This is a genomic window from Streptomyces sp. NPDC051105 (assembly GCF_040682795.1).
In the GTDB taxonomy this organism is placed as follows: Bacteria; Actinomycetota; Actinomycetes; order Streptomycetales; family Streptomycetaceae; genus Streptomyces.
Genome location: NZ_JBFBBR010000018.1, coordinates 1 through 57,671, shown reverse-complemented (window position 1 = coordinate 57,671; position 57,671 = coordinate 1). Strand labels below are relative to the sequence as shown.

Annotated in this window: 46 protein-coding genes and 2 pseudogenes (1 of these 48 running past the window's edge); 13 read left to right on the top strand and 35 right to left on the bottom strand. The window is 70.4% G+C overall.

Translation table 11 applies throughout. The annotated features are described in order from the left end of the window. Window positions 1–255: the 3' end of a MarR family winged helix-turn-helix transcriptional regulator gene (locus AB0N16_RS34500; protein WP_365803705.1), read on the top strand. Its footprint begins 279 nt before the window's first position; the window shows 255 of its 534 coding nt (coding positions 280–534); the start codon falls outside the window, past its left edge; it ends in the stop codon at window positions 253–255. Window positions 256–606: 351 nt separating this feature from the next. Further along, complete coding sequence (locus tag AB0N16_RS34495) at window positions 607–1,242, top strand: TetR/AcrR family transcriptional regulator (protein WP_365803703.1); 636 nt, start codon at window positions 607–609, stop codon at window positions 1,240–1,242. Window positions 1,243–1,378: 136 nt separating this feature from the next. Here AB0N16_RS34495 and AB0N16_RS34490 read toward each other — a convergent pair whose 3' ends face one another. From AB0N16_RS34490 to AB0N16_RS34475, 4 genes are all read right to left on the bottom strand, one after another. Further along, window positions 1,379–2,386 carry a zinc-binding dehydrogenase gene (locus tag AB0N16_RS34490; protein WP_365803701.1) on the bottom strand — a complete coding sequence of 336 codons (1,008 nt, stop codon included), beginning with the start codon at window positions 2,384–2,386 and terminating at the stop codon, window positions 1,379–1,381. Between the two features lie 45 nt (window positions 2,387–2,431). Then, window positions 2,432–3,058 carry an NAD(P)-binding domain-containing protein gene (locus AB0N16_RS34485; protein ID WP_365803699.1) on the bottom strand — a complete coding sequence of 209 codons (627 nt, stop codon included), beginning with the start codon at window positions 3,056–3,058 and terminating at the stop codon, window positions 2,432–2,434. 110 nt (window positions 3,059–3,168) lie between these two features. Beyond that, window positions 3,169–4,143: a zinc-dependent alcohol dehydrogenase family protein gene (locus tag AB0N16_RS34480; RefSeq protein WP_365803697.1), complete on the bottom strand. Its 975-nt coding sequence runs from the start codon at window positions 4,141–4,143 to the stop codon at window positions 3,169–3,171. A gap of 629 nt (window positions 4,144–4,772) precedes the next feature. After that, window positions 4,773–4,985, bottom strand: a complete 213-nt coding sequence (locus AB0N16_RS34475; protein ID WP_365803695.1) for a hypothetical protein — start codon at window positions 4,983–4,985, stop codon at window positions 4,773–4,775. 82 nt (window positions 4,986–5,067) lie between these two features. On the opposite strand from AB0N16_RS34475, the pseudogene AB0N16_RS34470 reads away from it, so the two are divergent. Then, window positions 5,068–5,271: pseudogene (locus AB0N16_RS34470) on the top strand (transposase); the annotation flags it as partial. On the opposite strand, the gene AB0N16_RS34465 reads toward AB0N16_RS34470, so the two are convergent. Then, the gene (locus AB0N16_RS34465) at window positions 5,263–5,634 is read right to left on the bottom strand and encodes a helix-turn-helix domain-containing protein (RefSeq protein WP_365803693.1); all 372 of its coding nucleotides are present in this window, start codon (window positions 5,632–5,634) and stop codon (window positions 5,263–5,265) included. The pseudogene AB0N16_RS34470 and the gene AB0N16_RS34465 sit on opposite strands and share 9 nt — an antisense overlap. 74 nt (window positions 5,635–5,708) lie before the next feature. On the opposite strand from AB0N16_RS34465, the gene AB0N16_RS34460 reads away from it, so the two are divergent. Beyond that, on the top strand, window positions 5,709–6,401 hold the full coding sequence (locus AB0N16_RS34460; RefSeq protein WP_365803691.1) for an NAD(P)-binding domain-containing protein: 693 nt from the start codon (window positions 5,709–5,711) through the stop codon (window positions 6,399–6,401). 109 nt (window positions 6,402–6,510) lie between these two features. Then, window positions 6,511–7,326 (top strand): hypothetical protein, encoded by an 816-nt coding sequence (locus AB0N16_RS34455; protein WP_365803689.1) that lies wholly within the window; start codon window positions 6,511–6,513, stop codon window positions 7,324–7,326. Between the two features lie 37 nt (window positions 7,327–7,363). Here the strand turns inward: AB0N16_RS34455 and AB0N16_RS34450 are convergent, their stop codons facing one another. After that, window positions 7,364–7,582, bottom strand: coding sequence for a hypothetical protein (locus AB0N16_RS34450; protein ID WP_365803687.1), 219 nt, complete (start codon window positions 7,580–7,582; stop codon window positions 7,364–7,366). 296 nt (window positions 7,583–7,878) lie between these two features. Here AB0N16_RS34450 and AB0N16_RS34445 point away from each other — a divergent pair, with 296 nt between their 5' ends. Further along, window positions 7,879–8,679 (top strand): maleylpyruvate isomerase family mycothiol-dependent enzyme, encoded by an 801-nt coding sequence (locus AB0N16_RS34445; protein ID WP_365803685.1) that lies wholly within the window; start codon window positions 7,879–7,881, stop codon window positions 8,677–8,679. A 283-nt stretch (window positions 8,680–8,962) separates the two neighbouring features. Here the strand turns inward: AB0N16_RS34445 and AB0N16_RS34440 are convergent, their stop codons facing one another. The 5 genes and pseudogenes from AB0N16_RS34440 to AB0N16_RS34420 form a co-directional block, all read right to left on the bottom strand. Then, window positions 8,963–9,259 carry a hypothetical protein gene (locus AB0N16_RS34440; protein ID WP_365803683.1) on the bottom strand — a complete coding sequence of 99 codons (297 nt, stop codon included), beginning with the start codon at window positions 9,257–9,259 and terminating at the stop codon, window positions 8,963–8,965. A 198-nt stretch (window positions 9,260–9,457) separates the two neighbouring features. After that, window positions 9,458–11,197: a trehalase family glycosidase gene (locus AB0N16_RS34435; RefSeq protein WP_365803681.1), complete on the bottom strand. Its 1,740-nt coding sequence runs from the start codon at window positions 11,195–11,197 to the stop codon at window positions 9,458–9,460. A 76-nt stretch (window positions 11,198–11,273) separates the two neighbouring features. After that, a complete protein-coding gene (locus AB0N16_RS34430; protein WP_365803912.1) occupies window positions 11,274–12,035 on the bottom strand; it encodes a carbohydrate ABC transporter permease in 762 nt (253 codons plus the stop codon). A gap of 44 nt (window positions 12,036–12,079) precedes the next feature. Further along, a pseudogene (locus tag AB0N16_RS34425) lies at window positions 12,080–12,277 on the bottom strand (sugar ABC transporter substrate-binding protein); the annotation flags it as partial. A gap of 139 nt (window positions 12,278–12,416) precedes the next feature. Further along, window positions 12,417–13,439 (bottom strand): LacI family DNA-binding transcriptional regulator, encoded by a 1,023-nt coding sequence (locus AB0N16_RS34420; RefSeq protein ID WP_365803679.1) that lies wholly within the window; start codon window positions 13,437–13,439, stop codon window positions 12,417–12,419. Window positions 13,440–13,858: 419 nt separating this feature from the next. On the opposite strand from AB0N16_RS34420, the gene AB0N16_RS34415 reads away from it, so the two are divergent. Both AB0N16_RS34415 and AB0N16_RS34410 read left to right on the top strand, forming a co-directional pair. Beyond that, entirely contained in the window at window positions 13,859–17,518 is a 3,660-nt protein-coding gene (locus AB0N16_RS34415) for a LamG-like jellyroll fold domain-containing protein (RefSeq protein WP_365803677.1), read from the top strand. Window positions 17,519–17,818: 300 nt separating this feature from the next. After that, the gene (locus AB0N16_RS34410; RefSeq protein WP_365803675.1) at window positions 17,819–18,493 is read left to right on the top strand and encodes a phosphatase PAP2 family protein; all 675 of its coding nucleotides are present in this window, start codon (window positions 17,819–17,821) and stop codon (window positions 18,491–18,493) included. A gap of 7 nt (window positions 18,494–18,500) precedes the next feature. Here AB0N16_RS34410 and AB0N16_RS34405 read toward each other — a convergent pair whose 3' ends face one another. The 24 genes from AB0N16_RS34405 to AB0N16_RS34290 all read right to left on the bottom strand — a co-directional run bounded on the left by AB0N16_RS34405 (window position 18,501) and on the right by AB0N16_RS34290 (window position 49,364). Continuing rightward, the gene (locus AB0N16_RS34405; RefSeq protein WP_365803673.1) at window positions 18,501–19,826 is read right to left on the bottom strand and encodes a glutamate-1-semialdehyde 2,1-aminomutase; all 1,326 of its coding nucleotides are present in this window, start codon (window positions 19,824–19,826) and stop codon (window positions 18,501–18,503) included. 7 nt (window positions 19,827–19,833) lie between these two features. Then, entirely contained in the window at window positions 19,834–20,385 is a 552-nt protein-coding gene (rfbC, locus tag AB0N16_RS34400; RefSeq protein WP_365803671.1) for a dTDP-4-dehydrorhamnose 3,5-epimerase, read from the bottom strand. After that, entirely contained in the window at window positions 20,382–21,632 is a 1,251-nt protein-coding gene (locus tag AB0N16_RS34395; RefSeq protein WP_365803669.1) for a polysaccharide pyruvyl transferase family protein, read from the bottom strand. Before AB0N16_RS34395 ends, rfbC begins: the two co-directional genes overlap by 4 nt. Further along, the gene (locus tag AB0N16_RS34390) at window positions 21,629–22,576 is read right to left on the bottom strand and encodes a glycosyltransferase family 2 protein (protein WP_365803667.1); all 948 of its coding nucleotides are present in this window, start codon (window positions 22,574–22,576) and stop codon (window positions 21,629–21,631) included. Before AB0N16_RS34390 ends, AB0N16_RS34395 begins: the two co-directional genes overlap by 4 nt. Further along, on the bottom strand, window positions 22,573–23,871 hold the full coding sequence (locus AB0N16_RS34385) for a hypothetical protein (RefSeq protein ID WP_365803665.1): 1,299 nt from the start codon (window positions 23,869–23,871) through the stop codon (window positions 22,573–22,575). Before AB0N16_RS34385 ends, AB0N16_RS34390 begins: the two co-directional genes overlap by 4 nt. Before the next feature lie 5 nt (window positions 23,872–23,876). After that, the gene (locus AB0N16_RS34380) at window positions 23,877–25,160 is read right to left on the bottom strand and encodes a DUF4910 domain-containing protein (RefSeq protein WP_365803662.1); all 1,284 of its coding nucleotides are present in this window, start codon (window positions 25,158–25,160) and stop codon (window positions 23,877–23,879) included. After that, the gene (locus tag AB0N16_RS34375) at window positions 25,148–26,173 is read right to left on the bottom strand and encodes an SDR family oxidoreductase (RefSeq protein ID WP_365803660.1); all 1,026 of its coding nucleotides are present in this window, start codon (window positions 26,171–26,173) and stop codon (window positions 25,148–25,150) included. Before AB0N16_RS34375 ends, AB0N16_RS34380 begins: the two co-directional genes overlap by 13 nt. A gap of 6 nt (window positions 26,174–26,179) precedes the next feature. Continuing rightward, entirely contained in the window at window positions 26,180–26,827 is a 648-nt protein-coding gene (locus AB0N16_RS34370) for a PIG-L deacetylase family protein (protein ID WP_365803658.1), read from the bottom strand. Next, the gene (locus AB0N16_RS34365) at window positions 26,824–27,618 is read right to left on the bottom strand and encodes a sugar phosphate nucleotidyltransferase (RefSeq protein ID WP_365803656.1); all 795 of its coding nucleotides are present in this window, start codon (window positions 27,616–27,618) and stop codon (window positions 26,824–26,826) included. The genes AB0N16_RS34370 and AB0N16_RS34365 overlap by 4 nt, the downstream gene beginning before the upstream one ends. Next, a complete protein-coding gene (locus AB0N16_RS34360; protein WP_365803654.1) occupies window positions 27,615–28,865 on the bottom strand; it encodes a class I SAM-dependent methyltransferase in 1,251 nt (416 codons plus the stop codon). Before AB0N16_RS34360 ends, AB0N16_RS34365 begins: the two co-directional genes overlap by 4 nt. Continuing rightward, a complete protein-coding gene (locus AB0N16_RS34355) occupies window positions 28,862–30,103 on the bottom strand; it encodes a glycosyltransferase family 4 protein (protein WP_365803652.1) in 1,242 nt (413 codons plus the stop codon). Before AB0N16_RS34355 ends, AB0N16_RS34360 begins: the two co-directional genes overlap by 4 nt. A gap of 2 nt (window positions 30,104–30,105) precedes the next feature. Continuing rightward, window positions 30,106–31,350, bottom strand: coding sequence for an O-antigen ligase domain-containing protein (locus tag AB0N16_RS34350; protein WP_365803650.1), 1,245 nt, complete (start codon window positions 31,348–31,350; stop codon window positions 30,106–30,108). Window positions 31,351–31,363: 13 nt separating this feature from the next. Continuing rightward, window positions 31,364–32,905 carry a right-handed parallel beta-helix repeat-containing protein gene (locus tag AB0N16_RS34345; RefSeq protein WP_365803648.1) on the bottom strand — a complete coding sequence of 514 codons (1,542 nt, stop codon included), beginning with the start codon at window positions 32,903–32,905 and terminating at the stop codon, window positions 31,364–31,366. 7 nt (window positions 32,906–32,912) lie between these two features. Beyond that, the gene (locus AB0N16_RS34340; protein ID WP_365803646.1) at window positions 32,913–34,877 is read right to left on the bottom strand and encodes an alginate lyase family protein; all 1,965 of its coding nucleotides are present in this window, start codon (window positions 34,875–34,877) and stop codon (window positions 32,913–32,915) included. Next, window positions 34,874–37,078, bottom strand: coding sequence for a bi-domain-containing oxidoreductase (locus AB0N16_RS34335; RefSeq protein WP_365803643.1), 2,205 nt, complete (start codon window positions 37,076–37,078; stop codon window positions 34,874–34,876). Before AB0N16_RS34335 ends, AB0N16_RS34340 begins: the two co-directional genes overlap by 4 nt. Window positions 37,079–37,093: 15 nt before the next feature. After that, window positions 37,094–39,028, bottom strand: a complete 1,935-nt coding sequence (asnB, locus tag AB0N16_RS34330; RefSeq protein WP_365803641.1) for an asparagine synthase (glutamine-hydrolyzing) — start codon at window positions 39,026–39,028, stop codon at window positions 37,094–37,096. 3 nt (window positions 39,029–39,031) lie between these two features. After that, window positions 39,032–40,564, bottom strand: coding sequence for a Wzz/FepE/Etk N-terminal domain-containing protein (locus AB0N16_RS34325; RefSeq protein WP_365803639.1), 1,533 nt, complete (start codon window positions 40,562–40,564; stop codon window positions 39,032–39,034). Continuing rightward, on the bottom strand, window positions 40,561–41,931 hold the full coding sequence (locus AB0N16_RS34320) for a Wzz/FepE/Etk N-terminal domain-containing protein (protein WP_365803637.1): 1,371 nt from the start codon (window positions 41,929–41,931) through the stop codon (window positions 40,561–40,563). The genes AB0N16_RS34325 and AB0N16_RS34320 overlap by 4 nt, the downstream gene beginning before the upstream one ends. Beyond that, window positions 41,928–43,193 (bottom strand): glycosyltransferase family 4 protein, encoded by a 1,266-nt coding sequence (locus AB0N16_RS34315; RefSeq protein ID WP_365803635.1) that lies wholly within the window; start codon window positions 43,191–43,193, stop codon window positions 41,928–41,930. The genes AB0N16_RS34320 and AB0N16_RS34315 overlap by 4 nt, the downstream gene beginning before the upstream one ends. Then, window positions 43,183–44,499, bottom strand: a complete 1,317-nt coding sequence (locus AB0N16_RS34310) for a nucleotide sugar dehydrogenase (RefSeq protein ID WP_365803633.1) — start codon at window positions 44,497–44,499, stop codon at window positions 43,183–43,185. The genes AB0N16_RS34315 and AB0N16_RS34310 overlap by 11 nt, the downstream gene beginning before the upstream one ends. Before the next feature lie 82 nt (window positions 44,500–44,581). Continuing rightward, a complete protein-coding gene (locus AB0N16_RS34305; RefSeq protein WP_365803631.1) occupies window positions 44,582–46,060 on the bottom strand; it encodes a sugar transferase in 1,479 nt (492 codons plus the stop codon). Between the two features lie 1,353 nt (window positions 46,061–47,413). Continuing rightward, window positions 47,414–47,977 carry a flavin reductase family protein gene (locus AB0N16_RS34300; RefSeq protein ID WP_365803629.1) on the bottom strand — a complete coding sequence of 188 codons (564 nt, stop codon included), beginning with the start codon at window positions 47,975–47,977 and terminating at the stop codon, window positions 47,414–47,416. 101 nt (window positions 47,978–48,078) lie between these two features. Then, window positions 48,079–48,876 (bottom strand): alpha/beta fold hydrolase, encoded by a 798-nt coding sequence (locus AB0N16_RS34295; RefSeq protein WP_365803627.1) that lies wholly within the window; start codon window positions 48,874–48,876, stop codon window positions 48,079–48,081. Window positions 48,877–48,968: 92 nt separating this feature from the next. Then, the gene (locus AB0N16_RS34290; protein WP_365803625.1) at window positions 48,969–49,364 is read right to left on the bottom strand and encodes a DUF4440 domain-containing protein; all 396 of its coding nucleotides are present in this window, start codon (window positions 49,362–49,364) and stop codon (window positions 48,969–48,971) included. A 302-nt stretch (window positions 49,365–49,666) separates the two neighbouring features. On the opposite strand from AB0N16_RS34290, the gene AB0N16_RS34285 reads away from it, so the two are divergent. The 5 genes from AB0N16_RS34285 to AB0N16_RS34265 all read left to right on the top strand — a co-directional run. Further along, on the top strand, window positions 49,667–50,860 hold the full coding sequence (locus AB0N16_RS34285; RefSeq protein ID WP_365803623.1) for an acyl-CoA dehydrogenase family protein: 1,194 nt from the start codon (window positions 49,667–49,669) through the stop codon (window positions 50,858–50,860). A gap of 271 nt (window positions 50,861–51,131) precedes the next feature. Then, a complete protein-coding gene (locus tag AB0N16_RS34280; RefSeq protein ID WP_365803910.1) occupies window positions 51,132–52,091 on the top strand; it encodes a thiamine pyrophosphate-dependent enzyme in 960 nt (319 codons plus the stop codon). Beyond that, window positions 52,088–53,116 (top strand): alpha-ketoacid dehydrogenase subunit beta, encoded by a 1,029-nt coding sequence (locus AB0N16_RS34275; RefSeq protein ID WP_365803621.1) that lies wholly within the window; start codon window positions 52,088–52,090, stop codon window positions 53,114–53,116. The genes AB0N16_RS34280 and AB0N16_RS34275 overlap by 4 nt, the downstream gene beginning before the upstream one ends. Next, window positions 53,100–54,356, top strand: a complete 1,257-nt coding sequence (locus tag AB0N16_RS34270) for a dihydrolipoamide acetyltransferase family protein (protein WP_365803619.1) — start codon at window positions 53,100–53,102, stop codon at window positions 54,354–54,356. The genes AB0N16_RS34275 and AB0N16_RS34270 overlap by 17 nt, the downstream gene beginning before the upstream one ends. 82 nt (window positions 54,357–54,438) lie before the next feature. Further along, on the top strand, window positions 54,439–57,671 hold a 3,233-nt coding region (locus tag AB0N16_RS34265), incomplete at its 3' end, for a beta-ketoacyl synthase N-terminal-like domain-containing protein (RefSeq protein ID WP_365803617.1).

Sequence of the window (57,671 nt, the reverse complement as noted above, 5' to 3'; positions counted from 1 at the left end):
CGGGAACTGGTGAGCTGCAGCCTGTCCGCGAACGACCGGCGCGTGACCGAGGTGAGTCTGACCCAACACGGCCGGAAGGTGCTCGAGGCCGCGGCCCTGGGACACGTGGAACTCGTGCGTCGCCTGTTCTTCGACGGCTTGCCACGCGAGCTTGTCGGGCCGCTCAGCCAGGCGCTGGAGAGCGTCTACGCGAACATAATCGCGAACGGCACGCTGCCACCGCCGGTGGACTGGCAGCCGCCCGGGGCGGAGTGACCGGCGGCGGGCGCCGGGTTTGACCTAGAGACCACCCGATAGATCACACGCCAGACGATCCAGAGGTCGACACTCCGCAGGCGAGTACCCCTCCGGTTGCAGCGCCCAGCTGAGAGTTCTTTGCCCATAGGCACAAAGCCATCTGAACCATGCGGTCCGTGCGGTAGGGCGGCGGAGGACTCCGCCGTCGGTGAGGGCGTAGTTGCCTCGTGCCGGCGCGCTGGACCTCAGCCGGTCTCTGGCCGAGTTGCAACCTGGCCCGCACCTGGGCCGCCGAACTCGCGGGGCGAGGCATCCGGGTCACCCCTGCCTTATCCCCGCAATGTCCCGTACACGGCGTACAGTTTCCTCATGTCCCGGCCTCGGCAGTTTGACGACGAGGAAGTTGTTCGGGCTGCTCGCGACCAGTTCTGGTCCCACGGTTACGACCGAACCTCCATCGACGATCTGAGCGCCGTCACGGGCTTGGGACGCGGAAGCCTGTACGGGGCCTTCGGAGACAAACACGCCCTCTTCCTGCAGGCGCTGGACAGCTACAACAGTGACGCGATCGGAGCCTGGCGTTCGGCTCTGCGCGGCCCGGGACCGGCCCTCGCGCAGCTGGAACGCTTTGTGTGCGACATCTCCGAAGCGATCAGCAGGGACGTGGAGCGGCGCGGCTGCATGATGGCCAGGAGCGCCACGGAACTCGGCGCCGTCGACAAGACCGTCGCCGAGCGGACAGCGGCCACCGTCAGCGGCATGCACGGCGAGCTGTCGGACTGCATCGCCCGGGCCCAGGAGGAGGGCTCGCTGGATACTGAAGCGGACACGGACGCGCTCGCCAGCCTTCTCCTGGCTGTGCTGCGGGGACTGGAGGCCCTGGGCAGGGCGGGAGCCGCAGCGGAGGTTGTCATGGAGGCTGCCGAGCAGGCCTTGGCCCTTCTTCCCCGCGTGTCCACGAACGAGCCGGCACCGGATCGGCGGGAGGACCGTTCAGCGCTGTGACCCGGTCCTGAGCTGGACGGCCCTTGGGTTTTCAGTGCCATGGGGCCGCATTTTGTGGAGGCCTTGCCCCGCCAGGCGTCACGGGCGCCGCCTGGCCATCGCGCGCAAGCCGCCTTCGATGAGGGGCTACCAGTGGCTACCAGGGGCGGATGAGGACGGTGCCGACCTTGCCGGGCTGCACCGCGTGCTGCACGGCGGTGGCCAGCTCGCCGAGGTCATACGTAGCGGCCACGTCGAACTGGTCCTTGAACGCCAGCGCGATCAGCGTCGCGGCGACCGCGTCCGATGCCCGCCTCTCGGCGGATGCCTCCAACAACCACCGGCCCAGGTTCGCGCCCCGCACCGTCAACGACTGGTAGAGCAGCGTCGACGCATGCACCGAGATCGGCTCCTCGGCGAGTTCCCCGTAAATGACCAGCCTGCCGCCCGGCGCCAACAGGTCTAGAAGGCTTTCCGTCAGCTTTCCGCCGACAGGGTCGAAGGCCACACTGAGCGGGCGGCCGCCGGCTGCCTTGCGGACCTCGTCGGCCCAGCCCGGATTCTCTGTCGCCACGACTGGGACGTCCGGGAACCGCTTGCGCAGCTCGGCGGCACCGCGGTCACTGCGGACGACGTTGACCAGCCCCACGTTGTGGTACTGCATCACGCCCGTTACCAGCCGCCCGACCGACGAGCCGGCGGCGGCCTGCACCAAATACCCGTCGTACCCCAAGGCCAGGTGCTGCTCCGCCTCACGGCGCAGCATCACCGCGGTGAGCGGGTTCGTCAGCATCTGCGCGGCGACCTCGTCCGACAGCTCATCAGGCACGGGGACGACAGTCGCAGCGTCCGCCAGGATCCACTGTGACCATCCCACCGGCAGGGGAAAGACGGTTACACGGCCGCCGACCTCGACGCGCGGAGCCACGCCCGTATCCGGGCCGATGGCCTCCACCATGCCGGTGGCCTCGACACCGACTGGAACCGGCTCAGGTGCCGTTCCGGGGTAGGCCGCGACGGCCAGGAGATCACCACGGTGGATGGGGAAGGCCGTGGTGCGGATGAGGACCTGACCGTGCGCAGGCGCTTCCGGCTCGGGCTCCTCGATGACGGTCAGGACGTCGGCGGGCAAGCCGCCGCGGGTGCAGACGACACGACGGTTCATGATCGTCCTCCTGTGCGCTGGTGTGCATGCGGCTTGGCCGGGGCGTCAGCCGACGTCCATGAGCAGCAGGTGCTTCGCGCTGAGTGCTCCGTCCAGCTGCATCAGCCGGCCTCCCTCCCGTAGACCGCCGAGGTCCAGCGCGGCGAATCCGAATTCGTCGAGCAAGTTGGCCACGGCCGCCTTCGCGTCGGCGTCGTCGCCCGCGTAGAAGACCACCTGACGGCCTTCCTCGTGCTGGGGGTCCGCGGCGATGAACGCGGCGAACAGGCTGTTGAACGCCTTCACGATCCGCGCTCCGGGAAGGCGCTCGGCGACCCATTCGCTGCCCGTGAGGTCACCGACGTCGTACCGGCCCCGCCAGGGGTTGGCCGCCGCGAACGGGTTCGTCGTGTCGACGACCGTCTTCCCGGACCAGTCGGTGAGGCTGGTCAGGTCGGGCACTGCGGCGAACGGCACCGCGAGGAAGACGAGGTCCGGCTGCGCCGCCTCCTCGGCTGTCACGGCGTGGGCCTTCGGCCCCAGCTGCTCCACGACCGCCTTGAGTGTCTCCGGGCCCCGGCTGTTGCCGATGAGTACCTCATGTCCGTAACGGACGGCCTTGTCGGCGACGGCCCGGCCGATCTCTCCCGCGCCGAGAATGCCGATAGTGCTCTGTGCGGCCATGCTGCCCATCCTTGGTTTGTGTCGGGGGTCGTGCCGGCGCCCCGGCAGCGGCTGTGTGATCGGGCTCCGGCCGCTTCCTGCCGGGGCGATCCCGGCCTCGGCGGCAGGTGCGGCGGCGCCTACGCGCGATGCGGGTCGAAGTCCAGGAGGACCTTGCCCTTCTCTCGGAAATACGCGAGCGCCTCGGGAAAATCCCCCGCCTTGTAGACGGGCGCGGAGGGCAGGACGAGTCTTCCCTCGGAGACCAGCCGCGCGGACTCCGCGTTCAGTGCCGGAAGCCGGGGAAGGAGCTCGTCCTGGTACATCCAGAATTCCGTCGTGGTGATGTTCTTCGTTCTCAACACGTCCGGATCGGGCGTGAACGGCCGGCCGCTCAGATACCCGTAGATCGCCAGCAGGGCGCCGCCGGTCAGTACGTCCAGCAAGAGTGCGGTCGCCGGTCCGCTGACACCGTCAAGGCCGAGGAGCACCGGATCGGAGCCGATGGCTTCCCGCACGCGCGCGCCGGCATCCGCGGAGTCGACCACCACGATGTCGGCGCCGAGATCACGGAGTTCGCTCACGAGTTCCGCGCGGCGAACGATGTTGATCGTGCGCAGCCCTCGTTCCTTGGCGAACACGATGACAGACCGGCCCACACCGCTGTTGGCCGCGTTCTGCACCACCCAGGAACCGGCCGCAAGGTCACGCAGGCCGACCAGGAGCCCCGCGCTGACGGGATTGATGGTGAGCATCGCTGCCTGTTCAAGACTGATGGACTTGTCCACGACGGTCAGATCTGCCGCCTCGGCCACCACCCGCTCGGACCAGGAAAAGACGCCGAAGGGAAGCAGGACCCTCTCACCGGGGCTGACCTCCATGACACCGGGCCCTACGGAGACGACCGTCCCGACGCCCTCGTTCCCGATGGCCGTCGGCAGCTCGGGGCGTACGGGGTACACACCTTGCGCCAGGAGAAGGTCGTGGTGGTCGAGCGGGGCGTACTCGACCTGGACCAGCGCCTGTCCGGCGGTGGGAGCCGGGGGCTCGGGCACGTCAACCACCTTCAGGCACTTCTCCGGCTCCCCGAACTGAGTGAGGTGAATGGCGAGCATGGGACACGACTCCTTGCACGGTGGAGCCTTCGGCGACGAACCGACGGGCTATAGCCACACCGATCCCGGTCGAGCAGCCACCCTGCCGACCTTACGGTCAATATCTCCCAGAATGTCTACTTCTTCCTCGATGCAGCTCATCCCGAGACCTGCAAAGAGCACAGCAGGCCGACACGCGGCAGCCCATGCGCGCCCACCTTGTGACGCCCGCGTCGACGACGGAATGCTCCGCCACGCCACCTCATGGACCGCCCGGTTCAGTGCGATTTGTACCTACTAGTAAAGAACCCGAACCGGGGCGCTGCAACCGAAGAGGCACTCGCCCTGCCCGGGCTCGCAGCTGGGTTAGCAGACCCTGTGGCCCATACTCCTTCTGCCGCGTCACGCCCCTCGCCGACTCCATGGGCGTCGCAGCCGCCGCGTGCACGCTCTGAGTACCCGATCGAACCAAGTCCGCGGTCTTTGGCGAAGCGCGATGACGGATCGGCCGCCCCCGCTGTTCCCCCGTTGTGCACCCCCATGGGCCGGTACAGCGGGGCAGAACATTCCGGATGGTCCTCCAGAAGCCGGGCAGCGTGCCGACGGCCGGGTGGGTTACCAATCGCTCCGCCCGCCCCGATCCGAGCAGATCACTTCGACCTCGATGGTGAGGACGCCTGCCTGGGCGCCCACGCCCCACCAGGTGTCGCGAGTGACGGCCAGAGGGTGGAGTCGCGGTCGATGAGGACCTGGATGGTGCGGACGTTGCGGGCGAAGTAGTCGGCCTTGCGGTAGGCGGCGGTGAGCGTGCGCTGCGAGATCGCCGCTTGGTAGCGGGTGCTGGCCGGGTGTCCCGGTGTCATGCGCGAATCACAGATCCCGTGGCCACCCTCCCGGCGCTGGATCCCGAAACCGGACATACGTGTCCGCATGGTCTGGGATCTGGGCGTGAAGCCGCTGACCGCCCGCCACGGCACCGAGCACGGCTCCGGCCTGGGCACCCAACGCTGGGTCGCTGAGCGCGCGTTCGCCCACCTGCACTGGTTCCGCCGCCTGCGCATCCGGTGGGAGATACGGGATGACATCCACGAAGCCCTCCTCACCCTCGGCTGCGCACTCATCTGCTGGAGACGTCTGCGCTCACTCTGAAGGGCACTGGGCGGCGGCGCATTCGGCTTCCTGGGCTGCCATGACCTCATCACCATGCTCGAAGGCCCATGCTCCCACAGCGTCAATGGGTGCCAGCAAAGTCCGTCCCAGGGCCGTGAGTTGGTACTCAACGCGCGGTGGCGCTCCAGGGTGTGCCCGCCGGTCCACCAGTCCGTTGGACTGCAAGCGCCGCAGCGTCTCGGTGAGGACTTTGGAGCTGATCCCCCCGATCTGCTCGCGTAGTTCGACCGGACGCCTGGGACCGTCGCGCAGGGCCCAGAGCACCACGGCGTTCCAGGTGTTGGACAGGAGGTCGAAGGCCAGGCGTGCACGGCAGTCGGAGAGGAAGGTGTCGGTCGTCACGTACCAAATGGTGCCTGACAGACCCTCTAGCGTCTTTGGGAACGAGCCAAGCAGGCCCTGGGAGGAAATCCGTGATGAGAATCGGCGTACTAGGCACGGGCAACATGGCGGACGCGCTCGCCACGCACTGGGTCCGGTCCGGGCACGACGTGGCCATCGGAGGACGGGACATGCACAAGGCGGAGCGGCTCGCGACGCGCCTCGGGGGCAGCGCGAAGCCCGCCGATCTGCGTGCGGCGGCCGAGTTCGGTCAGGTAGTGCTGTCCGCGCTGCCCTTCGGCACAGGGACGAGCGTGGTGCGGGAACTGCGAGCGGTCCTGGACCGCAAAGTGCTGATCGACTGTTCCAATCCAGTCGGTCAGGGCTTCCGGCTGCTGACCCAGAGCGGCCTCTCAGCCGCACAGCAACTGGCCGCGGCGGCACCGGGATCTCATGTGGTCAAGGCGTTCAATCTCTGCCATGAGGATGTGTGGCGTATGTCGCCGCCCATCTTTGACGGGCGGCGACTGGCTGTTCCGGTCTGCGGCGACGACGAAAGGGCTCTCGCACTTGTGCACCAGTTGGTGCGGGATGTCGGCTGCGAACCCGTGGCCGGCGGCTCTCTCGAACGAGCGGGACTCCTGGAAGCGACCGCGGCACTCTTCATCGGGCTATGGGTCGGCGAGGGAGCCGATGCCCAAGCCATCGCACCCCCGCTGGCCTATGCCGCCGGACCGGGAGACGAGGAACCACAAACCGCCGAAGAGGCTTTTCGTCAGGAGTTCTAAGCTTGTGCTTTAGGTCGGACCGGACCAGTAGCGACATGCGGCACCGGATCGCCAACCGCCCCGAACAAATCCGTTGGCACCGAGACCTTCAGGTGACAAGACTGCACTGGTGAGCACCTTGCCGCCGTTGCCCGGCCCGTTCCCTCTGCCGGTACAGGACCCGCGTACCCGCGACGTCGTCCTCGACTATGCGGGCATGCACGCTCTGGTGGCCGACCTCGTTCTGCCCAACGGCGCGTCGATGTACGTCATGAGCGCGCTGGAAACGTCTCGCGAGCTGATCCGACACTCCTACTATCGATACGAGTTCGCCACCGTCGCCGTCACGCATTCCCTGTTCGCCCTGGAGAACGTCCTCGCCGAGCGTCTGGCCATCGACAAGCCACTCGGGCACCTGATTGAGCGGGCCTCCGATGCGGGGCTCATCACGGCTGGCCTCGCCACCGAACTCGACCGCAGCCGGCTGCTGCGAGACCGGCTCACACAGGGCTCCGTGACAAGTGCCGCTCTCCCACAGGCCCAAGCCGTCGCAATGGTGCGTGCTGTCTGCGATGCGATCTCCCTGCTCGTTCGCCCATCGTCCGCGGCAGAGACGACGGCCGTCCGCATGAGCGGAGCGCAGCCTGAAGACCGGCTCGCCCGGCTGTCGGAGGAACATCGGCGCGCCCTGTTCCCCGACGGCTTCCGCGGCGTGGACATCGAGGGTGTGGAGCTGGTCCTCTTGGACGCCGACGTCGCCGGCCTCATCCAGAGGGAACTGAACGGCGGGCTCGACGACCACGGCATCGCCAACCTCTGGTCGTGCATCGCCGACCTCGACGAGGTCGTTCCCCTGATCAACTCGGCTTACTGCGCCTCCTACTTCGCGAACCTTCGGACGATTGCCAAGCTCGCAGCAACACGCTACATCCCCACCGCGACCTGACCCGTGGAGTCGAAATTGGAATCTCGCACGACCCTCGTCAGGATCTGACCTGGTCACGTTCCTTGATGGTCTCGGGCCGTCTGGCTGTTTTGCCGACGTCGTAGCGGGTGGCGGGGTGTCGGTCTTTCGAGCCGGGCGGTCTGCCGGGGCCGGGCCTGTCACGGTCGCCCGCCTTCCAGCGGCCCGTGTCGATGAGGTCCTCGACCACCCGGCGGACCTGGGCGGCGGTGAGGAGTGCTGGTCGAACGGGAGTCACCTGAACTCCAACCCGACCGGTCCTCCCCCGCCGTCGTGACCTCCGCGTCCATCACATCGAGCGGCAGCATGACCGCGCGCACCAGGTGGACGTCACGTCGGCGAGGTGCCAGGCCGCGCGGCGAGGCCAGAGCGCCCACAGGCACGACGCCTGGTGTACCGCCACCACCAGCGTCCTCGCAGCAGTGCGCAGCTTGTCACCCCAGCGGTGGGAGGCGAGGACGTCCGCAATGGCCAACCGGCGGCGACTGGGAAAATCGCTGTCCGATCACCGGAGCACGGTGATAGACATCCGGCGTGGAAGAGAATCTTGAGTTCCCCGACCTGTTGCGACTGATCGATGAACGGTCGACCGCCTTCCGCGCCGTGGTCGCCGCCGCGCCCGATCTCGACGCACAGGTGCCGACCTGCCCTGGGTGGACGCTGTTCGATCTGGTGAAGCACCTGGGCGGGGGCGACCGCTTCTGGGCCGCCATCGTCGGCGCGGGGGCCGCCGACGCGCCGCCAGCCGAGGCCGTCGCCGCGCGCGCCGCGCTGGAAGTGCCGCAGGAGCGTGAGGCCCTGCTGGCCTGGCTGGACGGGTCGACGCAGCTTCTGCTGGGCGCCCTGCGCGCGGCGGGACCGGAGAGCGGTTGCTGGACGTGGTGGCCCGCGTCGCAGTCACCGCAGACCGCCGGCGGCACCGCCCGGCACCGGGTCCAGGAGACCGCGGTGCACACCTACGACGCCCAGCTCGCCGCGGGCACCCCGCAGCCGCTGCCGGTCGAGCTGGCACTCGACGGTGTGGAGGAGTTCCTCTTCACCGTCTGCGCAACGCCGAGTGCCTGGCCCCACAAGCCCACGGCCTTCGACTTCCACGCCGCCGAGGGCCGCTCCTGGCGCCTCACCGTCGACGGCGACGGCGCACGCACCACCCGCATCCCCGCGCCCACCGCCGCGACCGGCGAGGACTCGGACGCAGCCGGCGCCTCCGTCCACGGCACGGCCAGTGAGCTGGTCCTCTACCTGTACGACCGGATCCAGGCCGACACCTTGCACGTTGACGGAGACGCAGGGCTGCTCGACCTGCTCCGCGCCTGGGAGCCGGAGGAGAAGTAGGACGTAGCGGGGGCGGTTGGCCGCCCACCGGCCGCGATCCGAGCCGCGAAACGCGCTGTCGACACCGTCATCGCCCCCACCCGGGACCGCCTGGGCCGACTCCCCGCCGGTCCGGCCGCCGATTACGACAGCACGCGGCTCAGTCTCAGCTCATTCCTCAAAGGGGTCACCCACACCGGCTGATCCATCCGCCACCACCCGCAGCTCGCGCCCCGACCCCCTCGTCACACTCCCCGGAGCCGAATCGAGGTCTCCGTTCCGATCAACAACCCGGGCCGGCATGTCAACCACCGCTCCCCACGGGGCGGTAGGCGGCCTCAACCGGCCGAACTCGTCTCGCCCCCACTACGCGGGCCGGAACCCGGACTGCACACACCGGAGGATTGGGGCGGGTGTTCGTCAGGCCTGCCGCGGAGATGGTCGAGTTGGCGCGGCCCACGTCGGTGACCGGGTCACCGGGGTCGTCGTGCCAGCTGTAGATGTCGGGGCCGACGTTGTTGGCCTTGACGTAGTTCAGATACGTCGTCCACCAGGCGTAGGACGAGTTCGGCTGGCCGGCGACGCTGGGGCCGACGATCACCTGTTGGGGAACGCGGCGCGCACCTTGGCGTAGAAACGCGACCACATCTGCAGGTACTGGGTCTGTGAGGCGACGCCCGGCGTCTGGTGCGGTATGTGGTTTCGGGGACTGCTGTCAACGGCTTCACTGTGCGGCTCCTGGGGGGAAGGAGAGAGACCCGGGCCGGTCCGGCCCCGGGACTGTGTCGGAGGCGGCCGGTCAGTGGCCGTCTCGGTGTGCGTGCGCTTCCGCGAGGAGGAGGTAGCAGCTGGCGGTCCAGGTGTAGGCGCGCTCGCGCAGGCCCGTTCCGGTGAGGGCATCGAAGTTCTCGGCGAAGCCGTGGGTCTCGCACAGGGCGCGGAAGCGGGCGCTGACGTCGTCGGCCAGCCGGTGGTGTCCGGCGCGGCGCAGGCCGTCCTCGACGAGGACGGTGGCCGGGGCCCAGATCGGGCCGCGCCAGTAGCCGTCGGGGAGGTAGTGCGGCGAAGTGGTCAGTTCGGTGGCCAGCCCGTACGGGGTGAGGTGGGCCTTGATGCGGTCGGCCAGCGCGCTGCTGATCTCGTCGGGCAGGTGCTCGCCCAGCGCGATGGCCATCAGGTCTAGGAGGCTGGCGCTGCTCCAGGTGCCCCCACTGGCGACTCCCCGGGCGACGAACCGCTCTCCGGTCCAGAGCTCGTCGAGCAGTGCGGTCTGTGTCCTCTCAGCTGCGGCCGTCCAACGGCGTGCCACATCCTCCTTGCCCAGCTCCTCGGCCAACTGGGCGAGTTCGTGCAGTTGGAGCACGAGGAAGGCGGCCAGGTCGGCGGTGACGACCACGCGCTCGGGGTCGAAAGTGGTGGCGTTGTCCCATCCGCTGTCGTTGCCGTGCTGGTAGTGGGCCAGTTCGGTGCCGGGGGCCCGTCGCGCGGTGAGCCAGAAGGCGGTCCAGCGCTCCAACCGGTCATAAACTTGGGTCAGTTGCTCCTGGTCGGGAGGTACTGGCAGGAGCCGGCGGAGGCGGCCGAAGGCCCAGCCGTGGATGGGCGGCTTGACGAAGTTGTACAGAACCTCGGAGTGGGTGACCGAGTCGGGCAGGGCGCCGCTGTCGTCCTGGTGGTCGAAGGGCAGGGCGAACTGGTCCAGGGCGAGTTCGGGACAACCACGGCCCAGAGCAAGGGCGTTGAAGCAGTGGTCCCAGCTCCAGACCTTGTCCATCCAGTGCTTGGACATCAGCACGGCGGGCCGGGTGACCAGGCCGGCCGGCCGTACTGTCGCCGACCAGACCACGTAGGCGGCGAGTTCGGCCGCCGGCGTGGCGGCCGAACGCCAGGGTGCCACCGCGTCCACGAAGTCCGCGAACGCACGCCGTGCGGACTCCACGACGTCGTCGAAGGTCCCGGAGGTCACGTACGGCGGCCGCGCGGCGTCGAGTTCGCCGATCGCGATCTCCCAGGTCCCGTCCGCGTCCGCCGTCACGCCGACACCGCGGTCAACGCTACCCAGGGCCTGTGCTCCGGCCACCTCGGCGAGGGTGCCGGACAACACGGTGACCCGGTAGCGGCGCCCGGTCTCGTACGACGTGAACACGTGCGCGTCCGCCGCCGGGTCGTGGAAGAAGTACGTTCCGCTGAACGGGGTCAGGTCCTTGGCGGCGGCGAAGACGCCGATGCCAAGGCCGCTGCCCCGCAGGCGTACGATCTCCGGCGACTCGTAGGCGAGGTCGACGCGCCCGTTCTCGCCGATCCAGCTGAGCAGGCCCGGTGTCGCCACGACGCGAGCCTCGGCACGGTCGCCCTCAGCCGTGGTGTTCAGGGGGACCAGGCGCAGGACTCCGTGCATGCCGTTTTGGTGCGACACGAGGTGGAGGTCCTCGGCGTGTGTCTTCTCCGCTACCACGGGTGAGATGTCGAACCAGGATCCGTAGGTGCTGAACGGGATGTCGTGGACGGAGAAGGCCGGGCCGGGTGGGGCGGCGGTCATGGTGGCGTGACTCGTTTCTGGAGCAGGGGCAGCAGCGGACTGGCGACTGACCGGTCGTGCTGGCGGGTTGGGCGGTTCAGTCCTTGACAGCGCCGGCGGTCACCCCGGCGGCGACATACCGCTGGGCGAGGACGAGGATCACGGCGGCCGGAAACGAGGCCAGCACGGCGGTGGCCATGATCGCGTTCCACTGCTGGTTGTTGTTGCCGATGTAGTGGTAGATGCCGAGGGTGATCGGCTCGTGGGCGCCGCCGTTGACCAGGGTGCTGGCGAAGACGAAATCGGACCAGGCCCACAGGAACGCGAACAGAGAGACGGTGACGACGGCATTTAGGCTCATCGGCAGCACGACTGACCAGAAGGTGCGCAGGGCCTTCGCTCCGTCCACCTGCGCGGCCTGGAGGAGTTCGCCGGGGATGCCGGACATGAACGCCGTGAAGATCAGCACCGCGAACGGCACGGCCAGGGTCGAGTCGGCGACGATCAGGCCGGGGACCGACTGGAGCAGGCCGAGCTGCAGGTAGACGGCGTAGAAGCCCATCGCCATGATGATGCCGGGGATCATCTGGGCGGCCAACAGGACGAAGCTGAGGATGCCGCCGCCGCGCGGGCGCAGCTTGGCAAGCGCGTAACCGGCCGGGGCGGACAGGGCGACGGACAGGACGACGGTGCCCAGACCGATGACGAGGCTGGTGCCGAGGTAGGGCAACTGCTCGTCGAGGACGGTGCGGTAGCCGGCCAGGGTGCCGTGCAGCGGCAGCATGTCTGGCGGGCTCTTGCGCATGTCCTGGTCGCGGGTGAGGGAGACGTTGACCATCCAGTAGACCGGGAAGAGCATGATCCCGGTCAGCACCACGCCGATCGCGGTCTTCACCCAGGTATGCACTGGTCCAGCAGCTTCTCCCAGTCCGAGGTCTTGTCGAACTGCGGGTAGGGGTCCCAGATCGTGTACGTGCCGCCGCCGGCGCCGTTGCTGTCGCTGCTGCCGGAGCCGGAGGAGCAGGCGGTGGCGGTGACGGCCACCGCGAGGGCGGTGACGGCTGCGGCGGTCAGACGGCGCTGTCTGGAGGTGCTGTTCATCGTGAGGGTTCCTTTGTTCTGGGCATGCCGGTGCCGAGGCAGGGGGCGGTGAGGAGTGGCGGGCACGGCGAACGGCACTTGCGGACCGTTCGGGCGACCGTGAGGTGAAGGGTCGAGGAGCAGAGCTACGCGGGTGCGGTCACAGCGCGGTGCCGGTCCCGGCGGGTCCGGTACTGGCCCGCAGGGAGATCGGCGGGGCGAGGAGGTGGTGCCGCGGCGGTGCGTCGGGATGGTCGAGGCGCTCCACCAGCAGGTCGACGGCGCGCCGGCCCATCTCCTCCGCCGGTACGTCGGCGGCGGTGAGCTGTGGGGTCACCGTCTCGGCCCACCGGCCGGCGACGACCCCGGTGACGGAGAAGTCACGCGGCACATGGCGGCCCGCCTGGGCGAGCCCCCGGTAGAGGCCGCCCAGCGCGGCCTCGTTCAGCGTGACCAGACCGGTGGTGGCCGGCTCGTCGCGCAGGATCTCTTCCATACAGGCCTGGCCGGAGGCCGCGTCGTCCCCGCAGCAGTACGTCCGCACGGTCAGACCGCGCTCGGCCGCGGCCTTGGTGAAGCCGTCGAGGCCGCGGTGCGCGGACTCGTACCCGGCCCGCAGCAGCTGCTCGGGCCGGTTGACGAAGGCGATCCGGCGATGGCCGAGGTCCGCCAGGTGGTGGACGCACGCCGCCGCCAGGGCGGTGTGGTCCAGGCCGACCCACCAGCCACCTTCCGGGTGGGCGGTGCGGCCGATGGCGACGGCCGGGAAGCCCAGCTCTGCCAGGTGGTCGGCCCGGTCGTCCGCCAGCCTGATCTCCATCAGGATCGCGCCGTCGACGCGCCGCTCCCCCAGCAGCCGCTGGAAGGAGCGGTCGCTGTCCACGCCGCTCGGGGACAGCAGTACGTCGTAGTCGTGAGCCGCGGCGGCCTCCACCACACTGCCGATGAAATCCAGCTGCATCCCGGTGTAGTGGTTGCCGGCCGGCGGGAACACCAGCCCGATCGTGTTGGTGCGGCCGTTGGCAAGGGCCCGGGCGCTCGCGTTCGGGCGGTAGCCCAACTCGTCGATGACCTGCTGGATCTTCCGGCGCGTGTCGTCCGAGACCGGGCGCTTGCCGCTCAGCGCGTACGACACGGTGCTCCGCGAGACACCGGCCCGTCGGGCGATCTCACCGATGTTCACGGCGGCTCCTAGCTCGAACCGGTTCGACTTCTCGGCGGAGAGAGTACTCGTCGGCTCACGAGAGTGGGTGGTGGAACGTGACGCGGATCCGATCGTCGAACCGGTTCGCGTGAAGTGAACGTAGAAACGGGGGCATCCACTGTCAACACCCTCGACGAGACTTTCATATCCGGTAGAAGGTCCGGTTTTCGCTCGGGGGATTGAGGGTCAGGATTCCATGGTGCTAGCTTCCCCGAACCGGTTCGATGAAGTGATCCTTCCGGCGACCGCAAGGCGGTTCCGCACCTCCGCTGGAACCGAAGGGCCCGCCCTCCCGCCGACCGGGCGACTTCTCCTGCTACCGCGAGCTCTGGATCGAACCGGTTCGATGCATGTCGACACACCATTACGCCGATACACGAGGATTGAGGACGCGATCCATGCCATCCGCTGACAGATCCGCCCGGCGCCGGGCCGCGGCCGCAGTGGCGCTGACCCTCGGCGCGGGCCTGCTGGCCGCTCCGGCCGTGCCCGCACAGGCGGCCGGCGTTCCCCAGCCCACCGCCCACTACACCTTCGACCAGGACGACCTCGCCTCCGGCAGGATCACCGACAGCTCCGGCAACGGTCTGACGGCGACCCTAGTCAATGCCGCCACCGCCGAGTCGGTCGCGGGCGCGGACGGCGGCAGGGCGCTGTCCCTGCCCGGCGGGGCACCCACCTCCGACGGGGCGTACGTCCGCCTGCCCCGGGAAGTCCTCGGCGACGCGAGCGACTTGACGGTCTCGGCCCGCGTGAAGTGGGGCGACGACAAGTCGGCCTGGCAACGGATCTTCGACCTGGGCACCGACACCAGCACGTACTTGTTCACCACGCCGTCCAACGGCAGCGTGCTGCGCACCGCCGTGACCACCGGCGGCGGCGGCGCGGAGGCACAGGTCTCCGGCTACGCACCGCTGCCCGCCGACGGCTGGCGGACGGTCACCGTCACCCTCGACACCGCCGCCCAACGGGTCACCACCTACCTCGACGGCGTCGCCGTCTCCTCCGCCGCGACGACCGTCAGGGCCAAGGACCTGCTGGACGGTTCGGCCACCGCGGCCGGCTACATCGGGAAGTCCTTCTACCAGGACCCGCTGCTCAAGGGCACGATCGACGATTTCACGGTCTGGCACTCGGCGCTCACTGCGGAGCAGGTGGCCGGTACGGTCGGGGCCGTGCCCACCCTCGTCCAACTCTCGCAGACGTCGTTCGAGGTCCGTACGACGACCGGGAGCGCCCCGTCCCTGCCCGCCACGGTCCGCGCCGCCTTCTCCGACGGCTACGACCGCGACACGCCGATCACCTGGGACGCCGTACCACCCGAGAGGTACGCCCGGCCGGGCACCTTCACCGTGACCGGAACCGCGTCCGGGCAGACCGTGCGGGCAACGGTCACCGTGGTGCGCGAGGGGGCCCTCACCGTCGACCTCGGCTCGGACACCGGCACCTTCCACGGCGGCGCCTCCGGCACGCTCTACGGCGTGTACGGCCCGGACGTCCCCACCAGCAACCTCATCGAGGGCATGGGCCTGCGCACGATCTCCACCAAGGCGCAGGACGGCCCGCAGCACCCCGGCGCGGACGCGCTGGACGTGGTCAAGCCGCTGGCCGACGCCACCGACGGCGACGTGTACATCTACATGACCGACATCAACCGCGGCTTCCCCTACGAGTGGCCGGGCGGGACTCCGCAGGAGAAGCTCAAGCTCTACGAGGAGAAGCTCGCCGAGCAGGTCGACCAGGTCCTGCAACTGCCGCAGCAGTACCGGGACAACATCGTCTTCGTGCCGTTCAACGAGCCCGAGGGCAACATGTTCGGAACCGGCGAGTGGAGCTACGACAAGGTCAGCTGGCTGACCGACCCGAAGGACTTCTTCGCCGCCTGGGACTCCGCCTGCAAGCTCATCAAAGGCAGGATGCCCGACGCCCGCATCGCCGGCCCCAACACCAGCGTCCTGTTCGACCATGTCAAGGGCTTCCTCACGCACGCGCTGGCCGCCGGCACCCTCCCCGACGTCATCACCTGGCACGAGCTGAGCCACCCGGAGGCGGTGCGCCAGAACGTCGCCAGGTACCGGGCGTGGGAGCAGGACCTGTTCAGGGGTACCGACCGGGAGGGCACCCGACTGCCCGTCAACATCAACGAGTACGCCTTCAACTACCACACCTCCGTCCCCGGCCAGATGATCCAGTGGGTGTCCGCGATCGAGGAGTCCAAGGTGGACGCCGACATCGCGTACTGGAACATCGACGGCAACCTCTCCGACTCCGCGGTGCAGTCCAACCGCGGCAACGGCCAGTGGTGGCTGCTGCACTCCTACGCCTCGATGAGCGGGCACACGGTGAACGTGACACCGCCGTTCCCGAGCCAGAACTACACCATGCAGGGAGTGGCCACACTCGACGAGGAGAAGAAGCAGTCCCGGCTGATCTTCGGCGGGTCCACCGGGAAGGGGCACATCACCTTCGACAACCTGCCCAGGAAGGTCTTCGGGGACAGCGTCCACGCCTGGGTGAGCGAGATCGACTGGAGCGGGCAGGTCGGCGACAACTCCGGTCCGAAGCTGCTGACGGAGACCGACCTGAAGGTCGGTGATGACGGGAAGGCCGTCGTCGACTTCGGCGACGGCACGCTGCCGAAGCTGAAGGAGTCCTCGGCGTACGAGATCGTCCTCAGCCCGGCCGGCACGGCACGGGGCACCCGGTCAGCGCCGGTGCGCTGGCAGGGATCGTACGAGGCGGAGGACGCCGCCCACACCGGGTCGGGCTATTCGAGGAACGGCCCGGAGGGGTCGACCAGCGACGTGTCGAAGTTCTACACCTCCGGCGGCTACGACGTGGGCGGCCTGCGCACGGGCTCGGACGTCACGCTGGACTTCCCCGTGGACGTGCCCGAGGACGGCACCTACGACCTGAGCGTCTTCGCCAACTCCCTCAACACCTTCGACAAGGTGAAGGAACAGGGACCCACCAACGTCTTCCTGCGGGTGGACGGCCAGGCGGCGGGCGAGCAGGAGCTGTACCTGCCGCTCGGCTACAAGTGGGTGGTGTGGGACCACACCGACACCACGGTGCGCCTCACCAAGGGCAGGCACACCCTGACACTCGCCGCGAGGAGCGTCGACGGCAGGCGCGCCACCAAGGGCGACGCCATCGTCGACCGACTCACGCTGTCCCTGCCGGACGCGTCGGCGGCCACCGAGGTCTACGAGGGCGAGCTGGCCTGGACGAGCGGTGGGGCCCGCCCCGTCTACGACCTGCCGAAGCACACCCCGGCCCCCGCCACCGGCTCCGGCGCGGTCCGGGTCGCGAAGCACCAGACGGCCACGTTCTGGGTCTACTCCGCCGCCGACCGCGAGGCCACCCTCAGCGTCGACACCCTCGGCGGCGCGGACGCCCGGCTCGCCGTCAACGGGCACGACGCCCTGCACGTCACCAAGTCCAGGCACGCGGTGGCCGTCTCCCTCTCGGGCGGCATCAACAAGGTGACGGTGACAGGCGGTTCAGGCACCACGCTCGTCGACCGGCTGACGGTCACGCCCACCGACGGCACCCTCAGGTCGCGTACGTACGAGGCGCAGGACGCCAGGCTCGCGGGCACGGCCACGCTGACCCCGCTGTCCCTGGCCACCGACGGCACGGCGATCACCGGGATCGGCGGCGACCCGGGCAACGGCAACACCGCGACGTTCACGGTGGCCGCGGACAAGGCCGGCCTGTACTCGCTGCGCATCCGCTACTCCAACCCCGAGCAGTCCGAGGCCACCCACTACAACCCGGACCCGCTCGCCCGCCACGCCGACATCACCGTCAACGACGGCGAGGTACACCGCGTCGGTTTCCCCCACACCTTCCACCAGAACAACTTCTGGGAGCTGACCGTCCCCGTCCACCTGAAGAAGGGACAGAACACGATCGCCTTCCGCTCCGAGGAACTGCCCGACTTCGACGGCACCACCTACGCCTCGGACACCTTCCCCGGAGTGCTGCTCCGCTCCCGCTACGCGCCGCTGATCGACCGGATCACCGTCACGCCGTACGCGCGCGAGGTGCGATGAGGTGACTGACCACCGGCACTGAAGGGCATGCAACGGCTGTACCACCAGCAGACGAAGAACATCCTCACTTCCTACAGCCCGAAGAAGCTCGGGTTCTTCTAGAGCCTCGAGTCGGTTGCCCGGTGGGAGCTCTGCCCCTCCGGGCACCGCGGGGTTGTTCTGGCACTGCTCGTATGTGTTCGCGGATTGTTGGTTAGGGTGAAAACCAGAGCCTGACGCGCGGCGGTTGTGGTCGCTGGAGGGTGGGTCGGACACAACGGGGGGCTCGCGTTGGATCGCCTGGCAGGAGCGGCGCGCGCGATGCTGCCCCCGTCGCTGCGGGTGTGGCTCGGTCTGGTCGCGGCGCTCGCCACACTGGTGGTCTTCGTACTCGGGGTCCTGTACGCCGGCCACGGCGAGCCCAGCAGGGTGGACGGATGGATCATCCGGCCGACGGCGGACAGTGTGCGGCCGCCGTGGCGGCACGTCGCTCTGGCCCTGGACTTCTTGGGAGAACCCGCGGGATCGACGATGCTGATCGTGGCCGGTGCGGCGGGCTGCCTGCTGCTTCGGCGTCCCCGTGCGGCGGTGCTCGTCGTGGCCGGCGCCGGCCTCACCGTGGGGACCACCACGCTGCTCAAGCACCTGGTGGGACGCACCATCCACGGCGACGGCAACCTGTCCTACCCGAGTGGGCACACCGCCTTCTTCACCGCGCTCGCCCTCATGGCCGCGCTGCTCGCGACCGGTCGGCTCGGCCTCGGCGGGAAGGCGGGCATGTCCCTCGTGCTCGCCGCGGCGCTGGTCGCCGGCGCCACCATGGGCTGGGCGGAGGTCCGCCTGGGCGCGCACTACCCGACCGACGCCCTCGGCGGCTGGTGCACCGCGCTGGCGGTGGTACCGGCGACCGCGTGGCTGGTCGACCGGACGGCCGACCACATGACCGACCGGACGGCGCTGCCGCCGGCCGACGCCGGTCGGCGGGAGCGCCGCTGACGTCACGTCACGCCAAGCGGCGGAATACGGGCTTCACCGCTCGCCCGGCCAGCCAGGGGGTGGGATCGGCGGCGTCCAGTGCCTTCCGGTACACCCCGCATGCCTGGGCCACCACGTCGATGGTGCGGTCGATGTCCGTGTCGTCGAGTGCGCTGCTCACCACGAACGACGGGGCGAGCACACCGCCCGCGAGGAGCCGGCGCAGGAACAGGGTGCGGTACTCCTGCGACGGCCGCAGGTTCTCGTCGAGGGTGGCGAACACCAAGTTGCTGGCCCGGCCCCGGACGACGACGTGGTCGCCGACGCCCATGGCGGCCGCGGCGTCGCGGACACCGGCGGCCAGCCGCTCGCCGAGGGCGTGCAGCCGCGCGGTGACGCCCTCCTCGACGTAAGTGGTCTGCACCGCCATCGCGGCTGCCAGTGAGTGCGTTTCCGCACCGTGCGTGGTGGACAGCAGGAACACCCGGTCGCCGGTGCCACGCTGTCCGCCCCGCTCCATCAGGTCCCGGCGCCCGGCCAGCGCGGAGATGGCGAATCCGTTGCCCAGCGCCTTGCCGAACGTGGAGAGGTCGGGGACGACGCCGTACAGGCCCTGGGCACCCGCCTCGGACCAGCGGAAGCCGGTGATCATCTCGTCGAAGACCAGTACGCAGCCGTGCCGGTCGGCCAGTTCGCGCAGGCCGGCCAGGTACCCGGGCGGCGGCTCGGTGTGGGTGGCGGGTTCCAGGATCAGGCAGGCGATCTCGTCCGGGTAGCGGGTGAGCAGTTCCTCCGTGGCGGCCAGGTCGCCATAGGGGAAGGACACGGTGAGCTCGCTGGTCGCCGCCGGGATGCCTGCGGACATCGGTGTGGTGCCGATGAACCAGTCGTCGACGGAGAAGAACGGATGGTCGGCGCAGAGGGCCACCCGCGGGCGTCCGGTGGCGGCGCGGGCGAGGCGCACCGCGGCGGTGGTGGCGTCGGAGCCGTTCTTCGCGAACTTCACCATCTCGGCGGTCGGCACCGTGGCCAGGAAGCGTTCCGCGGCCTCGACCTCCACGATGGACGGCCGGACGAAGTTGCTGCCGCGGCCGAGTTCTCGCCGCACCGCCTCGAGCACGCGTGGGTGCGCGTGGCCGAGGCTGACCGACCGCAGGCCGGAGCCGTACTCGATGTAGCGGTTGCCGTCGACGTCCCACACGTGGGCACCGTTGCCGTGGCTGATGACCGGGGCCAGGTTCTCGGGGTACTGGTCGTCGCCCTTGGCGTAGGTGTGCGCGCCCCCGGGGATCATGGCGTGCAGCCGCTCGTTGGCTGTCCGCGACAGGGGCAGGTCGAGCTCTTCGGTGTCCACGGGGACCTCAGCTTTCTCTGTGCTTCAGGACCTCGGCGAGGCTCGGCGCCTCCCGGTCCCGTCGGGACATCAGTGCGGCCGGCAGCGGCCACGGAATGGCGAGCTCCGGGTCGTCGAAGGCGATCGTGACGTCCTCGGCCGGATCGTGCGGGCGGTCGATCCGGTAGGACGTGTCGGCGGTCTCGGTCAGTGCCTGGAAGCCGTGCGCACACCCCGCCGGGATGTACAGAGTTGTCTGTGTCTCGCCGGACAGCTCGAAGGAGGCCCGGCTCAGGTAGGTCGGCGAGTCCGGGCGCAGGTCCACCACGACGTCGAAGATCCGTCCGTACGAGCACCGCACCAGCTTGGCCTCGCCGGCGCCGGAGCGCAGGTGCAGGCCGCGCAGCACGCCCCGGACCGAGCGGGACACGCTGTCCTGGACGAAGGCGTGCGGGTCGAGGCCCACCGAGCGGACCACGTCGGCGTCGAAGGTGCGGCAGAAGAAGCCGCGCTCGTCGGCGTACGGCGTCGGCTCGAACAGGTACGCGCCGGCGATCTCCGGGACTTCGGTCGCTTTCATGGAGACTCCTGCCGAGGACGGGCGTGGGTGTGGGCATGGTCGTGGGCGGTCGCCGGGAACAGGGCCGCGGTCAGGGCGGTGAACTGGTCGTCGAGTTGCCGGGCGGCGGCCAGGTTCCGCTCGGCGAGGGTCCCCCGCAGTTCGGCCGACCGCTTCTCCAGCGCCCGGAACTGCTCCAGCAGCCGGTCGGCGTCGACCTCGCGGGCCGGGTGGCAGTAAGCGCCGAGGCCCATCCGGGCCATGAGCGCGTCGCTCTTCGCCGCATAGCTGAGGGCGAGCACCGGCGTACCGGTCTTCAGCGCGCAGATCAGGTTGTGGTAGCGGACCGCCACCACGGTGTCGGCGGCCGCCATCTCCTTCATCAGGTCGGCCAGTGAGGCCGGTTCGGCGGCGGTGACCAGCGGTGAGTCCACGGCGTCGAGGATCGCGGCGACCACCGAGGCATCGCACTCGTCGCCGGTGAGCAGCCGGACCGGACGGCCCTCCTCGACCAGCACGCGGACGAACCGGATCGTGCCGTCGAGGTAGCGCCGGTAGATCTCGTCGGCCCGGGCGCGGTCGTCGTTGCCGCCGTGGAAGTCCATGACACCGAGGCAGACCGGGCCCGGCGAGGTCGAGGGCGCGCTCGCCGGCGGTGTCGGCAGGGCGAACGCCAGATCCGGGTAGACCTCGTCGTGCGCGGTGTCCACGCCCATGGCCCGCATCGCGTCCCTGGATTGGGCGTCCCGGTAGGACCGGTAAGCGGCCAGCCGCCCCGACCAGCGGACCAGGGCCCGGGTGGGACGGTTGCGGATCTCGGCGGCGCCGACGCTGACCAGCGCGACCCGGGTGCCCAGCAGCCGGCCGCTCGCGCAGAGCAGGAACAGCGAGTACGGGAAGCCCCAGGGCCGCAACGGCAGGGTCGCCTCCAGGACGCCCATGCCCGGCACGATCACCACGTCGTGCCGGCGCACCCAGGCGGCGGTGCGGAAGACGTCGACGAGTTTGCCAAGTCCCTTCGCGGCGATCGCGCCCGCACGTGAGGCGGTCCGGTACTCCGCGCGGTTCCAGTGCAGCCGTGTGGCGGGGATCCCGAACCGTGCCGTCACGGCCTCGGGCCCGCCGCACAGCGCGTCCACGACCGCCTCCGGGTGCTCGGCGCGCAGGTACCCGAGGACGGCTTCGAGCGACCCGTCGTTGCCGAGGTTGCCGGAGCCGAGCAGGCCGAACACCCCGACCCGCACCGGGGTTTCGTCCGTCGACGTCATGACTGCCCTCCCTGACGACCGGCGACGAGGGCGTCGACGGAGACCGTGAGCAGGGCCGGGTCGACCGGGGCGCGGTCCTCGACCCGCTCACCGGCACCCGGCCGGACCCGGCTGGTCATCCACGATGCCAGGTGGCCGTAGCACGCGCGCCGGTCGGCCGGGGACAGCGGCGCCCGCCGGATCGCCGAGGCGAAGCCCCAGACGTACTCCGCGAGCAGCCGGGGCGTCGGGTGCAGCAGGCCTGCCCGGCGCGGGTCCAGGTTGACGCACCGGGCGCGCTTGGACGGGTTCGCCCGCTCGGCGCGGGTGGGATGGTCGCGGCGGAAGTACAGCAGCTCCGGCACCTGGTGGAAGCGCCCGTGCAGGGTGATCTCGGCGACGAACGTGCGGTCCGCGTGGTGGTAGCTGTCCATCGGTTTCACCCTGCGCAGCATGTCGGCCCGCATCACCCCGTAGAAGTCGTCGCCGCCCGGCTCGAACAGCAGGCTGCGGAAGCGCTCCGGCGCGTGCGGGGAGCCGGTGGCAAGCGTGTACTCGTAGGGGACCGTCACCTGGCCGTCGCCGTCGATGACCGCCTGGTCGGTGTGCGCGAGGATCACGTCCGGCCGCTCGTCCAGCGCCTCGACGCAGCGCCGCAGCAGGTCGCGGCCGTAGAGGTCGTCGTGCGAGGCCCACTTGAACAGCTCGCCGCGCGACTCGGCGAAGACATGGTTGTGGTTCGGGGTGGCGCCGATGTTCCGGGGCAGCCGGTGGTACCGGATGCGGGAGTCCTGCGCGGCGTACTTGCGGCAGATGTCCTCGGTCCCGTCGGTCGACGCGTTGTCGGAGACGACCAGTTCGAAGTCCTCGTAGGTCTGGCCGAGCAAGGCGTCGAACGACTCGGCCAGGTACTCCTCGCCGTTGTACACGGGCAGGCCGATGCTCAGCCTGGGTCGGTCGGTCATGCGGTCCTCACTTCGGGGATGGGATGGCGGTGGCGCTCGCGCACGGCGGACCGCAGTTGCAGCCACCACACGGCCGAGCCGCTGAGGGTCGCGGCGGCGACGCCCCAGGCCGAGCCGGCCGTGCCGGCGACGGCCGCCCCGCCGAGCCCGCCGCCGACGTAGCAGGCGGAGGCGAACAGCTGGCAGCGCAGGCTGCGCCGGGCCGCGCCGAGCGCGCGCAGCCCGGCCGCCGCACCGGTGCCGAGGCCCGCTCCCGCGACGCTCAGGGTGATCTGCACGACGAGGTGCGAGGAGGAGTGCCAGACGTCACCGAGCGCCAGTTCGCCGAGCCGGCCCGGCATCAGAAGCAGTGCCGAGCCCCAGAGCAGTGCTCCGGCGGCCTGCCCCCCGCCGAGGAGGAGGCAGAACCTGCCCAGTTGGTGCGGGGCCCGCCGCAGCACCCGGGCCGCCTCCGGGACGGTGACCAGCGAAAGCCCCATCAGCACGGCGAGGAACGGGCCCATCAGGAGTTCGGCGCCCCGCACCGCGCCCACCGCGCTCACTCCGACGATCACGCCGAGCCCGTACGCCCGTACCTGGCTGGCGCCGCTGAGACTGACGTTCTCGACCAGGTACCGGTAGCCGAGGTCGCGCTGTTCGCGCAGCCAGCCGCGGGCCTCGGTCAGGCGGGGCCGGATGCCGGACTGGAGGTAGCCGTAGCCGGCGGCCACCGTGGCGGACGCGCCCCAGGCGAGCACGAAGGCGGCCACGGTGTCCACGTGGGCCGCCACCACCATGGCCGGGACGAGCGCGATGCCCCACACGATGTCGTTGAGGAACGCCTTGCGCCCCGCGCCGGCGGCGAAGAACGAGAACCGCCAGGCGTCCTGGAGGAGCAGTCCCGGCAGCATGATGCCCAGGGCGGCGAACGCGGGCCCCACCCGGCCGCCGAGGCCGAACCCGGCCGCCAGACACACCACGCCGAGGGCCGCGCCGACGCCGAGCGCGGTGCCCGTCGAGCGGGCCACCGCACCGCGCCAGGACGCGTCCGGCACGCCGCTGAAGCGCACCACGAGCGGGTCGGTGGCCAGGCCGCGGGAGACGTTGAGCACCACACCGTAGGTCACCCAGGCCAGGCTGAACACACCGAACGCGGTCACCCCCAGCGAGCGGGCCACGTAGATGCCCACCGCGAAGTTGCTGATGCTGGAGGCCGCCTGGTCGGCCAGCCCCCAGGACAGCCGGCCGACGAGGGCCCGCCTGGCGGACCGGGCCGGTGGCGCCGTCGTCCGCGGATTCTCCCCCTGGGTGGTCATGGGCGTCATTCCTTGACCAGGTCGGCGCCGCGCAGGGCATCGGCCGCGGCGGCCACGGTGTCGAACGGCAGCCCGGACCGCTCGGCGACGTCCAGCAGACTGTGCTCGCCGTCGGAGAGGTTGAGCACCCACAGCATGGCCATCTGGGCCTGCTTGGTGTCGCTGCGGCCGCCGAGCGCGTCGTACAGCCCGCGTCGGCCCAGTTGCGGTTCGCCGTAGGGGCTGAGGTTCACGTACCGCCGGTTGCGGTCGAGGACGCCGAACGCCTCCCGGCAGACGGCGAGGGTGTCCGCCATCGCCGCCGGGGAGACGAAGTCCAAATTGTCCGCGGAGGTGTGGTACTCGGGGTAGCCGGCGTACGGGGTCCGGGTGAGCGAGCCCACGCCCAGGTTGAACCCGGGCGAGCAGAACTGCCGCTCGTCGTAGCCGTACGGAGTGAACTCGGTGATGCGGTGCGGGCGTTCGGAAGCGGTCAGCACATGCCGCAGCACCCGGTCGATCTCCGCGTCGCCGCGCCTGCTCTGTTTGTACGTCAGTTGGCCCGGGTCCCCGGCGCAGGCGAGCACGAGGCCGTGCTTGACCCGGTCCACCCGCTCCGCGTTGCGGGCCAGCCAGGTGATCGCCCCGATGGTGCCGGGCGCGAACAGGAACCGGTAGGTGTAGTACGTCGGCTGCTCCGCAAGGGCCCGGGCCAGATAGGTGGCCACGGCGATGCCGGCCAGGTTGTCGTTGGCAAGCGACGGGTGGCAGACGTGGCAGGAGACGATGACCTCGTCGGAGACCTGCCCGGGGACCACGTACTCGGCGTAGGTGAGGTGGCCGTCGGCGAGGGTGGAGTCGACGCGCACCTCGTACTCGCCGTCCGGCATCGCGTCCAAGGTCTCCTGGGCCAGGCAGAAGCCCCAGTCCGGCTTGTAGTAGCTGGTGCGGTACGGCACCCAGGACGGGTGGTCCGGCAGGGTGTGCAGGTGACCGCGCAGCTCGGCGAGGGACATGGTCGCCGACACCGGCACGCTGTAGCCGAGCACGTGCAGGCTGGACGCGGCGAAGTCGACGACCCGCCGGCCGGTGGTGTCGGCGATGTACGCGTCCCGGATGTTCCACTCCTGCGGCACCGTCCAGTCGAGCACCTGCGTCCCGGTCGGCACCTCGTGCACCTGCAGTGGGATGTACTCCCCGACGATGTCCAGGGTGGCGCGCACACCGTCGCCGGTGATGCTCCGGCAGAGCGGGTACATCCGCTCCACCAGCGCGTACATCTCCTCGCTCACGTCGGTCACCGGCGCCACCTGAGGGTGTCGTCGACGGCTCCGGCGTCGGACGCCGCGCGCAGCACGGCGAGCCGGGTGTAGCGCTGCTCGAAGTCCTCTCGGGTCAGGTCGAACGTGCGGTAGGCGTCGGCGAGTTCGAGCGCGCCCTGCTTCACCGTCCACTCGCAGTCGAAGCCGGGAATCGCGGCGCGGAACCGGGCGAAGTCCACCCGGTAGGACCGCGGATCGGCACCGTTCTCCCCCGTGATCACCACCTTCGCACCGGACACCGCCTCGGCGACCTGCTCGGCGATCTCGGCGACCGTGACGTTGTTGATCTCGCTGCCGATGTTGAACGCCCGGTCGTGCACCGCCTCGCGCGGCGCGGTCAGCGCGGCCGTGAAGGCCCGCGCGATGTCGGCGGCGTGCACCAGCGGGCGCCAGGGGGTGCCGTCGGAGAGCACAAGGACCTCGCCGGACAAAAGGGCGTGCCCCACCAGGTTGTTGAGCACGATGTCGGCGCGCAGCCGGGGCGAGTAGCCGAAGGCGGTGGCATTGCGCATGAAGACCGGGGTGAAGTCGTCGTCGGCCAGGGCGTGCAGGTCGTCCTCCACGCGCACCTTCGACTCCGCGTACGGCGTCACCGGGCGCAGCGGGGCGTCCTCGGCCACCAGGTCGTCGCCGCCGGCGGCGCCGTAGACCGAGCAGGTCGACGCGTACAGGAAGCGTCGCACTCCGGCGTCGCGGGCCAGCTGCGCGAGGCGGACGGACGCGTGGTGGTTGATGTCGTAGGTGAGCTCGGGTGCCAGTGAGCCGAGTGGGTCGTTGGACAGCGCGGCCAGGTGGATCACGGCGTCGACCCCGGCCACGTGCTCGGCGATGACGTCGCGCAGGTCCACCCGATACCCCTGCGGGTCCGCGGGCTGTGGGCCAAGGACGCAGTCGGCGAACAGGCCTGCGTCGAGGCCGACGACGTCGTGCCCGGCGGCCTTGAGGACCGGGGCCATCACGGTGCCCAGATAGCCCTGGTGTCCGGTCAGTAGTACGCGCAAGGTTTTTCAACCCCCCAGGTTGAGCGTGAGTTTGGTGACGGTGAACGCCTCGGCGTAGCGCGCGTGGCATTCGATGCCGCGGATCCGGGCGAGGCCGAGGAAGGCCTCCCGGTCGTACCAGGGCCGCTGCCGCTGCGAGGGGTAGTGCTCCTGCAGCAGCCGCACCTTCTGTTCGGCGGTCTCCGGAGCCAGCGGCTGGTACGCCGCCGGCCGGCCGAGATCGCCGTCCCACTTGACGATCTCGTAGCCGAGCACGAGGTGGTCACGGAACGCGGTGGGCAGTAACTGCGCCAGGCCGCGGTGGTCCTGGTGCGCGTCGTCGGTACGCGGCGCGAGGATCAGATCCGGGTCGGTCTGCGCGCGCAGCTCCTCGACCGCGGCCTTGGCCTCCTCCCAGTGCGCCGGCAGCCGGCCGTCCGGCAGCTTGAGCACGGTCAGCCGCAGGTCGGCGTCCGGGCAGAAGGCGGCGAGCGCGGCCTGCTCCTCCTGCTCGCGCTCGCTGCCGCCGCCGGAGAGCACCAGCGCGTCGACCCGGATGCCGGGCAGCGCCTGACAGAGCGTCAGCAGCGTGCCGCCGGCGCCGATGGCGATGTCGTCGCAGTGCGCGCCCACCGCGACGACCCGGCGCAGAGGTCCGGCCCCGAGCCGGATCACGCTCCGACTCCGGCGGTGTCCCGCTCCCACACGGCCCACGGGCGGTCGCCCTTCGCGTAGGCCTCGTCGAGCGCGGCCCGCTCCTTCACGGTGTCGGTCGGCTTCCAGAAGCCGCGGTGCTGGTGGGCCACCAGCCGTCCGCGCTTGGCCAGTTGGGCGCATCCGTCGGCGACCAGGTCCCCGTTCTCCGGTATGTGGTCGAAGACCTCCTGACGGAGCACGAAGTAGCCGCCGTTCTCCCACAGCGGCAGTTCGCTCACCGCGGTGATCCCTCCCACCAGGCCGTCCTCGCCCAGCTCCACACAGTGGAACGACGACTGCGGCGGCACCACCATCATCGACGCCCCGGCGTCGCGCGCGGCGAACCGGTCGATCATCTCCGGCAGCGGGGCGTCGGTGAGCACGTCGGCGTAGTTGGCGAGGAACATCTCGTCGCCGTCCAGATGGTGCCGCACCCGGCGCAGCCGCTCCCCGATCGGCGACTCGATACCGGTCTGCGCGAACGTGATCGTCCAGTCGGCGATGTCGGTGGACAGCAGCTCGGTCCGGCCGCCCCGCAGCACGAAGTCGTTGGACGCGGTCTCCTCGTAGTTGAGGAAGAAGTTCTTGATGTGGTGGGCGCCGTAGCCGAGGCACAGGATGAACTCCTTGTGCCCGAAGTGCGCGTAGTAGCGCATGACGTGCCAGATCAGCGGTCTCGGCCCGACCATCGCCATCGGCTTGGGGACGTCGTCGGAGGTCCCGTTGCGCATGCGCATCCCGTAACCGCCGCAGAACAGGACGACCTTCATGCTGTGACCTCTTTCGAGACGCCCTCGACAATGCTCAGTTCCGGGATGGGAAAGACGAGCCGGCCGCCCCACTCGTGCACGAAGGACAGTTGCTCGACGAGTTCCGCCCGCAGGTTCCACGGGAGGACGAGGACGTAGTCCGGCTTGTCGGCGGCTATCTGATCGGGTGCCAGGATGGGGATGCGGGTGCCCGGGGTGAACCTGCCGTGCTTGTAGGGGTTGCGGTCGACGGTGTAGGCGAGCAGGTCGGGGCGGATGCCGCAGTGGTTGAGCAGGGTGTTGCCCTTGCCCGGGGCGCCGTAGCCGACGACCGTCTCGCCGCGCTCGGCGGCCTCGATGAGGAACCGCAGCAGGTCCCGGCGTACCTTGGCCACCCGGGCGGAGAACTCGGCGTACCCGGACAGCTCCTGCAGTCCGGCGGCCTTCTCCCGGTCCAGGACGTCGGCCACCCGCCGCGTCGGCTCGCCGGCCGCCTCGGCCGGCCGGGCCCACAGCCGGATGGAGCCGCCGTGCGTGGGCAGCAGCTCGACGTCCACGAGCGCGAGTCCGCCGCTGGCCAGCGCCCGGATCGCGGACGCGACCGTGTAGTACTGGAAGTGCTCGTGGTAGATCGTGTCGTACTGGTTCTCCTCGATCAGGGTCAGCAGGTGCTGCACCTCGATGGAGACCCAGCCGTCGTCGGCGACCAGGGCGCGCAGCCCCCGGGTGAACCCGACCACGTCGGGGATGTGCGCGTACACGTTGTTGGCCACGACCAGGTCCGCGGGGCCGTGCTCGGCGCGGACGGCCGAGCCGGTGTCGGGGCTCAGGAACTCCGTGAGCGTGGGCACACCCGCCTCCCGCGCCGCGGCACCGACGTTCACCGACGGCTCGATGCCCAGGCAGCGGATCCCCCGGTCCACCACGTGCCGCAGCAGGTACCCGTCGTTGCTCGCCACCTCGACCACGAAGGCGTCGGGGCCGAGCGGAAGCCGCTGTACGGCGCCGGCGACGAACGTGCGCGCGTGCTCCACCCAGGAGGTCGAGTAGGAGGAGAAGTACGCGTACTCCTTGAACGTCTCCTCCGGCGTGATCAGCGGTGGGATCTGTGCGAGCCAGCACTCGGTGCAGACCCGCAGGTGCAGCGGGTACGCGGGCTCCGGCTCATCCAGTTGGTCCGCGGCGAGAAAGCTCTCGCATGGTGGCGTCGCCCCGAGGTCGACGACGCTCGCCATCGCTTCCGAGCCGCAGAGTCGGCATCGTGTCATCTGCTGTCCCCATCCCCCCTGCTCGCGCGGGTCTCCCCGCCGCGAGCCTGTGCTGACCGCCCCGCGATCGCGGTGCGGTACTCCTCCACCAGGCGCTCCAGGCCGACGGCCGGGCTGAAGCCCTGCTCGTAGCGGCGGCGGGCGGCCTGGCCCATCTCCTGGTTGCGGGCCGGGTCGGCCGCGATCCGGCGTAGGCAGGACGCGAGCGAGGCGGGCTCGCCCGGCCGGTGCAGCAGCCCGGTGACTCCGTCCTCGACCAGTTCGACGAAGGCGCCGTGGCCGGCGGCGACGGTCGGGACCCCGGCCGCCATCGCCTCCACGACCACCAGGCCGAACGCCTCCAGCCATGTCGAGGGAGCCACCACGGCGACCGACCGCGCGATGGCCTTCTGGCACTCCGCCGTATCCAGCAGGCCGACGTAGCGGACGTCGTCCCGGCCCGCCGCCCAGGCGGTCACCTCTGGCTCCAGCGGCCCCGTGCCGGCGATCACGAGCGGCGCGCCCACCCCGCCGCTCGCCGCGATCTCGTCCCACGCGGCCATGAGCAGTCGTACGCCCTTGGCCTCCGCGAGCCGACCGAGATAGAGCACGTGCTCTCCCCCGCCTTCCCGGCAACTGTCAGGGTCGGGCACGAAGTTGTGCTTCACCGCCAGCCGCTCGGCCGGCATGCCGGACCGCACGAGGACGTCGCGTTGTGCCGCGGAGATGCAGAGGAACCGTTCCACGCCGGACCACCACCGCCGCCGGTTGGCCGACAGGCTGACCGCGAGCGGCACCGTCGCGAGGCGGGAGTTGCGGTAGCAGCCGTGCCGGACGGCGGGCAGTGGTGTGGAGCCGACACACTCGGTGCACGGTCGGCCGTCGCGCTGGAGCGTGCCGGGCGGGCAGACCTGGGTGTAGTTGTGCAGCGTGGCGACGGCGGGCACACCGGCGTCGGCGCAGGCGGCGAGGACCGCGGGCGACAGGAGCGGGAAGACGTTGTGGACGTGCACCACGTCCGGCCGGCCGGTGCGCAGCCGGGCGGCGAGTTCCGTGCGGACCGCCGGGTTCCAGGGCACCAGGAGCGGCACGGCGACCTTGCCGAGGAGGGACCGGCCGGCGATGTCGTCGCTGCGCCGCTCGAACACCTCGACCCGGTGGCCGGCCGCGCGCAGCAGCTCCACCTCCTGGTCGACGACCTTGTTCTCCCCGCTCGGCTGCGCGGAGCCGTAGCGGTTGTGCACCACGAGGACGTGCATGGTCAGGTCACCTCCGGCCGTCTGGTGGGTTCGGGCGTCGAGAGAGGTGTCGTCGCGGCGGGTGCGGCCAGCAGCGAGGCGGCCAGGGCCAGATGGAGCAGATACGGCGAGGCGTCGCCGAGACCGGCCTCGGTGTACGAGGCGATCGCGCAGTAGCCGATCAGGAAGATCGCGCAGGCCCGCTGCAGCGACGGTGGCCGCAGCAACGCGACGGCGCCCAGCACGATGATGATCGCCGCGACGAGGGTGACGCCGATCAGACCCTGCTCGTTGTAGACGGCCAGCCAGCTGTTGTCGATCGGCAGCCCGCCGAACGACTTGTCGCCCAGGCCCACGCCGAGCCACTTCTCCGAGGTCGACCGGGGCGCGGCAAGGAGGGCGTCCCAGACCTTGGCCCGGCCGGTGAGGCTGGAGAAGTTCTCCTTGCTCTGTCCGCGCAGGAACCACGTCTGCAGGGCGGAGGCGAACCCCACCGCGGCCACCACGGCGCTCAGCACCGCCCAGGTGAAGAACCGGCGGGCGGCCGCGCTGGTCAGGATGAGCGAGCCGATCGCCAGCGCCAGCCCGATGAACAGGCCGAGCGTGGCCGTCCGGGTATGGGTCAGCGCGAGCAGCACGAAGGACGGCACGATGATCACCGCGGCGCTGGTCCGGTCGGTCCGGCGGCCCAGTACGAGCAGCACGGTCAGCCCGATGATCACCGCCGCATACTGTCCGATCTGCGGCGGGGTGAGCGGCCACAGCGCGCCGACCAGACGTCCGCCGTAGAGGTCGGGCAGGGCCGCGCCCGGTGAGACGACCAGGCCGGCGGCCACCGAGCCGAGCACCGCGAAGTACGCCCGGATGTGGTGGCGGACGAACGTCAGGCTGCCGTCCCACCAGCGGCTGAGCAGCCACAGGGTGCCGATGAAGAGGGCCAGCCGGAAACAGCGGAACAGCGCGCCGAACCCGGACTCCAGGTTCGCGCTGGAGATCACGCTCGTCACCAGCAGCAGGGTGAGCAGGAACAGGTAGGCGCTGGGCCGGACGCGCAGCCGGAGGTTGACCGCGAGGGCCAGCGCGAACGCGGCGACCAGGGCACCCATGGTGACCATCTGGATGAGGGAGCGCGGCAGCGGGACGATGGTCTTCGCTCCGGCGGAGCCGAGCGTGTTGAGGACCAGCAGCCCCCAGACGATCCCGACGATCCTCGGGGTACCGACAAAGCCCGGTTCGGCGCCGGACCGCGTGTCCGACGGTGTGTGCATCCGGGTGTCCATCTCAACCACCGGCCCCTGGGTCGATGGTGCTGCCCACGTCCTGCCGGTAGTCCGTGCCCTGCCACTCCGCGAAGTCGAGCACCCGGCTCGGGTCGTAGGCGACGAACTCCCACGGGCCGAGGTAGACGTTGTCGTGCCACCGGTTGTCCTGCTTGTGGGTGATCGCCTCGGCCACCTTCTCGCCCTTGTACGGCGACCAGTCCGGATAGGTGCCGTAGTTGGACAGCACCGCCATGCGGTCGCACAACTCCGTGCACTTGACCACGGACTCGTCGAGCACGAAGCGGTTGTGGTGGATGTCCACGCGCTGTGTCTTCCACCGGCAGTCGGCGTAGAGCGGTGCCTTGGCGATCGCCGGCTTCGCGCAGCGGTCGGCGTTCTTCACCAGCAGCGTGCAGTCACCGGACGAGGTGTTGGCCGGGCTGTTGCAGAAGCGGTCGGCGTTCTCCCACAGGGTGATCCCGGACCAGTTGTTCTCCAGCACGTTGCGGTAGATCTCGATCTTGCCGGTGCGGGCCCGGATCCGTGGTTCGCCGCCGGACTCGGACAGGTAGACGGTCGCGTACGGGAAGTTGTCACCGCGGTCGGCGTACCTGCGGCCCTCGGCCCAGTTGTTCCGCCGGATCGCGTTGTTCCGGATGATCGCGTTGTAGCTGGTCTCGTAGATCAGCGCGGCACCGTCGTTGGCCTCGAGCACGTTGTCCTCGATGAGGAAGTCGTTGTTGTCGGTGTCCGCCCACAACCCCGCTCCGCGGTTGTCGTGCACCCAGTTGCCGCGTACGTCGGCGCCGTTGACGGCCCAGAACTTGATGCCTCCGGTGCAGCCGCAGCCCTCCTGCCGCCGCTCCCAGTCGTCGGTGTTGTTGCCCACGATCTCGTTGTCCTCGACCACCAGATCGCTGATACGGCCGCCGCCCTTGTACGCGTTCATTCCGTACTGCCCGTTGTCGCGCAAGCAGTTGGCACGGACCCGCTGGTGGGCACCGGCCATCAGCCCGGCCCCGGAGTTGTCCTGGATCGTCGCGTTCTCGATCACCCACCCGTCGGCCGAGTCGTGGTTGACCACGCCCTCGTTCTGCGGTGCGACGAAATGCTGCACGGTCAGGTAGCGGATGGTGACGTCGCGGGCGGTGCCCGCGAACGCGTACTGGTTCTTCTTCCCGCCGTCGAGCACCGCGCCCGGCGCACCGAGGTAGCGGTCCCCCTTCTTGGGGATGACCTGGGCGTAGCGGTCCGGGTCGAGCCTGTGCTTGCCCGGTCGAAGCCAGAACGTGGTGTTCGGAGGGCTCTTCTTGGTCTTCGACGCCAGGTCACCGACGACCGCGGGGTCGACCGGCACCGCGCCCGCCGGCGCCTTCGACGGGCCGGCCGCGGGGTTGGCGCACACCCGGGCCACGGATCGGGCCGCGGACGTGGACGTGGACGGCGCGGCGGTCGGCTCCGCCGCCGGGGCGCCCGGCGTGCTCTCACAGCCGGTCGCCGTCAGCAGGGCCAGCGCCAGCGGTGCCGCCGCCAACGCCCAGTGCCGCCTCTTGATCACCACGGGCCCCCTAGCCGCCGAACCCGAGCACGGTGGTGAACCCGTCCGCGCCGTCGGCGGGGCTGGTGCCGGTGCCGATCAGCGTGGTGGTGGGTTCCTTGCGCCCGAAGCCCGCGGAGTACCAGCCCAGCGGCGGGTCGGTCTCGCCGCGATGCGCCCGCCAGGACAGCTGTGCGGGCAGGTCGAGCACGGCGGAACGCCCCTCGCCGTCCCGGATCCAGGTGAGCACCGCCCGGTTCCCCACCAGGTCCGCGGCGATCTCGGGGCCGAGGTGGAACGCCAGCCGTACGGCCCGGCGCGGGCCGCGTACCTCGTCGACCACCTTCAGCTCCTGGCTCGCGGCCGTCAGCTCCACCCGGCGGCGATGCACGGAGCCCCGGTACCCGTCGTGCTCGGCACACCAGCGGGCCACGCCCTCGCCGGAGGTGTCCGCGGTCAGGACGCGGGTGCGGGCGTGCCGGGTCCACAGGAACGGGCCACCGGAGACGGACTGGTCACCGCCGTCCAGTTGCAGCGTGTTGTGGCCGAGGGTCGACCGGAAGTACTGCCGCCACGCGGGCTGCCCGTGGTAGCAGTACGTCCCCGGGTCGGCGAGCACGTCGACTCCGTCGTGCCGGACCTCCACGGACAGCGCGTCCGCGTGGCCATGCGCGGCGATGGACAGGAAGCCGTGCGGACCACCGTCGCAGCGGCACCAGATCTCGCCCGGACCGCGCAGGACGGTGAGCCCCGCGTCCGCGAAGTGGGCGGGCCGCTGAGCCGGGCGGGACACGGCCGGTGCGGTTCCTTCTTTCGAGTAAGGTCGGATGAGCGCGGCCAGCAGCGGGGTGCGCACATCGGTGCCGGTCACCCCCGGCCACCAGTCGAGCCCGCCGAACACGGCGTCGCCGGTGGCAAGGAGCGAGGCCCAGCGGTCGGTGCCCGCGCCGTCCACGACCAGACCGTGCCCGTCGTCCGCGTCCCCCTGGCGCGGTGGCCGCAGCCGGCTGTCCACGACGGCCGCGAGTGCGTCGGTCATCCGCAGCAGCACCAGCCGGACGGAGGCGGGGACCGGCACGCCTGCGGCATCCGCCTCGGCCACCGCGGCCAGGCCGAGTTCCAGGACGAGTCCGTGATACTCGGTGGCCAGCTCCCGGTTGAGGCCGGAGGCGAAGGTGTTGCTCCGCAGGTGCCGCTCCAGCGAGCGCAGCGCGTCGGCCCGCCAGCGCCCCGAGGTGGGGAACCAGCCGAACGCGCAGGCCGCCGCGAGCTGCCCGGCGGCCTCGGCGATGACGTGGTTGTTCGCCGAGGACCCCCGGCTGGGGAAGGCGGCCAGCCAGCGCTGGTGGTGCCAGATCTGGTTCAGCGCCACCGGGTTGTCCTCGAACAGCCCGGCAGCGCCCGGCCAGTCGTCGAGCAGCCGGCGGATCCACACCCAGGACAGCAGCCGGATGCCCAGTTCGATGCCGCTGATCCAGTGCACGCCCCGCAAAGGGGGGTTGGCCGTCCACCACGACCGCAGATGCTCGGCCACGCGCTCGGCGTACCGCTCGTTCCCGGTGACCGCGTACGCGGCGGCGAGCACGGTGAGGTACTGGTGCCGGGACAGCTCCCAGATCTGCTTGATGTCCCCGACCGCGTCCTCGTTCCGGTACGGCACGTCGAAGGCGTAACCCCAGGGAGCCCGGCGCCCGGTCTTCGGGTCGCACCACCAGTCCGGGTCGGTGAGGTCGTCGCGGACCACCCCGAAGTACTCGACGTGCCCGTACATCAGCCGGTCGGCCTCGGCGACGAGACGCTTCGCGGCGTCCGGTGGCACCGCGGCAATCGTCCCGGCGGGCAGGACGGCGGTGAACCGGGCGCCGGTCACGCTCGGGCAGTCCGGCCGGGCGGACCGCCACCGCCGTCTGCGCACCGCGTCGCCCGCCCGGCCCGCGATCTCCCGCGGCCCCATCCGGGACAGCCGGCGCAGGTACCAGCCCGCGCTCATGGTCATCGGGCCCGCTCCAACGTCACCGGCGCGCCCGCGGCCAGGCCGGTCCGCACGGCGAGGGTGGCGGCGGTGGTCGCGACCAGCGACTCCAGCGGCACCGGCATCGGGCCGCCGGTCCGCACGGCCTTGATGAACGCGGCCAGTTGGGCGTTCTGGCCCTTGTCCCGGGCCCTGGGCAGCCGCGAACTGACCCACCGCTTGCGGCCGACCCCTCCGTCCACGAACACCGAGGCACGGACGAAGTCGTCGAGCCGCAGCACCTTGCCGTCCGCGATGAGGTCCAGCGTCTCCTTGGGGAAGCCGGCCGCACCGGTGGTGACGTAGCTGAGGGTGGCGGTGGACCCGTCCGGGTAGCGCAGCACGACCTGCAGGTCGTCGGTGCCGGATGGGGCGACCGCGTAGACCGAGACCGGGTCGGCGTCGAGCAGCCAGCTCGCCGTGTCGATGAAGTGGCCGCCCTCGCCGGCGAACCGCGAGCCCTCGGTGCCCTGTTGGAGGTACCAGCTGCCGTGCTGCAGCCGACCCGCGTTGACCAGGTAGCGCAGGCTCGCCGGACCGGTCCGGGCGCCGAACCGCTCTCTGGCCTCCTGCAGCAGCGGCGCGAACCGACGGTTGAAGCCCACCTGCAGCCGGTCGTTGCCGGACTCCTCCACCGCCGCGAGTACGCCGGCCAGTTCGTCCTCGGTGAGGGCCAGGGGCTTCTCCACGAACACCGTCTTGCCGGCCAGCAGCGCCTTTCGGGTCAGTTCGGCGTGTGAGCTGTGCCGGGTGACCACGAACACCGCGTCGACGGACTTGTCGCCGAGCACGGCGTCGAGGTCGGTGGTCGCCTCGGCGAAGCCGAACTTCCGCTGTGCGTTGGCCGCGGAGAGCGCCGTCGTGGTGACGACGGTCGACAGCTCGACGCCCTCGCGCTGTGCCAGGTGCGGCAGCAGCATCGACGTCGCGTAGTTTCCGGCGCCGACGAACGCGAGGCGCACCGGTGACTTGGTGGCCCGGGCCGGGGCGGGCGCTCCCCCGCTGCGGCGCACCGCGGGCACGGCCACCGCCGGGGCCGCCGCCTCCGCTGCTTCCTCAACGTTCTCCGGGTACCGGAACAGCACGGCCACGGCCTTCAGTTCGCCGTCCTTCAGCCGCCGGTACGTCTCGACCGCGTCCTCGAAGTCGGCGACGTGGGAGACCAGGGGCTCCACGTCGACGCTGCCGCGGGCGACGAGGTCGAGGAAGCACGCGAGGTTGCGGCGCTCGGTCCAGCGCACGTAGCCGATCGGGTAGTCGCGTCCCTCCAGCTCGTACCCCGGGTCGTAGCGCCCGGGGCCGTACGACCGCGAGAAGCGGACGTCGAGTTCCTTCTCGTAGTACGCGTTCCACGGCAGGTCCAGGCGGCACTTGCCGATGTCGACGACCCGGCCGCGGTCCCGGCAGAGCCGGGCGGCCAGCTCGACGGGCTGGTTGCTGCCGCCGCCGGCGGCCAGGTACACCTGGTCCACGCCGTGCCCGTCGCTGAGTTCGGCGACGGCGGCTTCCACGGCCGCGGACGCGGGGTCGCCGCAGGTCTCGGCGCCCAGGCGCTCGGCGAGTTCGCAGCGCGTCGGATCGGGGTCGGCGCCGACGACGCGGACTCCGGCGGCCGCGAGGAGCTGGACCACCAGCTGCCCGATCAGGCCGAGGCCGATGACCAGGGCCACCTCGCCGAGCTGCGGCTCGCCCTGGCGGACGCCCTGCATCGCGATCGACCCGACCGTGCCGAAGGCGGCGTGGCGCGGCGCGAGGCCGTCCGGCACCGGGGTGTAGAGGTTCTTCGGCACCCAGTTCAACTCGGCGTGCAGCGCGTGCTCGTTGCCGGCGCAGGCCACGAGGTCGCCGACCTTCACATCGTCGATGCCGGCGCCGACCTGCTCGACCACCCCGCACAGCGAGTAGCCCAGCGGCGTGTAGGAGTCCAGCTTGCCCATCACCTTGCGGTAAGTGGCGGGCACCCCGTTGGTGGCCACGCTCTGCATGACCTTGGCCACCTGGTCCGGCCGGGAACGGGCCTTGCCCAGCATCGACATGCCGGCCTCGGACACCTTCATGAGCTCGGTGCCGGTGGAGATCAGCGAGTAGGCGCTGCGGACCAGTACACCGCCCGGTTTGCACCCCGGCACCGGAACGTCGAGCACCGCCAGCTCGCCGCTCTTGTAGTTCTGTACAACTTGCTTCACCAGAACTCCTGATTCCTAAGCCGTCGACCGAGTGCTCTGGGCGGAGCCAGAGGTCGCGTCGCGATACCAGTACTCGAGGGTCAGTACGTGCCACAGATGTTTGGAGAAGTCCCGCTGTCCGGCGGCGTCCTCGGCGACCATGCGGGCCAGCGCGTCGCGGCGCAGGAACCCGGAACTGACGAGCACACCGTCGTCCACCACCTCGCGCACCAGCGGTGCCAGGTCCCGGCTCATCCAGGCCCGCAGGGGGGCGCTGAACAGGCCCTTGGGCCGGTAGACGATCTCCCGGGGCAGGATCGAGGTGGCCGCCTCCTTGAGGACGGCCTTGCCCTGCCGTCCGACGATCTTGCGATCGCCGGGCACCGCGAACGCCGCCTTGACGACCTCGACGTCCACGTACGGCACGCGTACCTCGGTCGAGGCGGCCATGCTCGACCGGTCCGTGTACGCGAGATTCAGGCCCGGCAGGAACATCCGGGCGTCGGTGAGGCACATGCGGTTGACGAAGTCGTCGAGGTCGTTGTCCTCGTAGACGTCCGCGTGCTCGGTCAGCACGTCCTCGACCGTCCCGGCCAGGTCCGGATCGAGCAGGGCGAGCAACTCGTCCTGGTCGTACATGGTGTAGCTGCGCCGGAAGGCGGTCTCCTCCGGCAGGTCGGCGAAGGAGAGGAACCGCTTCGCGAAGCGCACCGACCGGTATCCCCGGCGGGCCGTCGCGACCGGCAGCCGGTCCACGGCCGCGGACACCCCACGCCGCAGGGGCCGCGGGACGCGCTGGTAGCGCAGCGCGATCAGGTTGGCCAGGTGCTTGCGGTAACCGGCGAACAGCTCGTCCGCGCCCATCCCGGAGAGCATCACCTTGACCCCGGCCTCTCGTGCGGCCATGCAGATCAGGTACGTGTTGATCGCGGCGGGGTCGCCGATCGGCTCGTCCAGGTGGTACGTCATCCGCGGCAGCAGGTCGAGCACGTCCGGCGCGATCTCGATCTCGTGCAGGTCGACGCCGAACCGCTCGGCCACCTGCCGGGCGTAGCGCAGGTCGTCCGGCATCGCCTCGAACTTGGCGTCCTCGGCGCGGAACCCGATGGTGTAGGCGGAGATCCCTGGCTGGTGGCGGGCCGCCAGCGCGGTCAGGTAGCTGGAGTCGAGGCCGCCGGAGAGGAAGGTCGCCACGGGGACGTCGGAGAGCAGGTGCCGCCGGGTCGACTCCTCGACGACGGCGGCCAGGTCCGGCCGTTCGCCGGCCAGGGCCCGTTCCCGGCCCTCGGCGGCGACGTCCTTCAGGTTCCAGAACCGGCCGCGCTCAACCCGGCCGTCGGGCCGGCACCTCAGCCAGCTTCCCGGCGGCAGCTTCTCGGCCTCGCGGAACGCGCACCGTGAGTCCGGCACCCAGTAGTACAGCAGCGAGGCCACCAGCGCCGCGTGGTCCACCTCCAGCGACCTGCCGGTCGCGACGGCGAGTGCCTTGAGCTCGGAGGCGAACACCAGGCCCGCGCCGCGCCGGAGCAGGAACAGCGGCTTGATGCCGAGCTGGTCGCGGGCGAGCACCAGGTCGCCGGTGCGCTCGTCGAAGACGCCGAACGCGAACATGCCGCGCAGCCGGGGCAGGCAGTCCGTGCCCCAGCGCCGCCAGGCCTCCAGGAGCACCTCGGTGTCGGAGGTACCGCGGAAGCGCACCCCGGTGGCCGCCAGCTCGGCACGCAGCTCGGGGGCGTTGTACAGCTCACCGTTGTACGTCAGGACGAGGCCGTCGGAGACCATCGGCTGGGCGCCGGTGTCGGACAGGTCGATGATGGCAAGCCTGCGGTGCCCGAGGTGCACTTCGCCATCGCCCACGGGGTGGCTGTACCGGCCCGCTCCATCCGGACCGCGGTGGGCGAGGATGTCGGTGAGCCGGTCGGTGACCACCTTGCCGTCCGGCCATCGGTAGGTGCCTGCGATGCCACACATGTCCTACCGCACCTCCTGGTCGTTGTCCGGGCCCCGGGCGGCCCACACCGGCTGCCGCTCCGCCCGCCGCTGGGCCGTCCCCGTCCCCGTCCCCGCCTGGCGGGCCGGCCGCTCGCTCCGGCCGCGCAGCGCGGTCCCCAGCCCGTCCCACAGGGTGCCGTCGGTACGGTCACGCGGATCGGGGTCGATCAGCACCACACCGACCACCGGAATGCGCTGGTCCGCGAGCTGCCGTGCCACGGTGTGCAGCCAGGCGGCGCTGCCGTGTCCGGCCCGCACCACGAGCACGGTCCGGGTGCCGAGGTACTGGAGGTCGGTCCACGCCGTCCCGGGCGCCACCGAGCCGAGGCCGATCCGGCGCTCCTGAGGTGACACGGTCGCGGCACGCTCGCCACTGACCACGTTCGGGTCTCCTGGTTTCTGGCGGCGGCCCGCGAGCTGCGGGCGCGGCAGGCCGTCGACGACGGTCACCGGTCCCTCCGCCGCCATGGCCCTGGCGAGGTCCAGGGCGATCACGCTCGTGGCGCGCGCACAGCCCAGTTCCAGCAGCGACACCGGTTCCACGGCGCCGCGCGTGGTGCGGGCCAGGGTCGTGGTGAGCCGTTCGCGGGTCAACCGGGTGCGTCGGCGCTGCCACGGCCTGCCCTTCCGGCGGGGCAGCTCCGCGATGACCGAGGCGCCCAGGTTCGCCGCGATGTCCCGGCGCAGCACGGGTCGGTCCGCCACCACCGTGCCGACCGCGGCCAGCGCGAGTCCGAGAACGAGCCCGAGGACGAGCCCGATCGCGGCGTCGGTGACAAGGGCCTTGGGCAGGGAGTGCCGCAGCGCACGCGGGGTGTCCACGATCTCCGTGCCGGCGACGACCTGGGGTGTGCCGGTCCGCGCGTCGGCGGCGCGCTCGTCGAAATCGGCGATGCGCGAGTTGAGTTCGGCGCGGCGGGCGAAGAGCGACTCGAGGCTCGCCGACGCCTTCGGGTCGCTGTCCGCCGACTGGCCGCCGATCTCCTTGTTGACCTGGGCCAGCTCGTCCCGCATGCGGTCACGCTGGTCGAGCAGGGCCTGGGCCTCGGCCTGCGCGGTCTTCTGCATTCGCTGCACATGGTCCGCGACGAACGCGTCGGCCAGCGCCTTGGCGCGGGCCACCGCCTGGGCGTCGCTGTCGCCTGTCACGGTGATCTGCAGCAGGTTGTTGGTGAGCCCGGTGCCTCGGTAGTCCTTCATGAAGTCCTCGGGTTTCTCCGGGGACTTGAGGGACTGCAGGGCCTTGCCGGCGATCTGCGTGGTCTGCAGCAGCTGGACGTCGGTGCGGATCAGGGTGCCGGTGTCGTTCGGCTGGTCCTCCGCGTGCGCGACCAGCACTTTGGTCACCGCGATCGGCGACGGCGGCATCAGGACCGCCAGCGCGGCGCCGGCCAGCAGGCCGAGGAGCGCGGTGGCGTACCAGAGGCGGCGACGCCTGCGCACCGCCACCACCAGCGCCTGCAGGTCGAGCAGCGGGGTGGCGGCCGACGACTCCGAAGTCGTGCTCGTCGTCACGCTGAACCTCCCGTTGCATGGCCGTGGACCGCGAGCGCGAGAGTGGCGTCGTCCGGAGGAGGGCCGGCGGACCGCGTCTGACGGGCGCGGACCGCTTCGGCGACGACGATGCCGAGGACCTCGTGCCTGGCGTCCGCACATGCCCCGGCGATCCCGGCGAGCTCCTCCGCGGTCCAGCTGCCCGCGCTGAGGACGACCAGGGCACCGGACTCGGTGTCGCGGTCCGGCACGATCGGCCGGTCCACCGAAACCTCGACCATCCGCAGCTGCGGATCGCTCTTGGCCTCGGCGGCGAGCTGTCCGGCGGCCCGGCGGGCGATCTCGTCGCCGTCCGGTACGACCATCAACAGCCGACGGGGAGCGGATAGTTGGTCCCGGAGGCGAGCGCACACCCGCCGGTAGCGGATCCGTCGGCCGGCCTCGTCGTCGGACCGCGGCGGGGTCGGCAGGTCCCACCGGGTGTCGACGCCGAGGAGTCGGCGGATCCAGCCCCGTCGGCCACTGCCGGCCGGGCGGTGCGGGCCGCGCCGTTCACCGGGCACGTCGACGGTGCCCAGCAGCGCCGAGCCCAGCGCCGCGGCGATCTCCGGTTCGGTCCGCAGTCGGCGGTTCATCCGCGCGGCGGCGAGATGGCCGATGACCGCGAGCAGGAGGAACAGCAGCGCTCCCGCGACGATGAGCTGGATCCTCGTCGGCGGGGCCTCGCCGGTCGGCCGGGCCGCCGGGCCCATGACGACCATGCCGGCCTTGTTGGTCGCCGGGTCGGCCTCGTCCAGCTTCGTCATGGCCTCCTCCAGCGAGGTGCTCAGCTTCTCCAGCTCCGTCCGGGCCTGCACGCCCTCCACGGTCTGCCCCGGATCGGCCGCGTCGGCCAGTTCGGTGATGCGGCGGTTGGTCTCCTCGACCTGCTTGCGCAGCGCCTCGGACTCCGTGGCAGCCGCGGAGTCGGCGCCGCCGCCCACGATCCGCGCGGCGAACTTGACGAACTGCTGGGCCACTTGGTCGGAGAGCTGCTGCGCGCGCTTCGGGGTGTCGGCCGTACCCGAGATCTTGATGATGTTCCCGTCAGCGGCGGCCGCGGTCACGCGGTCCCGCAACTCGGCACCGCTGACGCCCTTCCAGCCGAGCGAGGCGGCCGCACGGTCGACCACCGCCGAACTGGTCGCGACGTCTACCTGGGTCAGCAGCTCGCGCTCTTCCCACTGCCCCGGCAGCAGGACCGACGCCGATGTCGTGTACCGCGGTGGAAACACCACCGAGGCGCCGTAGCCGACGAGCGCGCCCACGACGGCGAAGACGGCGAGCAGCCGCCAGCGCCGGCGGAATATCCGCCCGACGGTGACCAGACGTATCGAATCCTCGCTCAACTGCGCCGCCTCTTCCCTGTTCGAACCGGATCGGCCGCCGACACCGGGGTGTGATCACGGCAGGCGGCGGCGTAGGCGGCGAGCAGCGACTCTTGCGAGTTCCGCCAGGAGAGCGGCCCGCTGATCCGTTCCTGGCCGATCTTGCCCATCCGGGCCCGCTTCTCCGGATCGTCCAGAAGCAGCGCGATCAGCCCGGCGAACTCGGCCTCGTCGTTGGCGGGCGCGTAGACGGCGGCCTCACCGGCGGAGACGCGCGCTTCCCTCAGGTCGAACGAGACGATCGGCCGGCTCATCGCCATGTACTCGAGGACCTTGTTCATGGTCGACACGTCGTTGAGCGGATTGCGCGGGTCGGGGGAGAGGCAGACGTCCGCGGTGGACAGGTAGCGCACCAGGTCGGCGTCGGGAACGCGCCCGGTGAACTGCACCTGGTCGGAGAGACCGAGCCGCCGGGACAGCTCCACCATCGCGTCGAAGGCGTCTCCGGAGCCGACGAACACCGCGTGCCAGTCGGTCCGTCCGAGCTCGTCGCGGAGCTTCGCAAGGGCCCGCAGAGCGTAGTCGACGCCGTCCTGAGGGCCCATGACGCCGAGGTAGCACAGCAGATGAGGCTTGCCGCGCTTCAACTCCTCCTCCGGCGGCACCGGTTGGAACCGCTCTATCGCGGGCGCGCTGCGCACCACGAAGACGTCCTCCGGCCGCCGGCCGCCACGGCGTATCGCGACGTCCCGGTAGCTCTCGTTCGTGGCGAGGACGACGTCCGCGGCTCGGTAGGTCCGCCGTTCCAGCGCGCACACGGCGCGGTAGAGCAGGTCCTCGCCGCGGTCGAACCGGGAGAGGTACAGCTCGGGTACCAGGTCGTGCTGGTCGAAGACGAACCGTGCGCCGTGCCGCTTCAGCCACAGTGCCGGCAGGAACAGCAGGTCGGGCGGGTTGCAGGCGTGCACCACGTCGACCGGGCCGACCTTGCGCGCCAGCCGGGCCGTGTGCCAGAGCGCCGATCCGTACTCCTTCAGGTAACCGGCCGGCCCACCGGTGGCCGCGCGCAACGGGTAGCGGTGGATCCGCACCCCGTCGATCTCCGCCTCCGGCTCCGTGTCACGCTTGCTCCCCTGCGGACAGATGACGTGCACCGTCCAGCCCGCGTCGCGCAGCGTCGTGCACTCCTGCCACACCCGCCGGTCGAACGGCACCGACAGGTTCTCCACCAGGATCAGCGCGCGCCGGTCGGACCGGTCGCCGCTGGTTGCGTTACCAAGCAAGGCCCATGTACCTCGGTTCGGTCCGGCGCGTCTCGGCGTCGGGAAGGCGGATGAGGTCGACGATCACCGGTCCTTCGCCATGGGGCAGCGCCTGCAGCACGGCCGGGTCCCTGGTCCCGACCAGGCACACCTCGGCATGCCCCAGCACCTGGTCGACGGAGTCCGCGAGCAGCTGCGCGAGGTGCGGCAGCCGGCTCTCGATGTACTCGCGGTTCGCGCCGAGCAGCCGGGAGAGGCTCACGTTGGCGTCGTAGATCCGCAGGTCGTACCCCTTGCCGAAGAGCCGCTCCGCCAGTTCGACGAGTGGGCTTTCGCGGAGGTCGTCGGTGCCGGGTTTGAAGGACAGCCCGAACAGGCCCACCCGGCGCTTGCCGGTGCGCTCGACCAGGTCCACCGCGCGCTGGAGATGGTCGGAGTTGGAGGTCAGTACATGGGAGAGGATGGGTACCGAGACGTCGGCACGCTGTGCCGCGTGGACCAGGCTGCGCAGGTCCTTGGGCAGGCAGGAGCCGCCGAAGGCGAAGCCGGGCCGCAGGTAGGCGGGGCTGATGTTCAGCTTGCGGTCGGCCAGGAACACGTCCATCACCTGGTGCGAGTCCACCCCGAGCGCCTGGCACACCGCGCCCAGCTCGTTCGCGAAGCCGATCTTGAGGCCGTGGAACGCGTTGTCCGCGTACTTGATCGCCTCGGCGGTCGGGACCGGCACCCGGAACACCTCGCCGGGCAAGCCGTCGTACAGCGTCATCACCGCGTCGCCGCTTGCCGGATCGAGTTCGCCGATGACGGTCTTGGGCGGGTCGAAGAAGTCCTGCACGCTCGTGCCCTCGCGCAGGAACTCCGGGTTGACCGCGATCCCGAAGTCCACCCCGGCCGTGCCGCCGACGTTCTTCTCCAGGATCGGTACCAGCAGGTTCAGGCAGGTGCCCGGGAGCATGGTGCTGCGGAACACGACGGTCTGCCGCCCGCCCCGCTCGGCCAGCGCGGCGCCGATCTGCTCGGTGACCCGCTCCAAGTACGTGGTGCACAGGCTGCCGTTGGGCTCGGACGGCGTACCCACGCAGACCAGCGACACCTCGCTGCCCGCGATCGCCTCGCGGACGTCGCCGGTGGCCCGCAACGCTCCGCTCCGCACGACCTCGGCGATGAGTTCGCCGATACGTTCCTCCACCACCGGGGCCTTGCCGTCGTTGACCAGGTCGACCTTCACCTGGTTCACGTCCACCCCGATGACCTCGTGGCCCATGCTGGCCAGGCACGCGGCTGATACGCAGCCCACGTAGCCGAGCCCGAAAACGCTGACTCTCATGATCCGTCTCTCCCCCCAGGCAGGCCCTTGTGGCCTGCGATCCGCGCCTCGGCCGGACCCTTGGGTCGCAGCCCCCCGCCCATCAGTAGGCCCCCTGCCCGTGGAGCACCGCACGCATCGTCTTCCACAAGATCACCGTGTCGAGAGCGAGCGACCAGTCCTCCACGTACCGCAGGTCGAGGCGGACCGCCTCCTCCCACGGCAGGTCGCTGCGTCCGCTGATCTGCCACAGGCCGGTGAGCCCTGGCTTGACCAGCAGCCGCCGCCGAATGTCCGGGTCGTACGCGGCGCACTCCTCCGGCAGCGGGGGCCTCGGGCCGACGAGCGACATCGCTCCGGTGAGCACGTTGAACAGCTGCGGGAGTTCGTCGATCGAGTACCGGCGCAGCACTGCTCCCACCCGGGTCACCCGCGGATCCCGGCGGAGCTTGAACAGCAGCCCTGCGCCCTCGTTGCGGTCGGCGAGCTCGGCACGCGCCCTGTCCGCCCCGACGACCATGGTGCGGAATTTGAGAATCGTGAACTCCCGGCCGTCCTTGCCGACCCTGCGCTGGCGGTAGAAGGCCCCGCCCCGGCTGTCCAGCAGCACGAGCAGCGCGACGCACACCATCAGCGGCCCGAACAGCATCAGCAGAACCGCCGCGCCCACTCGATCGACGACCCCCTTGATCGCCCGTCGGCCCCCGGTGAAGGTGGGCAGGCTGACCCGTAGCAGCGGGATCCCCAGCACCGCGTCGACGTGCAGCCGCGGACCGGCCACTTCCATCAGCACAGGAGCCACGACCATCTCGGCATCGCTGCCTTCGAGGTTCCAGGCCAGCCGCTGCAACCGCTCCGGCGTCCAGTGCGGGTCCGGGGTGACCGCGACGACACGGTAGCCGTCGTGGCGGACGTGCTTGGCGACGTCCGCCAGTTGGCCGACGACGGGTACTCCGTCCAGTTCGTCACCGTCGATGCCGCGACCGTCCGACGTGCACACCGCCTCCACCCGCCAGCCGATGTGCGGGAACTTGCGGGTGCGGGTGATCAGGTCGCTCACGGTGGCCGGGCTTCCGGCAGCGAGCACCGGTCTCAGGCACCGCCCCTCCTTCCGCCGTTTATGCAGACAGAGGCGGAGCAGATATCGCGCGGTCATGGTGACGAGGCCGATCGCGGGGATCGCGACGAAGATCCAGAGCTTGATGTTGCGCGAGGTGAGGGCGATCCCGGCGAGCGCCACAATGACGGTCGCCGCGAACAGTGAGCGTCCGAGCCGGCGGAATTCCTCGGCTCCCTGGCCGAGCACGGCCGGAGCCCAGGACCGGCCCACCGCAAGCGCCGCCAGCACCAGCAGCTCGGTGCCGAAGGCGAGAATCCCCCACTTCTCGTGCCAGTTGGCCGCGTCCCGGGCCCCGAAGAATTCGCCGATCCCCGCCACCACGAAGGCGGTGGCCACGGTGTCGCTGATGATCACGGTACGGCGGTACCGCTGCTCCCACTCGATCGCCGGCCTGCTGATTGCCCCGTTCGTCAGACGCCCTCGCGCCGACGGAAACGGGCCGACTAGTCCCCCCTGCCGCACAGAAACCCCCCGGTCCCCAGTGGTTCGACATGGTGCCCTGACACGGTTCCTCCCCCGGGAGGCCCCCTCCCCCCGCACGCTTCCGTCCCCGGGAGGCCCCCCGGCTCCCCGCGCCGCGCTGCTCTCCCACGGGTGGCCCCCGCCCCCGCGGAAGACATCCCGGCTACTTCAGCGCTACTTGAACGAACCCGCCCTTGCCGCGGCGGACTTGCCCGCTCTGCCAGGCTCTCGAGGTGCACGGGAACCCGTGCATGACCTCGGGTGCGCCCCGCACCCAAAGCCCTTCTCGGCCCCAGGAGTTGATCACCCCCACGTCTGGCGCCGGAGACGCGGCTACCGGCCGTCTGTATCGACGGACCCATAGATCATCATTTGTCGCCTCGTGTCCCAGCATGCGAAGCACGGTCAATCTAGACCATCAATGCCCGTCTGAAGAGAGGGCTGTGTGGAATTTGTGCTCGTGATTTGAAGTCGGGTCAACGACCAGGCGGCTGCCCGCGGGTGCCCTGGCGACGGAAGGCGTGCCTTGTGACCTGTGACGACGCGAGTTCTCCAGGCTTCCGGAACCGGCAACCCGGAGGTATCCCGGCACTACCAAACGGGCCACCCTCAGGGCCTGTTCGGCCGGTTCTTGTCGGGTCAGCGCGGACCGGCGGCTGTGGGGGCGGGCCGTCGACGCCATCTGGGAACGGATCTTCACCGCTCTGCTCGCGCGAGCAGGCACCGAGGGCGGCTCGACCGGGTCGCCGCCGGCTCCACGACCGTGCGCGCGAACCATCCGAACTCGGCCGCCGGCCTGCGCCGGTACGGAAGCGCGGCAAGACCATGCCGAACACCGCACCAGGCCGTCCCCGAACTCGGGAACCGTCGCCGGGACACTCGCCTCCACGAACGCCCCGGGCCTGGGCCGGATGGATGTCCGGAGTCGTCGTCGACAAGCCGGGCCACGCAGTGCCGCGTTCCCTGGGACACCGCACACCAGGAACCGGACCACACCCGGGCCGACGTCTGCCCGTGTCCCTTCACACCATGTATCCGGACTGGTCGGAGCCACGCAAACGGTGTATCACGAGCAGCCGAAGAACCTCCTGGGCTCGTACTCGCCGGCAGATCCACCCGGCGACGGCCGCCACGGCCGCAACCGCTGCCGCGTGACACACCACAGGGGCATCCCGAGTACACGTGTCAGCCGCGCCATGCGGCACCTGGCCGCTCCCGAAGCGGTCCGTGGACGGCCTCGTCAGGCAGAGCCTCGACGAGCACAGGGCCCCGGTGAAGACCGGCCCCAGACGGACGAGACACCACCCTCGCCTCCTCGGCATGAGCGAACTCGAACGCCGGGTGACGGCCGGCTCACCTTGGCGCCTGGGGATTCGTGGTGACCTCCCGGTACATTCCCTCGAAGAACAACAGTCCCGCCCGCTTGGGGCCCACCGCGGAGCTCAGCACACTCCCCAGGAATATCGTGTGGTCGCCGGCGACGTACGCGTCGAGCACCTCGCATTCGAGCCAGGCGAGCGCCCCTTCGATAAGCGGCGCGGCCGTATGCTCACCGGGCCGCCATTTCACCGCGTCGAACTGACGCATTCCCAGGGGTCTCCGCTTGTCCGCGAAATACGCTGCCGCTTGCTCTTGCTCGGCGCTCAGGATGGAGATTCCGAAACGCCCGGCTTTTTCGAGGGAAGCATGCATGACAGCACTGTGTGACACGCAGCACAGAACGGAGGGCGGGTCGAGTGAGACGGAGCTGAACGCGCTGGCGGTCATCGCGTGAGGTTCGCTTCCGCCGACTGTGATCACCACAACCCCGGAGGCGAACCGCGACAGCGTGTGCCGCAAAGAGGCAGGCATCACGGGATCGGAATCCTCGGCATGCCTGCTCCTTTCAGCAGAGAGAGGGGCGACGTTGTCGTGCATGGCGACCTTTCGCGATCGAAGTGGCCTCCGGAGCGGGGACATCCGTGGCGCACCGTCGGCGGTGGGACGGACCTCATCGGCGGATCACCTCGGATCGAGGGTCACTCCGGCCACGATGACGCGACCGTCTCGGCGCTTCGCTCGAAGAGCTTCACGGCCGCGACCACCTCGTCCACCACATGGACAGGCCAGCCCCGCAGATAGAAGTGGTCACCGGGAAAAAGACGGAACCGGTATTCCGCCTGGGTGTGGTGACACCACTCCTGAGCTTCCTCGACGCTTGCCTGCGGATCCTCGTCGCCCACGAACACCGTCAGCGGACAGAGCAGACCGGTACCCCGGCGGTGGCGGTGCGTCTCTATCGCCCGGTAGTCGGCGCGCAGTGCCGGCAGCAGCAACTCCAGCATCTCCGGATCGTCGAACAGCCGGGCGTCCGTGCCGCTGAGCTGCCGGATGCGCGCCACGAACACGTCGTCGTCGGCCAGGTGGAGTTGCTCGCTCCGCGTCGTCAGGGGTCCGCGGCGCCCTGAGGCGATCAGCCCCATCGGCACGATGCCGTGTTCGCTCTGCAGCCTACGGGCTGCCTCGAAGGCGACCACGGCCCCCATGCTGTGACCGAACAGGACGGTACGGGAATCCACGTACCGCGCCAGCGACGGCAGCGCCTGGTCGACGAGTTCGTCGACGGTGGCGGCCAGCGGCTCCCTGCGTCGTTCCTGACGCCCCGGGTACTGCACGGCGGCGACGTCCGTGCCGTGCGTCCGCATGATGGAGGCCAGCGGATGAAAATAGCTCGCGGCCCCACCCGCGTGCGGGAAGCAGAGCAGGCGGGTCTCCGTCCCACCCGCCTCCTGGCGGAAGCGGATGATCCAGCGCTGCACGGCCGCTTCGGACGTCATCGGATCAGCACTCCTTCATTCTGCACCGCGGACGTCCGCCGCGCCGGGACAGCCCCTCCGCGGTAAGTGGACGAGGCGTGACGGCTGTTCCGTCAGTTCGCCTTCTCGTACGGGTTGTCGATGGCGAAGCGCCACTTGCCGTCCGCACCCCGCACCAGCACGTCGAGCCCCACGCCCTCGAACTTCTGCCTCTCGCCGTCGGGGCCGTCGGCCTCGACCTGCCAGTCCACGACCTGCATGGCCACGTCACCGGCCACATAGAGGTGTCGAAGCTCGGCCTGCATCACCGGGTGCAGCTCCAGGGAGGAGGCCAGCTCCTTCCTGCGGTCCTCGCCGGAGATGGCCTGCCCGGGTTCCCACACGGTGACCGCGTCCTCGGTATACCACCGGTTCAGGACCTCCGGGTCCCCTGAATTGAAAGCCTTGACGTACAGGGGCACGACCTGATTCAGGTCCTCTACAGGCTGACCGGCTTGAGCATCAGACATGGTGGGATAACTCCGAGTCCTGAGGCGGGCGTCGTTCGTTTCCGCACACCGTACGTGACCATTGACATTTCCCGCCCATCACGAGGTAATCACCGCCACGTAGCACGGATACTTGCCCGATTACCCGCCGATGACCCACCGTTAGCAGCGACTTGCTCACCCATCGGTAACATCGTCGACCGCTGGCCCGGGATGCAACTCGCGCAAGAGCCGGCTAGGACCTCGACGGATGCGGGCATCGCGGCGTGGTATTGCCGGCGGATGCGGACGAAAAACTTCGACATGGAATTCCGGAGAACGGCATGAATTCGACTAATCCTGACCTCAGTGAACTACTCGGCGCACTGACAAAGGCTGTTCCCACCCTTCGCAAGAACGGTCGGGAAGCAGAGGAACAGGGCTGGATCCCCCAGGAGAACATCGACATCCTCGGCAAGGCCGGCGTCTACCGGGCGGCTGTTCCGCATCGGTACGGCGGTCTGGACCTGTCCCTGGCGGACACGGCCCGAGTCCTGTCCGAGGTGGCCCGCGGATGTAGTTCGACCGGCTGGGTGCTCAGCGCATGGATGTTCGGCGCCTGGACCGCCACCTTGTTCCCCGACGCGGCGCAGGACGAGGTGTTCGCCGGCGGAGAGGCTCGCCTCAGCGGCGGCTTCGCCCCGACCGGCGTGGCGGTGCCCACCGAGGGCGGCTACCGGCTCTCCGGAAGCTGGAAGTTCAACACCGGTTGCCGCGGCGCGGCCTGGAGCATGAACGCGGCGGTGGTCCAGCGGGACGAGGAGCCCGTCGAGGCCGGTCACGAGGAGGTCATCCTCTGCCTCGTCCCGATGGACGAGCTGAAGATCGTCGACGACTGGCAGGTCACCGCCGCCGCCGGCACGGGCAGCGACTCCACGGTCGCCCAGGACGTCTTCGTGCCCACCCATCGCACCCTGGGGTTCGAGGAGGCTCTCACCAACACCGGCGGCGGCCGTTCCCACGCTCGCGAGAACGGCCGGTACTACGCGCTCGCGCCCGTCACCCTCGTCGAGTCGGCCGCCGCGTGCCTCGGTACCGCTCGTGGCGCGTACGAGCTGTTCCTGGAGCGGCTGCCCGGCCGCGGGATCACGTACACGGCGTGGGTGGATCAGACCCAGCATCCGCTGACCCAGATTCAGGTGGCGACCGCGCAGAGCAAGCTGGCGGCGGCCGAGGCCCTCGTGGAGAGCTGGCAGCCGCGTCTGCAGAAATGGGCCGATGCCGGCGAACAGCCCCCGGTGGAGCAGCGGGCCGCGGTCGTGGGTGAGTGCGCCTACGCGATCCTGCTGGCCAAGGAGGCCGTCGACACCCTGCACAGCGCCAGCGGTGGTTCGGTGATCCGCAAGGAGAACCCCTTCCAGCGCTTCTACCGCGATCTGCACGGCCTGTCGCTGCACGCGCTGCTGCTGGCGAACACCAACCTGGAGACGTACGGCCGGGTTCTGCTCGGACTCGACCCGGGCACGCCGTTCGTCTGACCTGACCGGCAGTGACCAGGGCGCGGCGGGAGGACGTTGCCGTCTTCCGCCGCGCCCCTCGATTTCTCCGCGCCGGCGTCCGTCGTGGCGCCTGTGTCTCCTCCCCGCAGACTCCGAGGGATTCATGACGACGACTGAACCGGTAGGAGCGGTCGGAACCCTGCTCCCGTCCGCTTCGCCACTGGCTCTTCTGCGAGCCGACGGCACCGCTGTTCCCGATTCTCCGCTGACCTTGCCGGACGTTGACACCCTGCTGGACCTGTACCGCGGGATGGTCGTCGGCCGACGGTTCGACGTCCAGGCCACCGCGCTGACCAAGCAGGGCCGGCTCGCCGTGTACCCCTCTTCCCGCGGCCAGGAGGCATGCCAGGTGGGCGCGGTCGCCGCCCTGGGCGAGGACGACTGGCTCTTTCCCACCTACCGCGAGTCGGTGGCCGTGATGACACGCGGTGTCGACGCCATGGCCACCCTCACTCTCTTCCGGGGCGACTGGCATCTCGGCTACGACCCGCATGCGCACCGCGTCGCCCCCCAATGCACACCGCTGTCGACGAACACCCTGCACGCCGTGGGACTGGCGCGGGCGGCCGTCCTCAAGGGCGAGAGCACGGTCGCGCTGGCGATGCTCGGTGACGGCGCGACCAGCGAGGGCGACACCCACGAGGCATTGAACTTCGCCGCCGTGTGGCGGGCCCCCGTGGTGTTCCTGGTGCAGAACAACGGCTATGCCATCAGCGTGCCGACGACCATGCAGAGCGCGGCACCCTCCTTGGCACACAAGGGCATCGGCTACGGCATACCGTCCGTTCTGGTCGACGGCAACGACGCGGCAGCCGTCCACGCCGTCGTCAAGGAGGCTGTCACAGCGGCCCGGGCCGGTGCCGGGCCGGCCCTCATCGAGGCACGCACCTATCGCACGGAACCGCACACGAACGCGGACGACGACAGCCGCTATCGCGATTCGGCCGAGGTCGAGCACTGGCGCGCCCTCGACCCCCTGGAGCGACTGGAGCGTCACCTGACGGCCCGCGGCCTTCTGGACGATGTGCGCCGAAAGGCGATCCACGAGGAGGGCGAAGTACTCGCGGCCGACCTGCGCGCACGGATGAACCAGGACCGAACCGCGGATCCGACGGTGCTCTTCACCGACGTGTACGCGGAGCCGACCGCCGCCCTGCGCGAACAGCTGGCCGATCTGGTCAGCCGCGAGAAGGGCGGAGAGGACGTATGAAGATACCGGAGCACGTGCGTCGCGGAACCATGTCCGCCGCTCTCAACACGGCCCTGGCGGACGCTCTCGCCGAGGACGAACGTGTCGTGGTCTTCGGGGAGGACGTGGGTCCGCTCGGCGGCGTCTTCCGGGTGACCGACGGTCTGGCCGAAGCCTACGGCGACAGCAGGGTCTTCGACACTCCGCTCGCGGAGTCGGGCATCGTCGGAACGGCGATCGGCATGGCCATGAACGGTCTGCGGCCGGTGGTCGAGATGCAGTTCGACGCGTTCGCCTATCCCGCCTTCGAGCAGATCACCAGTCACCTGGCGAAACTCCGGAACAGATCGCGAGGCAGCATCGAACTGCCCGTTGTCGTCCGCATCCCCTACGGCGGCGGCATCGGCGGCGTCGAGCATCACAGTGACTCCTCCGAGGTGTACTACACGCACACCGCCGGGCTGCGCGTCGTGGCCCCTGGCACCCCGGCCGATGCCTACCGCCTGCTGCGCGAGGCCATCGACAGCCCGGACCCCGTCATCTTCCTGGAACCCAAGCGGCGTTACTGGTCGACTTACGCGGGGCCGGAAGAACCGGAGGACCGTCTGCCGCTGCACCGTGCCCTGGTACGGCGCGACGGCACGGACGCCACCCTCATCGCGTACGGCGCCATGGTGGCGACGGCGCTGGAGGCCGCGGAGGTCGCGGAGGAGGCGGGGTGGAGCCTGGAGGTCGTCGACCTCCGCAGCCTGGCACCGTTCGACGACGACGTGGTGAGTGCCGCCGTACGACGCACGGGCCGGGCCGTCGTGATTCACGAGGCGTCGGGGTTCTGCGGATACGGCGCCGAAGTCGCGGCCCGTCTCACGGAGCAGTGCTTCCACCGGCTGCACGCGCCCATCCTGCGCGTGACCGGACTGGACATCCCCTATCCGCCACCGGATCTGGAGGGGTATCACCTGCCCGACGCGGACCGGATCCTCGACGCCGTCGCGCGTCTGCAATGGGACGACATGCTGGTGGGGGACGGTGATCTCAGTGCCTGACTTCCGGCTGCCCGACCTGGGCGAAGGACTCATGGACGCCGAGATCGTCCAGTGGCTGGTCTCCCAGGGCGACGTCATCGAGATCGACCAATCCGTCGTGGAGGTGGAAACCGCCAAGGCGATGGTCGTCGTCCCGACACCCTTCGCCGGCACGGTGACCGCGCTGCACGGCGGAGCCGGAGATCGTGTCGCCGTCGGGGACGTCCTGCTGTCGGTGGCCGCGGCCCGCGAGGCCGAGTCGGCGCCCGCCGCGGTGACTGCCACCACGGAGACCGGCAGCGGCAACGTGCTCGTCGGATACGGGACCGGGACACCGTCCCGTAGACCGCGGCGACTGCCGCGGAAGCCCACCGCACCGGCCGGCGCCGTCACGCCCACTCCGTCCGTGTCCGTGCAGGTGACTTCGCCCGTGGTACGGCGGCTCGCCGACGAGAACGGGGTCGATCTGCGGCGCGTGGCCGGCACCGGGCCCGGCGGCGTGGTCCGCCGCGTCGACGTGCTGAACGCGATACAGACGGCCCCGCGCCCCACCCCGCCGGAGCCGGCAGGTTCCGGTACCGGGCAGCGGATCCCCCTGCGCGGCGTCCACAAGGCCATGGCGGACGTCCTGACCCGTTCCCGCCGGGAGATCCCCGAGGCGACCGTCTGGGTCGACGTCGATGCGACGAACCTCCTGGCGGCGCGGAGGCAGCTGGCGCAGCACGCGGGCGAATCCGTCAGCATCCTGGCGCTCCTGGCCAGGTTCGCGGTGCTGGGCCTGCGTAGGTTTCCGGCTCTCAACGCCCGGGTGGAGGGGGACGAGATCGTCGTTCTGGACCGGATCCACCTCGGCTTCGCGGCACAGACCGACCGCGGTCTGGTCGTACCGGTGGTGCGTGACGGCCATTCGCTGACGACGCGCCAGCTCTCGAACGCGCTGCACCGCATGACGGGCCTGGCCCGGGAGGGCAAGCTCCCGCCCGCGGAGCTGGGCGGTGGCTCGTTCACGATCAACAACTACGGAGTCTTCGGAGTGGACGGATCCGCGGCGATCATCAACCACCCCGAAGTCGCCATTCTCGGGTTCGGTCGCGTCATCGAGCGCCCCTGGATCGTGGCCGGGCAGGTCACGGCGCGGCACGTGGGTCAGCTGACCCTCGCCTTCGACCACCGGGTGTGCGACGGCGGCACGGCCGGCGGGTTCCTCCGGTTCGTCGCCGACTGTGTCGAGAACCCGGTCGTCGCTCTCGCAGACACCTGAGTCCCTACCCGGTCCACGGCATCCAGCGGTCACGGCGCCGCAGGTCATCGCGAGCGCCACGGTCAAGAGAGGCAAGAATCTGATGGTCAGGAACATCCAGCCGAACGTGCTGGCGGTCATAGGGCTGGGGCAGCGGCCCGGAGACGGCCCTGAGGCTCCGTCTGTCACCACGTTCGACCGGGACTTCTTCTCAGGCCTCTCCGGTACCGCGGACAACCGGCACCTGCTTCTGCTGGAAACCGCCTGGACCGCCTGGGAGGACGCCGGACTGATCTGGTCCGGCACGACGGCACAGGGCGAGGTTGCCCAGGGCGAGGGGGCACAAGGCGAGGTGGCACAGGGCGGGGTGGCACAAGGCGGGGTGGCACAGGGCGGGGTGGCACAAGGCGGGGTGGCACAGCATCTCACCGACCTGCTGACCGGGCCGCCGAATGACCCCGCGAACCCGGCGTCGGCGCTGTGGACCGCGTGCGGCCTGCCCACCGAGGAACTTCCCGAGGTGGTCCTCGTGGGTGGTGCCACGGACTCGGACGGCCCGGGACAGCCGGGCTGCGCCGTGCTGGCACTGAAGCCTCTGGAGCGCGCGCTCGCCGACGGCGACCGCATTCGCTGCACGATCCGGACCGGCGGGCCCGAGGCCGCCGACATGCCGGCCGAAGCCTGCGGGCAGGACCTCACCGAGGTCGCGCGGGCCATCGCGGAGATCAGCGCGGGAGCACGGTCCCGCTGCGTACTGTCCACGCCGGACCACACCGAACACCTGCTGCTGGACGCCGCCGTGCCCGTCCCTGCCGGAGCCGCCTCCGTGACCGAGGCACGCACGTCGGCGCGAGTGTTTCCGGTGGTCCTGTCGGCCCGCGGCGACGATGCTCTGCGAGCCCAGGCACGACAGCTCAGCCGGCATCTGGGCGACCACCCGGAACTCGACGCCGCTGACGTCGCCCACGCCCTGACCACCAGGCGTACTGCCTGGGAACACCGGGCGGTGGCCGTGGCGGACGGCCGGGAACGGATGCTCGAAGCGCTGGACACGATCGCGGAAGGACGCCACGGAACCGAGGCCGCCGGGATCGCGCGCGCCACGACCGCGGGCGCACGGGACGTCGTGTTCGTCTTTCCCGGCCATGGCCCCCAGTGGGCCGGCATGGGGGCCGACCTGTTCGCCACCGACGACGTCTTCCGCGACCAGATCCTGCGTTGCGAGGAAGCGTTCAAGCCCTACCTCGACTACTCCGTCAGCGACGTCGTGACCGGAGAACTCCCCCTGGACCGGCTGGACATGGCTCAGCCGGCCCTCTTCTCCGTCATGGTCGCCCTGGCGGCCATGTGGCGCTCGAACGGCATCACCCCGGCCGCTGTGCTCGGGCACAGCTTCGGCGACACGGCCGCGGCCACCGCCGCGGGGGTGCTCTCCCTCGACGAGGGCGCACGGCTCGTGGCCGCCTACGGTCGCGCGCAGATGCAGATCCACGGCAAGGGAGACATGCTCGCCGTCGCCCTGCCCTACCAGGAGGTCACCACCCGCATCGGTCGCTGGGGGGGCCGACTGGAGCTCGCCGTGGTCAACGGCCCCATGTCGTCAGTGGTGTCCGGCGACCCGGACAGCATCCGGGAACTGCAAGCGGAGCTGGCCGCCGAGGAAGTACGCACCCGGCTCATCCCCTTCGGTGTGGCGGCGCACTCCCACCAGGTGCAGGAGATCGAGGAATCCCTCCTCCACGACTTGGCGGCCATCGCCCCGAAGGATTCGGCGATCCCCTTCTACACCTCCACCACCGGGGGACGGGTCGCCCCCCATACGCTCGACGCGCGCTACTGGTACCGCAACCTGCGCAACGCGGCGCGGTTCGACCAGGCGACCACGACCGCGCTGCGTGACGGACGGACCCTTTTCCTGGAGGTCAGCCCCCATCCGGTGGTCACCATGAGCATCGAGGAGACGGCCACGGCACTCGGCATCGACGTGCAGGTCGGTGCCACCCTGCGCCGCGGCGAGGGCGGCCAGGAGCGGTTTCTGCAGTCCCTCGGCGAACTCCACGTGCACGGCGGTGAGCCCGACTGGAACGCGGTGTTCGGGCGATCCGGGGAACCGGCGCCGGCGATACCGCTGCCCACGTATCCCTTCCAGCGCCGCACCACCGCCGATGACGGCCCGCCGCACCCCCGTGCGGCGTTCGTCCAGGTCCTGTCGGGCCTGCCGCAGCAGGACCAGATCCGCATGCTGCTGGACCTGGTGTACGAGACGATCGCCGAACTCACCGAAGGAGACAGGGCCGGCCTGTCCGAACACCGGGACTTCCGGTCCCTGGGCTTCGACTCGCTCCTCGCGCTCAGCCTGCGCAACACGTTGAACCAGCGGACCGGGCTGCGCCTGCCGGCGACCGTGGCATTCGACTTCCCCACCCCGCGGGCCATGGCGGACCGCATCCGCGCGGAAATCACGGGTGAACCGCTGCGCGACGACGAGGCCGGCACACCGCCCGAGCCGGCCGGCGACCCGGACGAGCCGATCGCCATCGTGGGTATCGGCTGCCGGCTGCCCGGCGGCGCGTCCTCGCCCGAGGAACTCTGGCGGCTCGTTGCCGACGAGGTCAGCACGGTCGGACCGTATCCGGAAGACCGCGGCTGGGACCTCTACAGCCTCTACAACGAGGACCCGTCCGTCTCCGGCACCTTCTACCAGCGTGAAGTCAGCTTCCTCCCGGATGTCGCGGGCTTCGATGCGGGGTTCTTCGGGATCTCGCCGCGTGAGGCGCTGGCGATGGATCCGCAGCAGCGGCTGGTGCTGGAGACGTCGTGGGAGGCGCTGGAGCGGGCGGGCATCGATCCCCACACTCTGCGCGGCAGCGACACCAGCGTCTTCATCGGAGCCGCACAACTGCCGTACGGGCCCCAGCTCCAGGACACTCCGCCCGAGGTGGAGGGTTACGCCCTCACCGGTACGACGTCCAGCGTGACCTCGGGCCGCGTCGCCTACGTCCTCGGCCTGGAGGGGCCGGCGATAACCGTGGACACGGCGTGTTCCTCGTCGCTGGTGGCGATGCACCTCGCCTGCCGGTCCCTCCGGACCGGCGAATCATCACTCGCACTCGCCGGGGGTGTCACGGTGCACTCGCTCCCAGGACTGCTGACGGAGTTCTCGCGGCAGCGGGGGCTGTCCGCGGACGGCCGGTGCAGGTCCTTCTCCGACGACGCCGACGGCTTCGGTATGGCGGAGGGGGCGGGGGTGCTCGTGCTGGAACGGCTCTCGGACGCACGCCGGCTCGGTCACCGGGTGTCAGCGGTGATCAGAGGATCCGCGGTCAACCAGGACGG

What these genes read in the sequence shown, in the direction of transcription:
- AB0N16_RS34280 (WP_365803910.1), top strand. Translation starts at nt 51,132, where the DNA reads ATGGTCGTCGGCCGACGGTTCGACGTCCAGGCCACCGCGCTGACCAAG.
- AB0N16_RS34475 (WP_365803695.1), bottom strand. Translation starts at nt 4,985, where the DNA reads ATGACACCGGGACACCCGGCCAGCACCCGCTACCAAGCGGCGATCTCG.
- AB0N16_RS34285 (WP_365803623.1), top strand. Translation starts at nt 49,667, where the DNA reads ATGAATTCGACTAATCCTGACCTCAGTGAACTACTCGGCGCACTGACA.
- AB0N16_RS34415 (WP_365803677.1), top strand. Translation starts at nt 13,859, where the DNA reads ATGCCATCCGCTGACAGATCCGCCCGGCGCCGGGCCGCGGCCGCAGTG.
- AB0N16_RS34355 (WP_365803652.1), bottom strand. Translation starts at nt 30,103, where the DNA reads ATGCACGTCCTCGTGGTGCACAACCGCTACGGCTCCGCGCAGCCGAGC.
- rfbC (WP_365803671.1), bottom strand. Translation starts at nt 20,385, where the DNA reads ATGAAAGCGACCGAAGTCCCGGAGATCGCCGGCGCGTACCTGTTCGAG.
- AB0N16_RS34460 (WP_365803691.1), top strand. Translation starts at nt 5,709, where the DNA reads ATGAGAATCGGCGTACTAGGCACGGGCAACATGGCGGACGCGCTCGCC.
- asnB (WP_365803641.1), bottom strand. Translation starts at nt 39,028, where the DNA reads ATGTGTGGCATCGCAGGCACCTACCGATGGCCGGACGGCAAGGTGGTC.
- AB0N16_RS34300 (WP_365803629.1), bottom strand. Translation starts at nt 47,977, where the DNA reads ATGCACGACAACGTCGCCCCTCTCTCTGCTGAAAGGAGCAGGCATGCC.
- AB0N16_RS34485 (WP_365803699.1), bottom strand. Translation starts at nt 3,058, where the DNA reads ATGGGCAGCATGGCCGCACAGAGCACTATCGGCATTCTCGGCGCGGGA.
- AB0N16_RS34410 (WP_365803675.1), top strand. Translation starts at nt 17,819, where the DNA reads ATGCTGCCCCCGTCGCTGCGGGTGTGGCTCGGTCTGGTCGCGGCGCTC.
- AB0N16_RS34365 (WP_365803656.1), bottom strand. Translation starts at nt 27,618, where the DNA reads ATGAAGGTCGTCCTGTTCTGCGGCGGTTACGGGATGCGCATGCGCAAC.
- AB0N16_RS34495 (WP_365803703.1), top strand. Translation starts at nt 607, where the DNA reads ATGTCCCGGCCTCGGCAGTTTGACGACGAGGAAGTTGTTCGGGCTGCT.
- AB0N16_RS34390 (WP_365803667.1), bottom strand. Translation starts at nt 22,576, where the DNA reads ATGACCGACCGACCCAGGCTGAGCATCGGCCTGCCCGTGTACAACGGC.
- AB0N16_RS34275 (WP_365803621.1), top strand. Translation starts at nt 52,088, where the DNA reads ATGAAGATACCGGAGCACGTGCGTCGCGGAACCATGTCCGCCGCTCTC.
- AB0N16_RS34350 (WP_365803650.1), bottom strand. Translation starts at nt 31,350, where the DNA reads ATGCACACACCGTCGGACACGCGGTCCGGCGCCGAACCGGGCTTTGTC.
- AB0N16_RS34435 (WP_365803681.1), bottom strand. Translation starts at nt 11,197, where the DNA reads ATGACCGCCGCCCCACCCGGCCCGGCCTTCTCCGTCCACGACATCCCG.
- AB0N16_RS34295 (WP_365803627.1), bottom strand. Translation starts at nt 48,876, where the DNA reads ATGACGTCCGAAGCGGCCGTGCAGCGCTGGATCATCCGCTTCCGCCAG.
- AB0N16_RS34430 (WP_365803912.1), bottom strand. Translation starts at nt 12,035, where the DNA reads ATGCTCTTCCCGGTCTACTGGATGGTCAACGTCTCCCTCACCCGCGAC.
- AB0N16_RS34480 (WP_365803697.1), bottom strand. Translation starts at nt 4,143, where the DNA reads ATGCTCGCCATTCACCTCACTCAGTTCGGGGAGCCGGAGAAGTGCCTG.
- AB0N16_RS34395 (WP_365803669.1), bottom strand. Translation starts at nt 21,632, where the DNA reads ATGACGTCGACGGACGAAACCCCGGTGCGGGTCGGGGTGTTCGGCCTG.
- AB0N16_RS34385 (WP_365803665.1), bottom strand. Translation starts at nt 23,871, where the DNA reads ATGACCACCCAGGGGGAGAATCCGCGGACGACGGCGCCACCGGCCCGG.
- AB0N16_RS34360 (WP_365803654.1), bottom strand. Translation starts at nt 28,865, where the DNA reads ATGACACGATGCCGACTCTGCGGCTCGGAAGCGATGGCGAGCGTCGTC.
- AB0N16_RS34290 (WP_365803625.1), bottom strand. Translation starts at nt 49,364, where the DNA reads ATGTCTGATGCTCAAGCCGGTCAGCCTGTAGAGGACCTGAATCAGGTC.
- AB0N16_RS34310 (WP_365803633.1), bottom strand. Translation starts at nt 44,499, where the DNA reads ATGAGAGTCAGCGTTTTCGGGCTCGGCTACGTGGGCTGCGTATCAGCC.
- AB0N16_RS34490 (WP_365803701.1), bottom strand. Translation starts at nt 2,386, where the DNA reads ATGAACCGTCGTGTCGTCTGCACCCGCGGCGGCTTGCCCGCCGACGTC.
- AB0N16_RS34340 (WP_365803646.1), bottom strand. Translation starts at nt 34,877, where the DNA reads ATGACCATGAGCGCGGGCTGGTACCTGCGCCGGCTGTCCCGGATGGGG.